At 58.7% G+C, this 56,691-nt stretch carries 55 protein-coding genes and 1 pseudogene (1 of these 56 only partly in view); 23 read left to right on the forward strand and 33 right to left on the reverse strand.

The window, feature by feature from the left end; genetic code table 11:
- Nucleotides 1-636: 636 nt before the first annotated feature.
- The gene (locus J2Z75_RS24835; RefSeq protein ID WP_209855884.1) at nt 637-885 is read left to right on the forward strand and encodes a hypothetical protein; all 249 of its coding nucleotides are present in this window, start codon (nt 637-639) and stop codon (nt 883-885) included.
- A 628-nt stretch (nt 886-1,513) separates the two neighbouring features.
- Nucleotides 1,514-1,810: pseudogene (locus J2Z75_RS29370) on the forward strand (Gfo/Idh/MocA family oxidoreductase); the annotation flags it as partial.
- A 467-nt stretch (nt 1,811-2,277) separates the two neighbouring features.
- Here J2Z75_RS29370 and J2Z75_RS24845 read toward each other — a convergent pair.
- The 5 genes from J2Z75_RS24845 to J2Z75_RS24865 form a co-directional block, all read right to left on the reverse strand.
- On the reverse strand, nt 2,278-3,309 hold the full coding sequence (locus J2Z75_RS24845; RefSeq protein WP_209855885.1) for an ABC transporter permease: 1,032 nt from the start codon (nt 3,307-3,309) through the stop codon (nt 2,278-2,280).
- 11 nt (nt 3,310-3,320) lie between these two features.
- Nucleotides 3,321-4,835: a sugar ABC transporter ATP-binding protein gene (locus J2Z75_RS24850; RefSeq protein WP_209855887.1), complete on the reverse strand. Its 1,515-nt coding sequence runs from the start codon at nt 4,833-4,835 to the stop codon at nt 3,321-3,323.
- Nucleotides 4,836-4,964: 129 nt separating this feature from the next.
- A complete protein-coding gene (locus tag J2Z75_RS24855) occupies nt 4,965-5,912 on the reverse strand; it encodes a sugar-binding protein (RefSeq protein WP_209855889.1) in 948 nt (315 codons plus the stop codon).
- 164 nt (nt 5,913-6,076) lie between these two features.
- On the reverse strand, nt 6,077-7,051 hold the full coding sequence (locus J2Z75_RS24860; protein WP_209855891.1) for an NAD-dependent epimerase/dehydratase family protein: 975 nt from the start codon (nt 7,049-7,051) through the stop codon (nt 6,077-6,079).
- Nucleotides 7,052-7,168: 117 nt separating this feature from the next.
- The gene (locus J2Z75_RS24865; RefSeq protein WP_234937553.1) at nt 7,169-8,158 is read right to left on the reverse strand and encodes a sugar-binding protein; all 990 of its coding nucleotides are present in this window, start codon (nt 8,156-8,158) and stop codon (nt 7,169-7,171) included.
- A 336-nt stretch (nt 8,159-8,494) separates the two neighbouring features.
- Between J2Z75_RS24865 and J2Z75_RS24870 the strand changes: the two genes are divergently transcribed.
- On the forward strand, nt 8,495-9,235 hold the full coding sequence (locus tag J2Z75_RS24870; protein ID WP_209855893.1) for an ATP-binding cassette domain-containing protein: 741 nt from the start codon (nt 8,495-8,497) through the stop codon (nt 9,233-9,235).
- Nucleotides 9,232-10,263 carry an ABC transporter permease gene (locus tag J2Z75_RS24875; protein WP_209855894.1) on the forward strand — a complete coding sequence of 344 codons (1,032 nt, stop codon included), beginning with the start codon at nt 9,232-9,234 and terminating at the stop codon, nt 10,261-10,263. The genes J2Z75_RS24870 and J2Z75_RS24875 overlap by 4 nt, the downstream gene beginning before the upstream one ends.
- Before the next feature lie 42 nt (nt 10,264-10,305).
- Here J2Z75_RS24875 and J2Z75_RS24880 read toward each other — a convergent pair whose 3' ends face one another.
- On the reverse strand, nt 10,306-11,337 hold the full coding sequence (locus J2Z75_RS24880) for a LacI family DNA-binding transcriptional regulator (protein ID WP_209855897.1): 1,032 nt from the start codon (nt 11,335-11,337) through the stop codon (nt 10,306-10,308).
- Nucleotides 11,338-11,664: 327 nt separating this feature from the next.
- Between J2Z75_RS24880 and J2Z75_RS24885 the strand changes: the two genes are divergently transcribed.
- From J2Z75_RS24885 to J2Z75_RS24895, 3 genes are all read left to right on the forward strand, one after another.
- Nucleotides 11,665-12,633: an ABC transporter permease gene (locus J2Z75_RS24885; RefSeq protein ID WP_407692820.1), complete on the forward strand. Its 969-nt coding sequence runs from the start codon at nt 11,665-11,667 to the stop codon at nt 12,631-12,633.
- On the forward strand, nt 12,630-13,382 hold the full coding sequence (locus J2Z75_RS24890) for an ATP-binding cassette domain-containing protein (protein ID WP_209855900.1): 753 nt from the start codon (nt 12,630-12,632) through the stop codon (nt 13,380-13,382). Before J2Z75_RS24885 ends, J2Z75_RS24890 begins: the two co-directional genes overlap by 4 nt.
- Nucleotides 13,383-13,455: 73 nt before the next feature.
- The gene (locus J2Z75_RS24895) at nt 13,456-14,370 is read left to right on the forward strand and encodes a sugar ABC transporter substrate-binding protein (RefSeq protein ID WP_209855903.1); all 915 of its coding nucleotides are present in this window, start codon (nt 13,456-13,458) and stop codon (nt 14,368-14,370) included.
- Nucleotides 14,371-14,654: 284 nt separating this feature from the next.
- On the opposite strand, the gene J2Z75_RS24900 is transcribed toward J2Z75_RS24895, so the two are convergent.
- The 6 genes from J2Z75_RS24900 to traA form a co-directional block, all read right to left on the reverse strand.
- Nucleotides 14,655-15,245: a hypothetical protein gene (locus J2Z75_RS24900; protein WP_209855905.1), complete on the reverse strand. Its 591-nt coding sequence runs from the start codon at nt 15,243-15,245 to the stop codon at nt 14,655-14,657.
- A gap of 122 nt (nt 15,246-15,367) precedes the next feature.
- A complete protein-coding gene (locus J2Z75_RS24905) occupies nt 15,368-15,790 on the reverse strand; it encodes a hypothetical protein (RefSeq protein WP_209855908.1) in 423 nt (140 codons plus the stop codon).
- A gap of 325 nt (nt 15,791-16,115) precedes the next feature.
- Nucleotides 16,116-16,703: a TraH family protein gene (locus tag J2Z75_RS24910; RefSeq protein WP_209855911.1), complete on the reverse strand. Its 588-nt coding sequence runs from the start codon at nt 16,701-16,703 to the stop codon at nt 16,116-16,118.
- Nucleotides 16,704-16,719: 16 nt separating this feature from the next.
- A complete protein-coding gene (locus J2Z75_RS24915; RefSeq protein ID WP_209855914.1) occupies nt 16,720-17,886 on the reverse strand; it encodes a conjugal transfer protein TraB in 1,167 nt (388 codons plus the stop codon).
- A complete protein-coding gene (traF, locus tag J2Z75_RS24920; RefSeq protein WP_209855917.1) occupies nt 17,876-18,427 on the reverse strand; it encodes a conjugative transfer signal peptidase TraF in 552 nt (183 codons plus the stop codon). The genes J2Z75_RS24915 and traF overlap by 11 nt, the downstream gene beginning before the upstream one ends.
- Nucleotides 18,424-21,732, reverse strand: a complete 3,309-nt coding sequence (traA, locus tag J2Z75_RS24925; protein WP_209855921.1) for a Ti-type conjugative transfer relaxase TraA — start codon at nt 21,730-21,732, stop codon at nt 18,424-18,426. The genes traF and traA overlap by 4 nt, the downstream gene beginning before the upstream one ends.
- 245 nt (nt 21,733-21,977) lie before the next feature.
- Between traA and traC the strand changes: the two genes are divergently transcribed.
- From traC to J2Z75_RS24950, 5 genes are all read left to right on the forward strand, one after another.
- Nucleotides 21,978-22,241 carry a conjugal transfer protein TraC gene (traC, locus tag J2Z75_RS24930; protein ID WP_209855924.1) on the forward strand — a complete coding sequence of 88 codons (264 nt, stop codon included), beginning with the start codon at nt 21,978-21,980 and terminating at the stop codon, nt 22,239-22,241.
- Nucleotides 22,242-22,245: 4 nt separating this feature from the next.
- Complete coding sequence (gene traD, locus J2Z75_RS24935) at nt 22,246-22,461, forward strand: type IV conjugative transfer system coupling protein TraD (RefSeq protein WP_209855927.1); 216 nt, start codon at nt 22,246-22,248, stop codon at nt 22,459-22,461.
- Nucleotides 22,448-24,379 carry a Ti-type conjugative transfer system protein TraG gene (gene traG, locus J2Z75_RS24940; protein ID WP_209855929.1) on the forward strand — a complete coding sequence of 644 codons (1,932 nt, stop codon included), beginning with the start codon at nt 22,448-22,450 and terminating at the stop codon, nt 24,377-24,379. Before traD ends, traG begins: the two co-directional genes overlap by 14 nt.
- Before the next feature lie 68 nt (nt 24,380-24,447).
- On the forward strand, nt 24,448-24,759 hold the full coding sequence (locus J2Z75_RS24945) for a WGR domain-containing protein (RefSeq protein ID WP_209855931.1): 312 nt from the start codon (nt 24,448-24,450) through the stop codon (nt 24,757-24,759).
- Between the two features lie 38 nt (nt 24,760-24,797).
- Entirely contained in the window at nt 24,798-25,076 is a 279-nt protein-coding gene (locus tag J2Z75_RS24950; RefSeq protein WP_209855933.1) for an HU family DNA-binding protein, read from the forward strand.
- Between the two features lie 46 nt (nt 25,077-25,122).
- On the opposite strand, the gene J2Z75_RS24955 is transcribed toward J2Z75_RS24950, so the two are convergent.
- From J2Z75_RS24955 to J2Z75_RS25015, 13 genes are all read right to left on the reverse strand, one after another.
- Nucleotides 25,123-25,431: a DUF736 domain-containing protein gene (locus tag J2Z75_RS24955; protein ID WP_209855935.1), complete on the reverse strand. Its 309-nt coding sequence runs from the start codon at nt 25,429-25,431 to the stop codon at nt 25,123-25,125.
- A gap of 788 nt (nt 25,432-26,219) precedes the next feature.
- A complete protein-coding gene (locus J2Z75_RS24960; protein WP_113315373.1) occupies nt 26,220-26,636 on the reverse strand; it encodes a hypothetical protein in 417 nt (138 codons plus the stop codon).
- Nucleotides 26,633-26,899 carry a type II toxin-antitoxin system prevent-host-death family antitoxin gene (locus J2Z75_RS24965; RefSeq protein WP_113315374.1) on the reverse strand — a complete coding sequence of 89 codons (267 nt, stop codon included), beginning with the start codon at nt 26,897-26,899 and terminating at the stop codon, nt 26,633-26,635. Before J2Z75_RS24965 ends, J2Z75_RS24960 begins: the two co-directional genes overlap by 4 nt.
- 42 nt (nt 26,900-26,941) lie before the next feature.
- Nucleotides 26,942-27,217 (reverse strand): hypothetical protein, encoded by a 276-nt coding sequence (locus J2Z75_RS24970; RefSeq protein ID WP_209855938.1) that lies wholly within the window; start codon nt 27,215-27,217, stop codon nt 26,942-26,944.
- A gap of 14 nt (nt 27,218-27,231) precedes the next feature.
- On the reverse strand, nt 27,232-27,516 hold the full coding sequence (locus J2Z75_RS24975) for a hypothetical protein (RefSeq protein ID WP_234937554.1): 285 nt from the start codon (nt 27,514-27,516) through the stop codon (nt 27,232-27,234).
- Nucleotides 27,516-28,457, reverse strand: a complete 942-nt coding sequence (locus J2Z75_RS24980) for an ArdC family protein (RefSeq protein WP_209856418.1) — start codon at nt 28,455-28,457, stop codon at nt 27,516-27,518. The genes J2Z75_RS24975 and J2Z75_RS24980 overlap by 1 nt, the downstream gene beginning before the upstream one ends.
- A 297-nt stretch (nt 28,458-28,754) precedes the next feature.
- On the reverse strand, nt 28,755-29,339 hold the full coding sequence (locus tag J2Z75_RS24985; protein ID WP_209855941.1) for a hypothetical protein: 585 nt from the start codon (nt 29,337-29,339) through the stop codon (nt 28,755-28,757).
- Nucleotides 29,340-29,798: 459 nt separating this feature from the next.
- On the reverse strand, nt 29,799-30,251 hold the full coding sequence (panD, locus tag J2Z75_RS24990; RefSeq protein WP_209855944.1) for an aspartate 1-decarboxylase: 453 nt from the start codon (nt 30,249-30,251) through the stop codon (nt 29,799-29,801).
- A gap of 329 nt (nt 30,252-30,580) precedes the next feature.
- On the reverse strand, nt 30,581-32,287 hold the full coding sequence (locus J2Z75_RS24995; protein ID WP_209855948.1) for a ParB/RepB/Spo0J family partition protein: 1,707 nt from the start codon (nt 32,285-32,287) through the stop codon (nt 30,581-30,583).
- A gap of 738 nt (nt 32,288-33,025) precedes the next feature.
- Nucleotides 33,026-33,961: a DUF3991 and toprim domain-containing protein gene (locus J2Z75_RS25000; RefSeq protein ID WP_209855951.1), complete on the reverse strand. Its 936-nt coding sequence runs from the start codon at nt 33,959-33,961 to the stop codon at nt 33,026-33,028.
- Between the two features lie 172 nt (nt 33,962-34,133).
- Nucleotides 34,134-34,316: a hypothetical protein gene (locus tag J2Z75_RS25005; protein WP_209855954.1), complete on the reverse strand. Its 183-nt coding sequence runs from the start codon at nt 34,314-34,316 to the stop codon at nt 34,134-34,136.
- A gap of 690 nt (nt 34,317-35,006) precedes the next feature.
- Entirely contained in the window at nt 35,007-35,393 is a 387-nt protein-coding gene (locus tag J2Z75_RS25010) for a YdcA family protein (RefSeq protein ID WP_234937555.1), read from the reverse strand.
- Nucleotides 35,384-35,911 (reverse strand): thermonuclease family protein, encoded by a 528-nt coding sequence (locus J2Z75_RS25015; RefSeq protein ID WP_234937556.1) that lies wholly within the window; start codon nt 35,909-35,911, stop codon nt 35,384-35,386. The genes J2Z75_RS25010 and J2Z75_RS25015 overlap by 10 nt, the downstream gene beginning before the upstream one ends.
- A gap of 289 nt (nt 35,912-36,200) precedes the next feature.
- Here J2Z75_RS25015 and J2Z75_RS25020 point away from each other — a divergent pair, with 289 nt between their 5' ends.
- From J2Z75_RS25020 to J2Z75_RS25055, 8 genes are all read left to right on the forward strand, one after another.
- A complete protein-coding gene (locus J2Z75_RS25020) occupies nt 36,201-36,521 on the forward strand; it encodes a hypothetical protein (protein ID WP_209855957.1) in 321 nt (106 codons plus the stop codon).
- Nucleotides 36,522-36,650: 129 nt separating this feature from the next.
- Entirely contained in the window at nt 36,651-36,884 is a 234-nt protein-coding gene (gene rpsU / locus J2Z75_RS25025; protein ID WP_209855959.1) for a 30S ribosomal protein S21, read from the forward strand.
- A 104-nt stretch (nt 36,885-36,988) separates the two neighbouring features.
- Entirely contained in the window at nt 36,989-37,444 is a 456-nt protein-coding gene (locus J2Z75_RS25030) for a hypothetical protein (RefSeq protein WP_209856423.1), read from the forward strand.
- 873 nt (nt 37,445-38,317) lie between these two features.
- Nucleotides 38,318-39,016: a hypothetical protein gene (locus J2Z75_RS25035; RefSeq protein ID WP_209855962.1), complete on the forward strand. Its 699-nt coding sequence runs from the start codon at nt 38,318-38,320 to the stop codon at nt 39,014-39,016.
- Between the two features lie 33 nt (nt 39,017-39,049).
- Nucleotides 39,050-41,086, forward strand: coding sequence for a S41 family peptidase (locus tag J2Z75_RS25040; RefSeq protein ID WP_209855964.1), 2,037 nt, complete (start codon nt 39,050-39,052; stop codon nt 41,084-41,086).
- A gap of 136 nt (nt 41,087-41,222) precedes the next feature.
- Nucleotides 41,223-41,906: an N-acetylmuramoyl-L-alanine amidase gene (locus J2Z75_RS25045; RefSeq protein WP_209855966.1), complete on the forward strand. Its 684-nt coding sequence runs from the start codon at nt 41,223-41,225 to the stop codon at nt 41,904-41,906.
- Nucleotides 41,907-41,964: 58 nt separating this feature from the next.
- On the forward strand, nt 41,965-43,056 hold the full coding sequence (locus J2Z75_RS25050) for a YcaO-like family protein (protein ID WP_209855969.1): 1,092 nt from the start codon (nt 41,965-41,967) through the stop codon (nt 43,054-43,056).
- Nucleotides 43,057-43,085: 29 nt separating this feature from the next.
- Complete coding sequence (locus tag J2Z75_RS25055) at nt 43,086-45,068, forward strand: BTAD domain-containing putative transcriptional regulator (RefSeq protein WP_209855973.1); 1,983 nt, start codon at nt 43,086-43,088, stop codon at nt 45,066-45,068.
- A gap of 8 nt (nt 45,069-45,076) precedes the next feature.
- On the opposite strand, the gene J2Z75_RS25060 is transcribed toward J2Z75_RS25055, so the two are convergent.
- Entirely contained in the window at nt 45,077-45,514 is a 438-nt protein-coding gene (locus tag J2Z75_RS25060; RefSeq protein WP_209855975.1) for a hypothetical protein, read from the reverse strand.
- Nucleotides 45,515-45,728: 214 nt separating this feature from the next.
- Between J2Z75_RS25060 and J2Z75_RS25065 the strand changes: the two genes are divergently transcribed.
- Complete coding sequence (locus J2Z75_RS25065; protein WP_209855979.1) at nt 45,729-47,303, forward strand: hypothetical protein; 1,575 nt, start codon at nt 45,729-45,731, stop codon at nt 47,301-47,303.
- Between the two features lie 44 nt (nt 47,304-47,347).
- Here the strand turns inward: J2Z75_RS25065 and J2Z75_RS25070 are convergent, their stop codons facing one another.
- The 7 genes from J2Z75_RS25070 to J2Z75_RS25100 form a co-directional block, all read right to left on the reverse strand.
- Nucleotides 47,348-47,863: a hypothetical protein gene (locus tag J2Z75_RS25070; protein WP_209855981.1), complete on the reverse strand. Its 516-nt coding sequence runs from the start codon at nt 47,861-47,863 to the stop codon at nt 47,348-47,350.
- A 42-nt stretch (nt 47,864-47,905) separates the two neighbouring features.
- The gene (locus tag J2Z75_RS25075; RefSeq protein WP_209855984.1) at nt 47,906-49,309 is read right to left on the reverse strand and encodes a trypsin-like serine peptidase; all 1,404 of its coding nucleotides are present in this window, start codon (nt 49,307-49,309) and stop codon (nt 47,906-47,908) included.
- Between the two features lie 32 nt (nt 49,310-49,341).
- Nucleotides 49,342-50,565: a S8 family serine peptidase gene (locus J2Z75_RS25080; protein WP_209855988.1), complete on the reverse strand. Its 1,224-nt coding sequence runs from the start codon at nt 50,563-50,565 to the stop codon at nt 49,342-49,344.
- A gap of 86 nt (nt 50,566-50,651) precedes the next feature.
- A complete protein-coding gene (locus J2Z75_RS25085) occupies nt 50,652-52,556 on the reverse strand; it encodes a DNA/RNA non-specific endonuclease (RefSeq protein WP_209855991.1) in 1,905 nt (634 codons plus the stop codon).
- Between the two features lie 102 nt (nt 52,557-52,658).
- Nucleotides 52,659-53,573, reverse strand: coding sequence for a DUF3616 domain-containing protein (locus J2Z75_RS25090; protein ID WP_209855994.1), 915 nt, complete (start codon nt 53,571-53,573; stop codon nt 52,659-52,661).
- A complete protein-coding gene (locus tag J2Z75_RS25095) occupies nt 53,563-54,192 on the reverse strand; it encodes a DUF2272 domain-containing protein (RefSeq protein ID WP_209855997.1) in 630 nt (209 codons plus the stop codon). Before J2Z75_RS25095 ends, J2Z75_RS25090 begins: the two co-directional genes overlap by 11 nt.
- 10 nt (nt 54,193-54,202) lie before the next feature.
- Nucleotides 54,203-55,093: a hypothetical protein gene (locus tag J2Z75_RS25100; protein ID WP_209855998.1), complete on the reverse strand. Its 891-nt coding sequence runs from the start codon at nt 55,091-55,093 to the stop codon at nt 54,203-54,205.
- A 78-nt stretch (nt 55,094-55,171) separates the two neighbouring features.
- Between J2Z75_RS25100 and J2Z75_RS25105 the strand changes: the two genes are divergently transcribed.
- On the forward strand, nt 55,172-55,711 hold the full coding sequence (locus tag J2Z75_RS25105; RefSeq protein WP_209856000.1) for a CBS domain-containing protein: 540 nt from the start codon (nt 55,172-55,174) through the stop codon (nt 55,709-55,711).
- Nucleotides 55,712-56,063: 352 nt separating this feature from the next.
- A protein-coding gene (locus J2Z75_RS25110; protein ID WP_209856002.1) for a hypothetical protein crosses the window boundary here: on the forward strand, nt 56,064-56,691 show its 5' portion. Its footprint extends 20 nt past the window's final position; only the first 628 of its 648 coding nucleotides appear in the window; its start codon is at nt 56,064-56,066; its stop codon lies beyond the right edge, outside the window.

Consider the following 56,691-nt stretch of genomic DNA (forward strand, 5'->3'; position numbering starts at 1 on the left):
TCATGGTCAGGCAACACCAACAGCCTGCCTAGAACCTCAGATAATCATGCGAAACTCGCCGCGCACTCCCTCCCGCGAAGCGGGTTCGTGCATGAAGGCGCAAAGCGGGAATAATTTCCGCTCTCGCCTGCTGACGAGTACGGGGCCGACGGTCCGTGCTAGACACCCGCCACGAAAAGCGGACATCAGAGGGTAATCCCCTCGTTTTTAACGGGCTTCAAAAGTAGAATTTTCTCGGGCTTTATGATCGAGGAGATTTTGATGAAGACGAGCAGATTTAGCGAACCCCAAATCCTTGCCATCCTTCGCCAGGCGGAAGGCGGCGTGAACTGCTGACGCTGCTTTCAAAAGTAGCCAAGCTCGAAATATGACCCGATGTAATCACCGGAAGAAATGTTGGAGTTGGGCAGGCGATTGCTGCAGGTCAATGCCAAGCTTCCTCACGGCCATTTCGGGCTGTGGGTGCGGGAGAAGTCCGGCATGACCAAAACCCGGTCCAGTGGTATATGAAGCTCGCCAAAAAGGGCTGAGGAGGCGCCAAATGTTCGGTCATCCAATTTAACCATTCTTTAATAAACGGATTGCACAACTCTAAATATGTGCCATCCTTCCCCCTATAAAAAGGGGGGAATTCTTATGGCAAAAGTTTTTATCGATACCAATGAAATTGAATTCGACCTGAGCAGTTCGCGCTGCAGAGGAGACGTCGAAAGAGCCTTCCACTCGATGCTGATTGAACTTTGTAAAAAAGGTTGGCATCCCGCCGCCGTGGCAATGGCATTGGCCGATACAGCAGAGGACTTCATTATGGAGTTGGCCGAGAAGCCGTCACGCAATATTCCATTTGGGTCACAGACCCCCACCAAGGGCACCAGGGCTCATTAATGTGAGATGCAAACACACTGCGGAGCACGAACTGAGCCACCTCGCCTATTCGTTCGGCGGGGTGGAGCGCTCGATGGCAGCCTATTACCTTGATACGAGTGGCTGCAGACAGCCCATCCGGCACTTTCAACCCACATCGGCTTCGTGACCGGCGATACCCTGGGACCGGCCGCCGGACGATTTCTTGCCCGTGCTGGATGTCCGGTGATCGAAAAGCCGTTCATCCCAGAGGATATTAGCCGCCTCCTCGCCTCCCTGACGACAAGCGCTCCGAATCTGTAAACGCGGGTCGGAACACTGAAAAGATGCCGGCACTGAAACAATTGAAACATTCGGGCCTGCGCCGCGAACTCTAACTGAAACATCGGCCTGCGATTGTCGCGCATCATCAGACAAAGCGCAGGAGATCGGCGATGCAGGAAACCGAAATTATCATGCTGGAAACCAGCTTCGCCGAGGTGTCCAGCGTCCGAGACGATGGGCGACCGATACGCCAACCAGATCGGTCTTGACGCCGATTTCGTCCTTGAGTGTTTGCGACGCGGTTTTCACGGCATCGATCACCGATGCTGCAACCTGTTTTCCATTTACAACTACAGCCTTGATATCAACCCATGCGTTCCGACGCGTACGCCAGTCGGTCGGCATGGTCTTCCAGCAATTCAACCTGTTTCCGCATCTGACGGTGCTGGAGAACTGTACCCTGGCGCAAACGCTCGTGTCCCGCAAGCCTCAGCCCGAGTTCTTTTTCCTGGAGCGCTACATGCGGGCCTATTCCGCGGAATGGGCAGCGTTTGTCGACGCCGTCAATTCGGGGTCGGCATTGCCCGTCACGCTTGACGATGGCGTCAACGCGCTCGCCGTCGCCGAGGCTGCGACGCGCTCGGCCAAGTCTGGTCAGACTGTCAGTTTGGCAAGCATTTAATGGTTTGGGGTTGGCTCTTTGCGGGGGGCATACCATGACGTTCACACATGAGGGGCAGCCGCCAAAGTCCGTGGTGGGGTTTCACAATCTACGGCACTTCGGTTGACGCGCCCGCTGGGGTTTCGATCGTATCGGGATCTTCGCCGTCTGTTTCAAGGAGAAGTAAAGCTACGTTTCGGGGCTAGAGCCTGATTCAGATGTGTGCATGAAGATCAAGATGGTAAAGTTCCATAAATATGCGTATGCCCCAGATTTCGTAATATCTTGATATGTCGCAATAATCTGATAGGTCGCGCCCGCATTGAGCAGGCTGTCGGAAAACTCAAACGCTTCAAGCGCGCCGCACCTTCAGACATCTGGCGATTTCCCCGGGATGGTTACGAGTGGTTGTGGAGGCACTGGAGATACAGTGCATCGGGGATTGCAGTGGTTTCCGGCAGCTATCAAGAATTAGGCAAAACGCGACACTATGGAGTGAGGTCGTTGGTTGTAGCTGGTGTCTGATGTCGTGCTGAGCCTGACTTGTTGGGGACGCCCAGCGCAGCCGTGGCCCGTCTCCTCGCCCGGTAGAGGTTGAACTGCTGGTCGGCGAGAACCCCGGCCAGGATCACCGCTCCCATCACCGCGAAATTGAGCGAGGACGGGATGCCGAGCAGATTGACCAGGTTCTGCAACTCCTGAAGCAGGACCGCGCCCAGCACCACGCCGATGATCGAGCCTTCTCCACCCCGCAGCGAGAAGCCGCCGAGGACGGCTGCCGCGATGGCGTAGAGCTCGTAGAAATTGCCATGCGACGACGGCTGCACCGATCGGGTGAACATGGCGAAATAGACCGCGGCAACAGCGGTCAGCGCGGCGCAGATCACATAGGCGGCGGTGATGACGAAACCGGTGCGGATGCCTGAATAGCGTGCCGCATCCTCATTCTTGCCGACCGCCTGCAAATGCCGGCCAAAGACGGAGCGATGCAGCACGAACCAGCAGATGACGCCGATGATGATCATGGCAAAGAAGGCGTGGGGCACGCCGAAGGAACGGCCGATCGTCAGCCATTCGAGCGTCGGATAGTTTGCGCCGAAGGGAAAGCCGGCCGTGGCTTCACCCGTATAGCCGCGCGCGACGCCGCGATAGATCAGCAGGCCGCACAGCGTCACCACGAAGGGCTGCATCCGCAGCCTGGTGATCAGCAGTCCATGCGCTAATCCAAGCAGCGTTCCGATGACCAGAATGACAAGAATTGCCACCGGCCACGGTACGCCGAACTTGCCCACCATATCGACGAAAAGAACCCCGAGCAGCGCAATCATCGAACCGACCGACAGGTCGATACCTCCGGTCATGATGACAAAACCCTGGCCGATGGCGAAGAGACCGAACAGACCGATCAGGTTGGCGGTGTTGCCCAGATTGATCGGCGAGAGGAAGAGCGGATTTTGCAGATAGACCACCGCTCCCACAAGGATGATCAGGACAGCCAGGCCGAGGTCTTTCTTGTGCATTGGTCTCTTTCCTAGTTTGCGCCGACGGCCAGTTTGAGCACGTTGTGCTCGGAGAACTCGGGCCGTGACAGCGATCCGGCGATTTCGCCTTCCCGCAGCACGACGATGCGGTCCGACACGCCGATGACTTCTTCCATGTCACTGGAGATCATCATCACCCCGACGCCTGCATCCGCCAGAGCGCGCATCAGCCGGTAAATCTCGACCTTGGAGGCGACGTCGATGCCGCGGGTGGGTTCGTCGAAGATGATCAATGCGGGCCGCATTGACAACCATTTGCCGAGAACCACCTTTTGCTGATTGCCACCGGAAAGCTCGGCGGCGTTGCGCATGACATCGGTGGTTCTGATGCCAAGTTTGGCGCGCTGGTCTTCGGCGCGCGCCTTGACGAGTCTCCTTGAGACGAAGCCGCCGGACGACATCGAGCCGAGATCGGCGAGGCATATGTTCTCGCAGACAGGGCTTTCCAAGACGAGGCCGGTTCGCTTGCGATCCTCGGGCACCAGATAGACACCGGCATCGATGGCGTCACGCGGACAGGCTGCCCGAAACGGCTTGCCCGCCAGCATAATCTCGCCCTCAAGAATCGCGTCTATGCCGAAAATGGCCTCGGCCAGTTCCGTCCGTCCAGCACCGACCAGCCCGGCCACGCCCAGGATTTCGCCGTCATGGACATCGAATTCGACCAAGGCCCGTGGCTTGGCGCGGGTTCTGACCGCCTTCAAGGACAGGATCGGCTCGCCGGGGGCACGGGCCGGCGGCGCATAGAGGGAATTGAGGTCGCGCCCGATCATCATGCGGATCATGGCGTCATGGTTTATCTCGCCCTTGCCAAGTTCGCCGGCTGCCTTGCCATCACGGAGTACGAAAACCCGATCGGCGCATTCCGCAATCTCGCTCAGGCGATGCGATATATAGATGACGGCGATACCCTTGGCCTTGAGGCCGGCAATGACGGTCATCAGCGTTTTCGTTTCCGAAAGGGTGAGTGACGACGTTGGTTCATCCATGATGATGAGACGTGCCTGGATGGAGAGCGCTTTGGCGATTTCAAGCAATTGTCGTTCGGCGAGCGACAGATCAGCGACCGGCGTATCAGGCCTGAAGCTGGCCCCGACGCGGCGCAGAAGCGGTTCGGCTGCGGCACGCATCGCCTTCACATCCAGCAACCTGAGGAAGCCGGCGCGCTTTTCGCGACCTAGGAACATGTTGGCTGCCACATCGAGATTGTCGAAGACGTTGAGTTCCTGATGCACGAAGGCGATCCCGACGGACTGGGATTCGGTCACCGAAAACCGGTCGTATCGCACCTCATCAATGAGGATATGGCCTGAACTGGGCTGGATGACGCCACCCAGGATCTTCATCAGCGTGGACTTGCCGGCGCCGTTTTCTCCGATCAATGCCAGCACTTCGCCAGACATTACCGCCATGGACACATTGGAGAGTGCCACCACGCCGGTATAGGCCTTTGAAATGTTCTCAAGCGCCAACAGGGTGCGTTTCTGATCCTCTTTGGGCATCATAGGTGTTGGCCATCTGATCTTGCCGCAACAGCGATACGTTGACGTTGGGCGATTGTTGCAAAGCGACAAGCGCACACCGGGCCGGGCAGATGGCCCGAGCCCGATGCGGCCGCGTTGACCGAGAGGAGTTTACCCGCCAATGCGCTCCTTGAGTTCCTTCTCGAAGGCATCGACATTGGCCTTATCGATGACTTTGGTCGGAACAATGATGAGGCCATCCGCCGGAACACCCGACTTGTCGCCTTCAAGGTATTTCGCCATCAGGTGCATGCCTTGGTAACCCCACTGGTAGGGATCCTGCACGACGGTGCCGGCAAAGCTGCCTTCGCGCACCGCGCCAAGCGTGATCGGATCTTCGTCAAAGGCGATGACCTTGATCGCGCCGAGCTTGCCTGCAGCCTGAAGGGCCTCGTAAATCTTTGGCGGGTTGTAGGAATAAAACCCGACCATGCAGGTGATGTCCGGATTCGCGGCAAGCACATCATCGACGTTTGACCGCGCACGGGCGAAATCAACGTCGTCGCCGCGCACGTCGACAAGCTCGATACCCGAACCTTCCACCGCCTTACGGAACCCGGCGATCCGCTCAACGGCGTTGTCGGCGCCCAGGAACCCGACGAAGCCCATGCACTTTCCACCGTCAGGCATCGCCGCAACGGCGATTTCGCCAGCTTGTACGCCTGCCAGGGTGTTGGAAGAGCCGAGGTAGGCGATGCGCTTGCTGGCAGGCGCGTCGCTGTCGGTGGTGAACAGCGGCACCTGTCCTGCAATACGATTGAAAGCATCGATGGAGTTCTTCGGGTCGGCCGACGAGATCATGATGGCATCGGTGCCTGCGGCGACAAGGTCATCCATCAGGGCGTTCTGCAGGGCGGCTGTTCCCTGAGCCGGGTAGCGGAATTGCAGTTCATAGCCCGGCAGCTCACCCTGGGCTTTGTTTACGCCGGCTTCGGCGAGTTTCCAGAAATCTGAAGCGGCATTCACGACGAAGGCCAACTGGGGTTTGTCCTGCGCGGCAACAGGGCCGGCCAGACCGGCAGCCACTATGGCGATGGAGACAGCAAAGTTCAGTTTCATTGTTCGTCCTCCCTTTTTGAGAGCATGGTCACGGCCATGCTCCAGCGTTGCTGAATGCCCTGCAGCAATGCGTTTGCCTGAGGGCGGTCGATATCCTTTGCTTCGGGCGTCGCCCGGACGGCCGCATGCGGATCGCCCGGTGCCGGCGTCGGATATTGCTTGCCTTACCCCGGGTACCAGACGAGGCGCGGATCATCGGGTGCCCGGACATAGAACCAGGCTTGCTCGATCAGGAGTTTGAGGTCGACGGCCGGACGCCAGCCGAGCCGCATGCGTGCCTTTGTGTTGTCGAGCCAGTTGCTGTGATAGGGCGTCGAAATCTCCACGACCGGCAGACCGTGCGTGGCGCTCAGCTGGGCCGCGACGCTGGCATAGTCCACCGGGATATCCATGGCGACGTTGAAAAGTTCGCCACTGGCGGCGGGATTGTCGAGTGCCAGGAGAATCGCGCTGACAAGATCGCTGACGTGGACGAAATTGCGTTTGAGCGAAGCGCCCGTCGCATCGCGGAGCAACGGGACTGCGTCGGCGTTTGCGTGGCGGGCAATTTCCTCCTCCGTCAGGAATTCGCGCCAGGCCGGTCCGCCGAACTGATCGCGAAAGCTCAGCACATACCTGAGATCGTCCTTCTCCATGATCCAGGGCGCCCGCAGGCAGCAGGCGTTGATGCCGTACTGAATCCGGTATTGCTCGAGCATGACTTCCTCGATCACCTTGGTGAGCGCGTAGCAGCCGGGGTAGGCGCGCAGCGGCGAACTCTCGGTAATCGGAGCATCGTATCGATGGAAAATGTGGCCCACCGAACAGTCCCCGCCGATCAGGACAAACTGCCTTGCCGTCTTCGAACTTCGGAAGGCTTCAAGCAGGTTGAACATGCCCTTGATGCCGACGTCGATCGCCAGATCGGGCGATTCCTTGACCGCAGCCATGTGCAGCACATGGGTCACGTCATCCATAGCAGCATGGACTGCGTCCGAATCCGACAAGGAACCGCGCACGATCTCGACAGCTGCATGATCAATGATGCGGTTGTTGCAAAGCGCGCGCAGCGACCAGCCGGAGAACTTTTCGGCGGCCAGATATTCCGGCAGGAAATTGCCTCCCACCTTTCCCGTTAGTCCAGTGACCAAAAGTTTCAATTTGCTTCCCCTACGCTCCACAGGCACTTTCAAATCGAGGGTATAGGCGTAGCCCTTGCAGGCAGCCGAGAGCGTCATGGCGCCGGAACGCCATGACGGGATTGCTTCGAAATCACCTTATTTGGGTGCACAGAAGCCCGGCTCTTCGCGCGTGCAGACATCCAGCCCGGTGTAGATCGTGTCTTCGACTTTCTCACCCTTGATCAGCTGGATCATAACGTCCGGTGAACGTTGCCCCATTTCGAAGGGGCGCTGGCCCACCTGGGCGTGGCTGCGTCCTTCATTGAAAGCCTGCACCTGTGGTGGAAGGGTATCGCCAGCCACAATGATCAGATCATTGCTTTTCAGGCGGTCCATGACCTGATCGGTGACCTGGGCATAGGCTTGCGGCGCGAATTGTGCCCAGCCGCCAATCAAAATGAAGGCGTCGAGGTCCGGCTTAGATGTGAAGACATCGGCCATCTGCTGATTGGCAAGGTCGATCTGGTCATTGGTAAAGACCGGGCAACCTTCGATTTCACTCCAGCCGCTTTGCCCTGTCAGGCGGTCGATGCCCTTGGTACCGGCGATGGTATCGCGGAATCCGGCTGCGCGAGCATTGATATTGTCGGCAGCCACGTTGCCCAACTGGAGGCAAACCGTACCGCCCTTCGGCTTCAGCCGTGTGGCCTGTTCAGCCATCTTCACGCCCATCAGGTAATTGTCGGTTCCCAGATAGGCCGAGCGCAGCGCGCGGTCTCCCTCCGAGAGATCCGCATCGACCGTCATAACCGGCATCTTCGGTGCAATTTCCTTAAGGCGGTTGGCCATGGCCGCGGCGTTGGATGGCGAAATGGCGATCGCGGCCACGCCTTTGGCGATAAGGTCATCGACAAGCTGCACCTGGCCGGCTTCGTCGGCGCTCGATGCCGGGCCGGTGTACAGGCACTCATATTCCGAATCGGGATTGTTCTTCGCCCAGTCCTGGCAGCCCAGGTTAATCTGCTCGAAGAACGGGTTGTCCAGTCCCTTGACGACGATGGCCAAGGTCTTCTTGTCCTGCGCCTCTGCTGCGCCGGCCGCTAGGGCAACAAGGGCAGCGGCCGCGATATGATTTACGTACCTCAATGCAGTGCACTCCTCCGTTTGGGGTTATCCGGCCGAGCAGGCATAGCTTTGCCCAAGCGCTCGCCAGAACCGTCTGCCGCCCTGTTCCTCCCATTGCGGCACACATGCGAGGCGCGAACCGAAGTCAGTTCGAGCCAATATTGATGATCATTCTAGTTGCAGAGGTGATCATATTATGTGCTAATAACAGCACTCAATTAGCGAGGCCGTCAAGCAGGAATTTCGTCGAAGTTGCGGACCGGGGAGGGACGCAGCACGGCTACAGGTTGCGGCCATGGCGCGATGCTTCGCTACCGCGGCCGATTCGAAGCGGCGGGCGGACAGAAAGGGAGGAACATGAGCGCGCTGAGACTTGAGGGGGTGAGCAAGCACTTCGGGGCAATCCACGCATTGAGCGATGTGTCGCTTTCGATCGAGCCGGGAGAAGTCATCGGCCTGATGGGGGATAATGGAGCGGGCAAGTCCACCTTGGTGAAGGTCATCGCTGGAAATTTTGCGCCGAGCGCAGGCGAGATCTTCATCTCGGACACAAGGGTCGAGTTCCACAAACCGCTGGATGCCCAGCGTGCCGGAATCGAGGTCGTCTATCAGGACCTTGCCATTTGCGACAACCTGTCGGCTGCCGCAAACGTCTTTCTGGGGCGCGAACTGACCAGGCGGATCGGGCCGATCCAGATCCTTGACTATGCGCGCATGCGGATCAGGGCCGGAGAGCTGTTCGCCAGGCTTAAATCCGAAACCCGGCCGCGCGATCTGGTCAAGCGCATGTCGGGCGGACAACGGCAGGCCGTGGCCATCGCCCGCGCCCTTCTCAGCGACGCGAAGATCGTCCTGATGGACGAGCCCACCGCCGCAATTTCGGTGCGGCAGGTCGCGGAGGTACTCAATCTCATACGTTATCTGAGCGATCACGGCATTGCCGTGGTGCTGGTCAGCCATCGCATGCCGGACGTGTTTCAAGTCGCCGACAGGATCGCCGTGCTGCGTCGCGGTCGTCTGGTGGCCAGCAAGAGGGCGGCGGATTCGTCGCCCGAGGAAGTTACCGGCCTTATCACGGGAGCAATCGAATTCGCATGAGCGACCAGGGAAAGAGAAATTCCGTACCGACCGCACATTCACTGGCTGAAGTTATCGATCAGTCAGAACATCGCGGTTTGCTATCGCGGCTCACCAGCCAGCAGACCTTCTGGGTCTTCATGGCTGCGATGCTGGCCTGCCTGGCGCTGTCGCTATTGACCGACACATTCGCCACCGAGCGGAACCTGTTCAATGTCTCGCGCAACTTCGCATTCGTGGCCATTATTGCTCTCGGCATGACCGCTGTGATCGCGTCCGGGGGCATAGATCTGTCGGTGGGATCTACGGTCGTGCTGTCGTCCATGACCGTGGCTGTTTTGATGTCGGCGGGCATGCCGTTCTGGATCGGTATTCCGGCGGCGCTGGGCGTTGCAATCCTTTTAGGCGCGGTGAACGGCATACTGATCGCCTATGCGGGCATGCCGCCTTTCGTCGTGACGCTGGGCATGCTGTCGGTGGCGCGCTCGCTCGCAATGGTCCTGTCCAATAACAAGATGATCTACCAGTTCGGTCCGGATCACGATCTGCTGCTGGCGCTGGGTGGCGGCTCCACCATGGGCCTGCCGAACCCGCTGATCGTCATGGCTCTTCTGGCTGGAGTAACGGGGTTCATCTTCAAATGGACCCGCTGGGGCCAGCACCTCTTCGCGATGGGTGGCAACGAGAACGCGGCCAAGCTTACCGGAATTCCCGTGCGGCAATTGAAGGTTTCCGTTTATGTATTCTCGGCGCTGACGGCCGGGATCACCGGGGTGCTGGAAGTGGGCTGGCTGGGCGGCGTCACAACCAATCTCGGCCAGGGTATGGAACTTTCGGTGATCGCTGCGGCCGTTATCGGCGGGGCCAATCTGGCAGGCGGCGTGGGCACGGCGTTTGGCGCGGTGGTGGGTGCGCTTCTCATCGAGGTGATCCGCAACAGTCTGATATTGCTCGGTATTAGCACCTTCTGGCAGGGCGCTTTCGTCGGGTCGTTCATTGTTATTGCTGTGGCTTTCGACCGATTTCGCAGCATCCGCCAGCAGGGTTGAGGACGGTGTCCCATCGCTATGGTGGCGGGTGCCCTCAAGCCGTCACTGCGCCGCCACGGGGGCTTCGACATCGGCGAAGCGCTGGGTGCCTGTCGATTGACGTGCGATCAGTTCGCACTCGACCTTGATTCGGCTTGGATTGGTGTGCAGGCCGCCGGCCGCGTCGATCAGCAATTCGGCAGCCGTGCGGCCCATCTCATAGAGTGGCAGCACGAGGGTCGAAAGCGGCGGGTGCGTATACTGCGCGATGTTGCGGTCGTCGAAGCCGATCACGGCGACATCGTCCGGTATTCTGGCGCCGAGCTGTTTCAATGCGTCGAAGCAGCCGACGGCCATCATGTCATTGGCGCAGAAGATGGCATCGGGTGGATTGTCCAATGCCATCAGCTCCAGCGTCATTTCATAACCCGCCGATGGCTCCCAATTGCCAGGGCGCACGAGAGCCGGATCAAAGGCGATATCGTTGCTGGCCAATGCCTGCTTGTAGCCTTTGAGGCGGTCACGGGCTGCGTCCACACCCTGCTGGCCATTGATGAAGCCGATCCGCCGGCGGCCGGACAGCAGCAGGTGTTCAGTCGCCGTGCGACCACCCAGGAGGTCGCCGGGCAGAACGCAGTGATGCTCGCGATGTTCGTCGTAGCAGTTCACCAGAACGATGCTCAGATCGGCAAGGGCGGAGGGAATCTGCACGAGCCGGGTCAGAATCGTCCCGTAGATCAGGCCGAGAATGGGCAGTTTCTTCAGCCCACCGATGATGTTGCTCTCAAGGTCCGCGTCGCCGTGGCTCACCACCATCAGCATATTGATGCCGTATTCGAGCGCCTTGTCCCGGGCGCCCTCGAAGGCCAGCGACATCCAGGGGTCGGTTGAGGTTTCATCGGCGACGAAAACGATGGTGGACTGCCCGCCCGGCGGCGCCTTGGTTCCCCGGCGAACAAACCGGTAGCCAAGTGCCTGTGCCGCTTCCAGCACCCGGCCCCGGGTCGCGTCAGCAAGCCGCGCGCCCTTCGTTCCGCTGAGGACCAATGAGACGGTGGCCTGGGAGACTCCCGCAGCGGCAGCAACATCCATCATTGTGGGGCGCCCCACACTCACTTGTCTCTTGGATTTGGACATAAGTCGATCATTTCCCCGTATAAAAAGACAACTGCCATGCGACTGTGAGAAATTCAACGCCGTTGGCTTCGATGGTTCCCTTGCCCAGCTTCTTCATACATCGTCCGCGATAATATTAAACCAAAAAATGAATTGACTTTGCAAAAGCATATTGCTGATATTAGCAAATATCAATCAGCGGGCTGCGGAGGCCGTGTTGTGGAGGACGAGGTGGAGGCCAAGTTCTTGGGAGGGAGCCCTTCCGTGCAGCAAGGTGCGGAGCAGGAGCATGCGTCCGGGCTGTCCGTGGCGCTCAAACTCCTGAGCGCCGGGCCGGTTGTCATTCTCATCGTGCTGTTGGTGATCCTCACCCTCAGCGTCCCCAATTTCTTCACGCCCCGAAACATCTCCAACATTCTGGCGCAGATCGCGGTGATTGCCGTTGTCGCGCTCGGCCAGCACCTCGTCATCCTGACCCGCGGCATTGATCTGTCGGTGGGCGCCAATCTGGCGCTGGCGACGGTGCTTGGAGCGCTGATGTTCCGGGTCACAGACAACGCATTCATTGTCATGGGCACCATGTTGCTTGCGGGGGCCGCAGTGGGCGCGGTGAACGGGCTGGTCTATGTCTACGGCCGTCTGCCTCATCCATTCATCATCACTCTGGCCACGCTCTCCATTGCGCGCGGCCTGGCGCTGGAGTTGTCGATCGGCCACACAACCATGCGCGGAATGCCGGCTACGATCACGGCCATCGGCGGAGGCACCAGCTACGGGGTTCCAAACTCGTTTTTCGTCGTCCTGGCCGTGGCAGCGCTTGTTTTTGTCATCGCGCGCTATGTGGTTTGGGGGCGCTGGATCTATGCGGTTGGGGGCCAGCCGGACGCCGCCCGTCGCATGGGCATTCCGGTCAATCAGGTTCTCGTCTCCACCTACATGATGTCCGGTCTCTGTTGCGGGGTCGGTGCCATCGTTCTCTCCGGGCGCGCCGAGGCGGGTTCGCCTCTCTATGGCAACCTGCTCGAACTCGATACGATCGCGGCCGTGATCATCGGCGGCGCCAGTTTTCTCGGCGGCCGTGGAAATCTTGGTCATGCGCTGGTCGGTGCGGTTATGATCGGCGTCATTCGCAACGCCCTCAACCTGCTTAACGTCAACCTCTATTTTCAGTTGATCGCCATCGGCGTGATCATCGTGCTGGCGGTCGAGTCGGATGTGCTGCGCAATCATCTTGAATCGCGTATGCGGGTGAAACAGGCGGGAGCTTTGGGATGAGCAAGCCCGTTCTGGAAGTGCGCGGCGCGCACAAGCGCTTCGGTGCGGTCCATGCTCTCAAGGGCGTCGGTTTTGTAGCCTGTCGGGGCGAGGTGCTGGCCCTGCTGGGAGACAATGGTGCCGGCAAGTCCACGCTGATCAAATGTGTCAGCGGGGTGCATGGGCTCGATGAAGGCGATATCCTGATCGAAGGCGAAAAAGTCGCCATCCGCACTCCCGCCGCCGCGCGCGGTGCCGGGATCGAAACGGTCTATCAGGATCTGGCGCTTTTCGACAACCTGACGCCGGCCGAAAATTTCTACTGTGGACGGGAACTATCGTTTCCGCGCTGGCTGCCGCGCGGCTTGCGGCTTCTTGCCAGCCGTAAAATGAACAGTGAAGCGGCCGCCGTCATCGACCGGCTCAAGGTCAAGCTACCCAGATTCGACGCCCAGGTGGCCCTCATGTCGGGCGGGCAGAGGCAGGCCATCGCTGTTGCCCGTGCGGCTGTGTTTGCCCGCAAGGTTGTCATTCTCGACGAGCCCACGGCCGCTCTCGGCCTGCGTGAAAGCCGCAAGGTTCTCAACCTCATCGCCCAGCTGCGGGACGAGGGGAACGCGGTGATCCTGATCACCCACAATATGGAGCATGTCGTTGAACTGGCCGACCGCGCGGTGGTGCTGCGGCAGGGGCACAAGGTCGGCGAAATCGAAAAGCCCAACCGGTCCAACCAGCAGGATCTGGTGGCGATGATCGTCGGGGCTGAATGAGGAGGTTCGCCTGCCGGGCCTCCGGCGGCGGAGCGGTCGCATGCAAGAGGCATTCATCAACGGGAGGACTATCATGAAACTCGTACGACTATTGGGATGGCTGGCGCTGGGGAGCTCCATCGCCTTCCCGGCAATTGCCGCAGACGTGAAACTGGGCTTCATCACCAAGTTCCCGGTGCCGTTCTTCGCCACGATGGAAAATGCAGCCAAGGCCTATGCCGAGGCCCATCCGGGTGTTGAAATCATCTATGGGCAGGGCGCATCGGCCACCGACATCGAAGGGCAGATCGCCCTGATCGAATCGATGGTTACCCAGGGTGTCAAGGGGATCGCCATCACCCCCGTGGACCCGACAGTCACGTCAGCACTCGACAAGGCCATCGCCGGCGGCGTGAAAGTGGTGCTCATGGATAACTCCATCCCCGGCTGGGAGAATGCCGCCGCGCTGGCCACCACCGACAACTACAATGCCGGCAAGATTGCCGGAGCCTATCTGAAGTCGGTGCTTTCCGCCGGCGATACGCTCGGCATCCTGGAGGGAGTACCGGGCGTTCCGGCGCTTGATGATCGCGTCAAGGGTATGCTGGAGGGGTTGGACGGTCTTGCCGTGAACGTCGTCGGTCGCAACGGCACCAATTGCACCGAAGAACTCGGCATCTCAGTGGCGGAAGATCTGCTCACGGCCAATCCGGACCTCAAAGCGATCTATGCGGCCTGCGGCCCGCCGGCCGCCGGTGCTGCGCGCGCCATCAAGAATGCCGGCATCGCCTCTGACAAGATCGTCCTGGTCGGGTTCGATTTTTGCTGTGGCGAAGAGGAGGCGCTGACCGCCGGTATCGAAGATGCCTCCGTCGCGCAGTTCCCGGCCAAGATGGCTGAACTAGGCGTTGACGCGCTCGTTCGCGCGATTGCGGGCGAGGACGTTCCCAAACTTATCGACTCGGGCGCGGCTCTCGTTACGCCGCAAAACATGGCCGACTTCAAGTAGGAGGGCCAATCGGAGAAGGGCCGGCGTCACCAGTGCGGCCCTTCTCTTACAGCCCCACACCGAAGTTGCTGTCTTTTTTGCTCGTAGGTGACAATCAAGCCGAGTTACAGACGAACCGTCGGATTACCAGCAAATCGAAGGCGATTTAGTTCCATAATTATCCTTATGTGATACACGCATAACGATTATCGAAATTTTTTAACACCAAAAAGTGGCAGTCGACAGTGCTAATTCCGAAGCTGTCCGGGACAGAACTTGTAAAACCATCACCGCCGGATTCGTGCTCACGTGTCACCGTAGCGCCCAACCATACGACGCAACTGTGTGTTCTGCTCAAGCAGTTTCGCAGACAGCTGCAATCGAAGACTTTTGATCTCAAGGTCTAGCTCAGCGGCCTCGTCAACGGCCGTCTTCTTCGTCGCTATTGGCTGTTCTAATGCTGTCTTGACTACCGTCCGCTTGCCGAGGTTTTCTCGCGCTTGAACCGCCGTCGCCCGTCGCCCGCTTGATCTGGTGGTAAGGGTGTCTGTCCCGCTTTTCCCATCGATAGTCTTTATGGCCGGCGCTACTGGTCCGGGCCGGTCCTGTCCCTCCGGAGCAACGTTATCTGCCACTTGCGAAGGCACGGGATCGGTTTGTGCCGACGGTAAGGGTTGCTGAGCGTCTGCCTCGGTGGAAGCGGGCTGCCGGTCTGTGTTGTTCCCGTCAGCGGTCGATTGAAGGTGCGCTTGCAGTTCCCTTTGCTGCGCATTGAGTTGCTCGAACAAATCAACCTGCGGGTCAGATGTCGGCACGGCCTCATCGACCGATGCAACGGTTTCATCTGACTTGCGGCGTGATGCAAAGCCCTTGATTAGTTGCCATGGTGATCTCATCGATGTCTCCCGACTCGTTTCCTGGCCCCATAGTACCGAGCGGGAGACCGGGCTTGCAATGCGAGCCCAGTCTTTAGTCGTGAAGCGGCTTTACATCGGCCGCTGCCGGCGATCGTCTACGATCAAGCCAGCCCGAGCTTTTTACGGAGATCAGCGTTTTCGGCGCGGAGTTTGCCGGAAAGCTCCTTACGAAGCTTCTGGTTTTCTTCTTCGAGCTTCAGAAGATCGGCAAAACCGTCCGTATCAACCGGCGCGGCCGCGACTTTCGGCGTGCGCTTGGCGGGCTGAGCCTTCGCAGCCCTCGCCTTCTTTGCGGGAGCTGGTGCCTTCGCGGCCGGCTCGGCTGCAACAGGCACACTGGTCGCCACTGCTTTCTTTGCCGGACCGCGAGTCTTCTTTACCGGCGTGCTTACCGAAGTGTCAGCAACAGCTTCCGCAGCGGCTTTTGGCTTCCGCGGTGCGCGCGTCTTCTTTTCTTTTGTCTTCGGAGAAGCTTCAGTGGACGCCGTATCGACTGCAGGAGTAAAGTTCGTATCATCAGCCATTGGTAGATCCTTGAGTAGGGAAAATCGTTCACGACCGTTTTAAGTCGCTGTCAATATGCACAGAATATTATTTCGAGTTTATTGACAACGAATTTCAACGCGTTTTTCACCCAACACGGGGAAGCTCTGGGTAGCCACCTTGCCCACGAACACTACTTCACGGACATGTTTGGCATTAGCTCACAACTGATCCGCGGGGTGTCTTGCAAATCGAGATCAGGGCACTCAAGTACCCGTGCCGATCCCATTGTCAGTCCGCCATCAGATCAACTTCCGGGACCGCCGCGATAGGGGCCGGTTTGTTACTGAACTATCGGCGAAACACTCATTGGGATCCATTAATTCTCGATAAATCGACGCGCGGATCAGCGCTCGCAGGGTGGTTCCCGTGGCTGGTCATATCCATCGCGGGGGTGGCCGGCGTAGACCGGGCATCATCGGGGTTCCCAGCAGCGCCCGTCTCCGCCTTCTCGGGGTCCGGTTCGAGGAACACGGACTTACCCTCGAAGTAACCCGTCTTCCAAGCATAAATGGCGTCATCGAATGCCTCCGGCGGCTCTGATCCATACCATTTCGTGACGATACGATAGATCTTCGCGAACAGACCGGTCCCCACACGAATATTTTCGCAGGCGTCGATGAGGTTGACCTTCAGCTCGGAGGCTTCGTTCACGCCGATCCCGGCTGGATATTGCGTAACTCCAACCCTGACGACCGCATGGCCGACATATTTTGACACGATCGCCATCGCCTCCTCGCTCGTCCTCGCAACGGGCACAAGAATGAGTCGATCGCCGGATCTCACGGTAACCGCCAGCGGGTTCGCGGAACCGGCCTCAGCAATGAACCGTTCGATGATGGCGGGCTTCAGGTGTGGATCCGCGCATATGGTGATCAAGGCAGGATCAAACATAGATGTTCCACAAGGCTCACGTGTTGAAGGAAACGACGATGGGGGTGTTGAACAGAGCGGCCCAGGCGAGCGCACTCGTGCGTTGAATTTCGACGATTGAGGTGCCGGCCGTCCACCAGCCGTTCCCGCTTGCGACGATTACATCAGGCTCATGAAACATCGACTGCAGGACCGGCCACGTGAGCAGCTGCTCGTAGCAAATCAGAGTGGCGACGCGCGCGCCGGCCACGGTGACGATCGGATTGGCGAAGAAGTTGGCCCGGGTGCCGCCGCTTCTTCCCATCCAGGCCAGCCATGGCTGCCACATGGACACGGGTACCGGCATACGCTCGCGATAATTCGGTGATCCGCCATCCCGGTTCATTGAGACCATGACGTTGTCGTAACCGGCAGGATCAACCACCGAAGCCCCGGCGAACACCGTGACATCGCTTCCCTCCAGAGCTGTTCGCCAATATCGTTCCATCGTCGGCGTCCAGAAGCCCATCGCGCTCTCGGGAAGAACAACTACCCGAGCTCCGATTGCAGCTTCCGCTCGCACTGCCCTGACAAGTAACCGTTGCTGCTCAAGATCAAAACTGCGGCCCATTGATGGGCCAAGAAGCGTGTGGACACCCACCCAGCCTTTCGGCAAGGAAGGAGGCTCCCAGCATGAGGCTGACCAGACCCAAAGGCCTCCCAAGGCTACGACGACGATCGGCCATTGTCTCGTCGTTAGGGCGAGCATGCCGGTCGCGGTCGCAAGAAGACCGATCCAACTCCAGCCGGGAAACAACACGCCCGCGGCCGTCAGTGGGTGCGCCCATCCGACGACGCCGAACGGTGGGAGGATCATCAGGACCGAAGCGATTGCATAGCCCGCGCAACGCCGTCCACCAGATCGCCGCATCCAACAAACGGTGTGAACGACCACAAAGCCCGCGGCCGCAATCAGCCACAATCCGTGACGGTGCACTTCCCCCGAGCCATAAAAGTTGACGACACCCTGTGGCAGGCCCCGCGATGCGGCGAGAAAATAGGCCGCAGCGATCATAACTGCTGCAGTGCGCGTAGGCGCAAGTGACCACAGCAAAGGGAAAAGGAGCGCCAGTGGTAGGAACAGGACTTGCCCGCTCCAACCGCATGTACCGACAAAAACCGCCCCTGCGACCAGACCGATGGAGGTGAGTGTTTCACGGCACATAGGTGAACACCTCTTGCGCGAGGCCAAGCACCCCGCTTTGGGGAATGGGGCCGAAATAGCGGGAGTCATAGGACCCAACAAAACCCGAGTGCAGGAACAGGAACCCGCGCGGAATAACGCCGCCTGCGAATTCAGTGAGAGGACGCCCCTGCCCGTCCCTCGTCACAGTAAGAGAGCGCGGCAGCAGAATGCCATCGATCTTGACCGAACCATTGATCTCGACGCGCTGGCCGGCGGTCGCCGCAACAGTTTTGATAAAAGGACCAGATCCTCCGGGGCAAAGTCCGTCGCGCAGATAGCCGCGCGCTTTGGCCGATCTGAAGACATCGTTGTCCGGCGGGCAAATGAATACCCGATCGTCAACACGAACACCCCGGGTGAGAGGCTGAATGCGCCAGAGCCCCAGAGGATAGCTCGGCGTCATATTGATCCTATAGCCACCGAACCAGCCGGCCGCTAGGACCAAGACCGCAATGGTGACAGCGAATGACAATAGCTGCAGCGTTGCTTTCGTCTGAGGCCTGATTTCCACAACTATCATTTCAGGCCGAGCCCCAACCGGTGGGCCAGACGTATGGTCTCCGATTGCTTCTGTGCTTGCGTCGAACGTTCGTGGCCCGCCAGCTTTTGTGCAGCCCGCATCGCCGGCCACGCAGCGTTGATCGCTGCGGCCTGAGCCGGGCTCATGCCCGCCGTCAATTCGCGGAACGTCTGCCCGCTGGTATCCTTTGCCGCGCTCCCAAGCAGGGCGCGCTCGCCGAACCGCTCGGAAACCGCTTTGCCAAACGCGTCGATTTCCACCTTCGCCTCGCGGTTGCTCAGTGCAAAAGCAAGGGCTGCCGGAAGATCGTTGCGATCGATTGCGTCGCGCACCCATTCAAGGATCACGCTGGCGGTTGGCGAGAGTGCCGGAATCTTCGTGGCGACCCGCAGGCGGCTAGCACGTTCCTCTGCTTCATGCTTGTGTTCGGCTTCCGCTCGCGCGCGGAGATAGCGTTCAATACCGCGTGTGAGAGCCGGCACGTTATTCTCGGCCTGAACGCGTGCCTGCTTGTCCGCCTTGCTGGACAACAACCCGGTTTTACCGCGCAGCGCGCCGAAGCTTTCCGGCTTTTCAATAAGGGTCGCCAGCGTGGTTTTCCGAGCGGCCGGATCGATCAGTACGGCATCGACATTGACGGCCTTGAAGGCGGCTTCAGGATCCACGAAGACAAGGCGGAAGCGGGCGGATACATCGTCCCAGATCTTCGTCAGACCGGGATCTGCGGCAAGCTTGTCCTCAACGGTATCGGACAGGGATTTCGGGAACGTCGTGATGCCGGAGATCATCGGGCGAGCCTCCTTCGTTGTTTGGTTTGTGGTGGCGGCTTGTCGATCGAAAACACCGAGTTTCCTGCCGATGGCAAAAAGCCGGTTGCCCAGATTAACGAGTCTTGAGCTCTGCCGGACGGTCCATTTCAGCCGGTCGGATACAAGCGCGCGGGCGACACGGGCGATGTGCAGGCCGCGGCTTTCGGCATAGGCAAGGGCGGCGCGATAGAAGCGGCCGTGCTGGTAGTCGAGGGTCGTTTCCTTGGCGCGGCGCCGCGACAGGATTGAGATCAGTCCGCCTGCCTTGTCGAAGGAGCGGCGACCAAAATAGAGCGCCACATCTTCACGGTGACGGGTGAGCGCCACATAGGTGAGATGCCGGTCGAGCGAGAGTGAGGCCAGCACCTTGACGCGATCGACGGTGGCACCCTGGCTCTTGTGCACCGTGGTGGCGTAGCCATGATCGACATGGCGGTAGAACCGTTGATCGACTTCAACGATACGGTGATCGTCGCCCTCACCCACCCTTGCCACAAACCGCGTTGGACCAGCCTCAACGATCCGGGCAAGCATGCCATTCTTGACGCCGAGCGATCCCTCGTTCTTGAGAAAGACGATCTGATCGCCAGCGGCGAAGCGGCGATCGCCATCTTCTGTTCGAAACAGATGTCCCACGTCGAGAATGCCATGCGTGACCAATCTCGCCCTTGCCATCTCGTTGAGCATGCGCACGTCGCGGCGCAGATGCGCGAGGATCAGCGTCGTCCCGGTTGGATCATAATCTCGGCTCCAGTCATCAATCAGATTGCCGACAGCCTGCGCTTTCAGCTCCGAACCGAGGACCTTGCCGTTCTGGCGATAAGCAGAGAGCGCCTCTGCCACCCTGCCCCGCGCCAGATCCAGCGAGGCGTCGCGCATCCATTGTTGCCGCTGACGATAGATCGTCTCCAGCTCGGCATAACCGATCCGATCCGCGATGGTGCGGAAAGCCGCACCGGCCTCAATCGGCTGCAACTGCTCTGGGTCGCCGACCAGAACGATCTTGGCGCCGGTCCTTGTGGTAGTCTCAACGAACAATGCCATTTGCCTCGACGACACCATCCCAGCTTCGTCGAGGACGAAGATGGTCCGGTCGTCAAGACGATCATTGCCCCTCTGCCAGCGCAGTTCCCACGACGACAGCGTGCGCGAGATGATGCCCGCTTCCTTCTCCAGGCCTTCTGCGGCCTTGCCCGCAAGAGCACCGCCGACGACGCGATAGCCGCCCGCTTCCCAGGCCTCGCGTGCCGCCTTCATCATCGTCGTCTTTCCGGCGCCGGCGCGGCCAACAATCGCTGCGATCCGCCGGTCAGCAGCCACGTATTCGATGGCAGTTCGTTGTTCGTCGGAGAGCTTCGAATGGCGCTGGAACACAGCGTCGAGGACCGGGCGCTTGATTTCGAATGTGCGGCGCTCGGAAAGCCAGACCGCGCGCCGGGCCATTTCCGCCTCAAGCATGATCAGTTCGCGCGTCGTGTGCTTTGACGGCAGCCTGGAGCCGGTCGCAAAATCCATGCGCTCGGCGTCCAGGCGGACGACCTGGGGATTCTGCAGGATGCGCGCCATCAATTGCTGGAAGGTACCGGCATCGTCGATGTACCGGTGCAGTATCTTGGCGATATCACGCTCGGAGAAGACAGACATTTCCCGAGTGATCAGATCGAGGACGATGTCCGGGCGATCGACGATACGCCTTGCATTTTCGGCCCTAGCTTCCTCATGGATCCGCAGCCGATCAAGCTCCGGATCCCTGCCCTCGGACTTCGCCTGGCGCTCAATGGCTTTCACGGCAACGCCGATATGGATTGTCGGGACGATGTCGATACCGCGCTCGGCGTAGGATCGCCCATCGACCCGAATGTCGAAACCGGCGAGAGCGAGATGCCGGTTCTGGCACTCGTACCAACGTTGGCGTTGCTCGATCAGATCGCTCTTCTCGCCGGACCAGAGCCTGTATACGATCTTGCCGGCGGGATTGCGAAGCGGCTGACCGTCCTCGCCGATCAACGCCACCTTTTTTGCACCGAAACCGCCTTCGCTGAGCGGCCGCAACGTCGTCATCAAATGCACATGCGGATTGCCCGGTTCGTCGTGATAGACCCAGTCCGCCACCTGTCCCCGCGCCAGAATCTGATCGGCAACGAAATCGCGCATCAGGGCGATGTTCTGCTCGGCAGAAAGCTCGACCGGCAGAGCGATGATGAACTCGCGGGCGAACTGGGCATCGGCGCGTTTTTCGGCTTGCTCGACCCTGTTCCAGAAGGCTTCGACGGCACCGGCGACCGAGCGGTCGGAAATCAGCGTCCGAACCCAGGCTGGCGGGTCCGGCGGGAGCAGGAACTCCTCGTGAATCAGCCCACGCTTGTTCGAATAGTCGACGACCCGCGCCTCGCCTTCATGTTCCATCCTGGCGCAGTGGCGATAGGCGGCCGACAGTACCGCGCTGCGGCCCTCGCCGCGACCGATGATCTGGGCTGTGAAATGCGTGATCGCCAAGCCGGCCATCTCCCGAACGAATAGACACATCGTGTTCGCCGGGAGCGGAGGCCCACAAAGGGCCGAAAAGCAGAGCGTCGCATCGCGACGTATAACTGCGCCCTTGGATCCGCTCTCGTCGAGCGGCGGGATGATGGACAGCGGTGTTGGCTTCGCCAACTCCCAAATTTGCGACTGGCGCTAAGCGCTCAGACGCGCAATGCCTCTAATTTACAGGGAGAAACTTGCGAGAAGGAACGACCGGGATGAAAAAGCCTTCGTCAAAGATCAGGGCAGAAATCGTCAAGCTTCAGGAACAATTGAAGCAAGCGGAAACGCGGGATGCCGAACGTATCGGCCGGATCGCACTGAAAGCGGGGCTTGGCGATATCGAGATCGACGAGGCTGAACTTCAGGCTGCGTTCGAAGAGGTGGCGACGCGGTTTCGCAAAGGGCTTGGGAAAAGGTCGGTATCAGCGACGGCGGCGATCTCAACTGGCGAGGCTTCGGACGGGCGTGGCGAGGGCTGAGCGCATGGTGCGTAGATCGATATCTGACGCCCGCAAGAAGGACACGCGGGAGAAAATCGAACTCGGCGGCCTGATTGTCAAAGCCGGTCTTCGCTACGAAAAGCGCGCGCTCCTGCTCGGCCTGCTGATCGATGCGGCAAACCGTTTGAGAGCCGACGACAATGAGCGCCTTAGACTGATGGCGATCGGCGCGGCGGCATTCGGCGATGACCGCGCGTAGAGCCGTCATGTTTTTGACGCCGATCGTTTTAGTCGTTGGCACCTGCATCACGCTGACCGGTCATGAGGCCGCTCTTGCTGCCCTGGGAAAAACTGCGGCTGCGCAACAATTTCTGGGCAGAGTTGGCATTGCCCTGCCTTATTTTGCGGCCGGCGCCGTTGCAGTGATGTTCCTGTTTTCAGCCGCGGGCGCCGTCTATATCCGAACAATAGCCCTTGGTGTGATGGTCGGAACCGTGACGGTCGTCACGCTGGCAATCGTCCGCGAAGTTGTCCGTCTTGCAGCGTTCTCAGGCCAGATTGCATCTGGTCAATCGATCTGGAGTTATCTCGATCCCGCCGCGATGACTGGAGCGACAATCGCCGCACTATGCGGTCTGTTCGGATTGCGAGTCGCCCTGAAGGGAAATGTCGCTCCTGTGTCCGCCGCGCCAAAGCGCGTCAAGGGCAAACGCGCTGTCTATGGCGATTCCAATTGGATGGATTCTGCCGTTGCCGCACAATTGTTTCCACCCACAGGTGGCATCGTCGTGGGAGAAGCTTATAGGGTCGACCGCGACGGCGTTTCCACTGCAGCATTCCGAGCTGACGACGCCACGACCTGGGGCGCAGGCGGACGAGCACCGTTGCTCTGCTTCGACGGTTCGTTCGGCTCATCACATGGCATCGTATTTGCCGGATCGGGCGGCTTCAAGACGACATCGGTCACGGTCCCGACGGCCCTGAAGTGGGGCGGCACGCTCGTAGCGCTCGATCCGTCAAATGAAGTCGCGCCCATGGTGATGAAACATCGCATGCGCGCCGGCCGCGAGGTTCATGTTCTCGATCCCAAGGCACCGGAGAACGGCTTCAACGCTCTCGATTGGGTCGGTCGGTTTGGCGCCACCAAAGAAGAGGACATTGCCGCGGTGGCGTCGTGGATCGTCAGTGACAATCCGCGTCAGAACGCCGTTCGAGACGACTTTTTTCGTTCCTCGTCACTGCAGCTTCTGACAGCCATCATCGCCGACGTCTGCCTGTCGGGAAACACGGAGGCGGAAAACCAGACCCTGCGTCAGGTTCGTGCCAATCTGTCGGAACCCGAGCCCAGACTGAGAGCTCGTCTTCAGGACATCTACGACGAGTCCAAGTCGACATTCGTGAAAGAAAATGTCGCGCCGTTTATCAACATGACGCCGGAGACATTCTCGGGCGTCTATGCCAATGCGGCAAAGGAAACGCATTGGCTTTCGTATCCAAACTATGCGGCACTGGTATCCGGTTCAAGCTTCAAGACGGACGATCTGGGATGCGGCACGGTCGATGTCTTTATCAATCTGGACCTAAAGACGCTTGAGAACCATGCGGGGATTGCCCGCGTCATCATAGGCTCTTTCCTCAACGCGATTTACAACCGAGACGGCGACATCAGCGGACGTGCGCTCTTTCTGTTGGACGAAGTCGCAAGGCTCGGATATTTGCGCATTCTCGAGACAGCACGCGATGCAGGCCGGAAGTACGGGATTACGCTCATGATGCTCTATCAGTCGATCGGTCAGATGCGCGAAGCGTACGGCGGGCGCGACGCAACGTCGAAATGGTTTGAGAGCGTGTCATGGGTTTCATTTGCGGCCGTCAATGACCCGGAGACTGCGGATTATATTTCGAAAAGATGCGGCATGACGACCGTCGAGGTCGATCAAATCTCGAGAAGCTCCAAGATGTCGGGATCCTCCCGGACCCGTTCCAAGCAGTTGTCGGCGAGGCCGCTTATTCAGCCGCACGAAGTGCTGCGCATGCGCACCGACGAACAGATCGTCTTTACAGCAGGAAATCCACCGCTCCGATGTGGGCGAGCGATCTGGTTCAGGCGAATGGATATGATTGCATCCGTGGGTGAGAATCGGTTTCACAAGAGTGGCCTGACATCACAAACGTGAATCTATTCGCTAAGTCCGATTCAAAACTCTGATTGGACGCCGGAATCTAAACGCGCGATTCTGCGCAGATGATCGTTCAACCCTATCACCTCTATGTCGAGCGTGTCGTGCCGGAGAAAAACATGGCACGATTCTATGCCCTCGCCGTCCAACAGACATTGTTTGGAGAAGTACTGTTGGTGCGCAGCTGGGGCAGGATCGGAACGCACGGGCAAAAGAAGGTGCATGTCTTCAATGAGGAGAAGCATGCCGTCGGGCTTTTCCTCGAACTCGTTCGCAAAAAGCGAAAACGCGGCTATGGGCCGAAACCACCTGTGGAAATCCGACAAATCTCGTATGCGTCATCGCAGTGCGTCAATGACAAAGCCTCCCCAAGCTGACAGGGATTCCGTCTTGTTAGATGATACGAGGGAATTCCATGACCACCACCAATGAAATTGCCGACAAGATCGCGGCCGACAACAGCCTGACCAAGGTCCAGGCCAAGGGCATCGTCGAGGCCGTGTTCCAAGCGATCGCCAGCGCGGCGAGCACCGACGCTGAAACCTCCATCCCGGGATTTGGAAAGTTCAAAGTGAAGGCATCGCCGGAACGCGAAGGTCGCAATCCCGCCACCGGCGAAAAGATGACAGTTGCTGCTTCGAAGAAGCTGACATTTGCGCCCGCAAAGGCGCTCAAGGATGCACTGAACAAGTGATCCCCAAAAGGGAGAGCCCCGCCTTTCGGCGGGGCCTTCGTTGCTATCAGTCCCGGTTCGGCCGGGACCAGATGAGGGAGAGGCCTTCCTCGCCTTCGACCTCGATCAGGGTTGCGTAGATCGGGGCCGGGAAGCTCGGGTCGTCGAGCTTGACCGAGAGGTACTCGCGGCCTTCGTTCGAGGTCTTTTTCCACCCGGCGCCGAACTCGACATTGCCTGCGAGGATGCGGAAGTCCGGACCCTTTTCGGTGGTGCGCTCGACTGCGCGGACCGTTGCCTTGACGTTGAGGTTGAGGGTCTTGATGGTGCCGTTGAAGCCGTTGCCGGAAGCGGTGAAAGAGCCGATAGTTGCCATTGTCCTATTCCTTTTCTGTTGTTCGGGCCGCGCCCACCGCGGCCTCGATGGCTGTCGATCAGACCGGGGACGATTGGCCTGCACCTGAAAGGCCGAAACGACAGTGGAGGACGGCCAATGGGGAGGCTTTCTTGCCGCGCGAGGAATGGGCGCTTCGGCGCACAGGGGAAGAAAACGAGCCGGCCGTTGCGGATGCCGATCGAGCCGAGCTTCCGCTCGGCGGTCTTCGGTCAGACATGCCCCATCGAGACCGCAGTGGGTGAGCCAGTGGCAGTTCGAAAGGAATACGGCAATGGCGCCATCGAGCGGTGACCGGTAGGAAACGACCTGCTCCACGCTCCAGCACGCCAAGCTCACAAACGCCAGGCTTGATCCCTCGCCTCGATGCACTTGCGGGGTTGGCTCAAGCTGTCTCTCGCCGCGTTGTCGATATGCCGAATTGCAAGCTTTCGATTGCATGGCCGCTTCATCGCAAAAAGCACGCGCCGCAGATCACGTTGATCTTTCAACCGGGTTTCAGTGCGATGGCTGAGGCCCGACTGCTGGTTCGCCCTGCGGCTTGATGTCGGTGACGTCGCCCGAAGAGACGGGACTTCCGGGATGGATCATAGTGGCAGCTTAAATCCAGGGGATAAGCAACATAGAATGCCCGTTTTCGCGGGCTGACGATCCCGGATTTATGTTGCCATCTGTCCCAATCCGGGTGACCGTAAGGATGTATCGAGACAGACGACGTGCGTGGCTTACCGCTCTATCGAGTGAGCTCAAAGTGACGGCTGCTACTGGCGCTATCGGAAGCGGCTGATTTCTATCAGGGATTTCCGGCGTGCGACGAACTCCCGAAGCAGGGGGAGGAAAAATGCCTTGCTGAACCGGCCGAGCGGCGGTTCTGGTTCAAGATAAAATGAGCGCCCGATCACATCGCTGTTGAACTCATCGAGGATGATCCAAAGCCGGAGATCGGCATCCAGCCCTGCTCGTCGCTTTTCAATCGAGGGAATTTCAGTGGCGAAGCGTGCCTTGTCGGGCTGCTTCGTGGTGATCGGAAAGAACAACGCCAGATCACCGTCGGGCCGGGGAATCCGGACGCCGACCGCAACGGGCCGATTTTTCCGGCCCTCGGTCTCGCCTTTGCCGCTTTCTCGCGCCCAAAGATAGGGATAGCGAACGATCGCCGCGGTCTGGATGTCGTCATAACCGCTCACCGGCCAGCCTCATCGCTGTCGGCATAGGCGCCAACCGCTGTCTCGAACTCGCCGAACAATTCATCTGGCATGGTTTCGAGCGTCATGGCAGACCGGGCATCGGACTGGCGCATCAACCGATCGTAGTCCTCGATGTTGAGCAGCACCAGACGCGGCTTGTTGCGCTGGGTGATCGTCACGGGATGGCGAAGCGCCTCGGCGATGATGTCGCCGGACTTTCGTGAGAGATCACTTGTCGTATAAGAGCCTGGCGTGTGGGGCATGCTGATCTCCTGGGGTGTCGCATCGAAGGACGTATAACACACTTACGACCGAAAATCCAGCATATACAGCATTTCTGTATATGCTGGATTTAGATCTGCCTCGCGGCCGCCTTCTTGCCCGCCTAGGTTGGGACCGTTCATTGCCGTGATCGAGGCATTGGCCGTGAGATAACCGCCGTCGCAGAAGAGCGTCACAAAATAGCGCGTGACATCGAGGTAAGGATGACCACCAACAAGCGCCCCCTCCGACAACGGCGCTCGCCCATACTGCGTCATGCTGGCGAAATGCTCACCGGGATGATCGCCGGATGGCATCATCCAGCGCTGGGTCTTCAGTGGGGCCACAGCGTCCTGAGACCCCCGGCCTTCATGGCGGCGGCAATCTCGACAGTCATCCGGGCGTCGTACATTTCGATCGGCGGGTCTGCCGATCGAAAGCCGAGGCGTGCCGACAGGAGGGCAGTTTCGCCTTTTCCGCATGGCGATCCGCAAACCGTAAAGTTCGCCAGAGCGGCCCATTTATGTCGGTCAATCGCGGGGATGTATTTGGTATCACCCCGTTTCGTCGCCAAGCAGGCGACGACCAGCAATCGGGAGGAGGAATGGAGCGTCGTCATCAGGCTGCCTCGCTCTCTTCAGACACCAGAGGCTGGAGGCCGTGCAGATAATTCACAGCGCGTTGCGCATGCGCTGCCGCCTGAAAGATCGCTTTGCGGTCATCGGCAAGTACACGCAACCACGACTGTAGGTATGATGCGTGGTCGGGGCGCGGCTCCAGTTCCGGGACGACCCCGAGATCTGCGCATAAAAAGCAACTTCCTAGCTCCGCGATCAGCTCTTCGCGTGCACGCTCAGACTTGTCCTTCGAGTAGCGCGACAGATCCCGATCGAGTCGATGCTTGGCTCCAACCCAGTGAATGTGTTCATGACCCAGGGTGGCGTAATAAGATTCAACATCCCGAAAGGTTTCGATCGGCGGCATCTGGATGATATCGAGGCCCGGAGCAAAGAAGGCCTTGTTGCCACCATGGCGGACCACGGCTCCCGTTGCCGCGAAAAATGCGTCCGCTTTAGCAATGCGATTGACGTCCATCTTGGGATTTTCGGTAAGAGAGGGCAGGTATCCATCGGGCAGGTCGTCGATCTGTTCGAGATTGAAGACCGTGTAGGCTTTCAAAAATGGAATTTCGCGCGCTACCTCGTCGCCATTGTCCGCCGTTTCCGTCCTGCTGACGCGGTTGGCATAAACGACGGTCGAACCGGTCTCGCCCTTGCGGACATGGGCGCCGAGTTCGGCTGCCTGACGAAATGTCATCCATGTCGGAGAGCGGAAACCGCGCGAGACCGTTTCCGACCAGAGGAGCAGAACATTAATGCCGGAATAGGGCTCGCCATTGTGGCGCAATGGACGGGTAATGCGACCTTCCATATGGCCCGCGCTCCAGGGCTGCACCCAAGGGCGGACGCCCTCCTCCAGCGAGGCGATGATGCGGTCTGTGATTTTCGAATAGATGTCGACGCGCGTTTCCTGATCGCTCTTCCAGCGTTCCTGTCTCATTTTCTTCTCCTCGCTTCGCAGACCGCGCCCACCGCGGTCCGTCACGGCGGTCGAAGAGCGCAGGCCGGCGACGGCGCACCCGAGGTCATCTATCCGAAGAGTGGGAGTCGTGAGATCCGGGCCGAAACGCAGTGGAGGACGGCTTGCCGTTGCGCCGGCACCCAGCCGGCCGAAGCTAGACCGCGATCCGGAACGGACCGCATGGGCGCTATATGTCCACGCACAAAAAGCCGGCGCCTTGTGGCGCCGACCGTTTCGACCGCGGGAGGGATGCGGGGCCGAAGCCCCGCGATCCTGCTATTCGAAAGCTGCCATCTGGGCGCTGGCGGCCTTTTGATCGACAGATGCGCCAGATTGCTCGACCGTGCGCTCGTAGGGCTTCCAGCTTTCCCCGGTGATGTCCTCGTAGGCGCAGACGGCGCCTTCGGCGGCTATTCGGAGCACGTGGGCCTGCAGGCCCATGTCGGCGGCGAATTCACGCTTGCGCTGTGCCCTGCTGTCGAACCCCACAGGACCTTCAAGGTCCTCGTCGCGATAGTCATTGGAGAGTTTGGTGGTGAGGTCGCGAGCTTCAGTGACCGATCGGCTGTAGAATTGTCCGGCGCCGTAAGCCGAGCCGACGAAGGACCCGACGATGCGCTGCATGTGGATCTGCATGGCCTTTTCGGCAAGGCCGTCTTTCAGCGCCTCGGCGCTCTCGATCAGTTGGCCGCGATGGAGGTCGCGAATGCCGTCACTGTCGATGACGGCAAGGCCGAAGCTTTCGGAGATGCGTAGCGCCTGGGTGGTGTCCGGGCAGGCGTGCCTGACCATTTCGAGGGTGGTGGCGCGCTGGGACTTTGCGGGACGAGCCTTTTGGTTGGAACGGTGAGTAGTGGCCATGATGGGATCCTTTCGAGCGATGTTTCAGCGAAGCCCGCGGGGTTGCCGGTCGTTTGTCCGGCTCTGTTCCTCGGGTGCGGTCGAAAGGACATGGGCGCCAGCGGCCCGGCCCAAGGTCAGGGCGCTGCAGGCTGAGCAAGGTAGGTCTGCGGATGGAGGCGGTCCGCGTCAGCGGCCTGCGACAGACGCGGGCCTGCCTTGCGAAGACGCGGTGATCCTGCCGCAACGCGGCGCGGTACGCGGCCTTTGACCGGGACGCGCCCATGTCAGACCGCAGCAAAACCGAGGAGCAGGACCGGACCTATGGCTGGCTCCAGGTGGATCTTAAGTAATCGGGCGAAAGGTTTCAAAATGGCCTGGCATCAATCCGGCCGACGGCAGGCTCGCTTCCCCGTTTCATGGCAGCCGCCAGTTTCGTCAGGCCTGCCCACCACATACGTGGAGGTGCCTCGAGGGTTGCTATGCGCCAGACACAAGAAGTGGGATGGGCAGTGTCGCATTCGCCTCATCGAGGAGGTCGAACGTGTATCGTCCTTGCGCATCGACGTCGACCGAATAGCTCAAACGATCCCGCACCCGATTGTCTTCGTCGAAGGTGAGCACCTTCGGCTTCAACGACGTAATCCGCGTTTCGTCCAGATAGACCGAGTTGCAAATGATGACCTGATCACCGGGCTGACATGTGCGCGCGGCCGCTCCGTTTAAAATGCAGCACCTGGAACCGCGTTCGCCGAGGATGACGTAGGTGGAAATCCGCTCCCCGGAATTCTTGTTCCAGATCTCGACGAACTCCATGGGGAGAATACCGGCTGCTTCGCAATGGTCCGGATCCAGCGTAATGGACCCGTGGTAGTTAAGGTTCGCCTCCGTCACATGGATGCCGTGGAGTTTTCCTGCGACCAGCTTTCTCATCGTTCATCAGCCCTTCTTTTCGTCGCGACTTTATTAGAGCAAGGCCTCTCCGTCTGTAAGGTCTTTAAGCAGCCATCGCTCAGCGCCGAGCGCATTCCTCAACATATCGCCGCCCAGGCCCGTTGGAGGCGTTGCCATTACAGCCATTGGAATTACGTAGGGTTGATATGATCCGTCGCGGTTTGGCTCCCCGGCGTTTGCGTGCGGCAGTCATATCCGACCTCTCTTTTGCTTGTCAGTGGACGGTGTTGTCTCCTGTCACCGCCGTTGAAACAACAACGCCGCCAGCGAGAGCCGGCGGCGTTGGTTCAGGTTTTGAGCTTATCGGCCTACTCGGCCGCCTCGCGGAAGCCTTGCGCGGCGTCCTCATTCATCGCGCTACTGTCTTCCTCGAGCCCGTCTCCGACGGGTTGATCCACCGCGCCTTCCGCGATTTCGCTCCCATCATTCTCGGTTTCGATGGGTGCATGACGCGCCGCCCAGGCGCGGACGTCTTCCACTGCTGGCGCCAAGAGCGCTGTCGAATGAACGAGCTTTGCCTGAGCGAAATGTTCGACCAGAGCCGCCCTCGTGTCCTTCACCTTGATTCGACCTGGAACGCCCGCTGCATCCGCAGTTGCCTCCAGGGCATTGCGCGACAGGCATGAGAGGAAGTCTTCCGTGGCCATATTCGGCAGGAAGCCGTCCGCTCCAATCGCATCGCCGGCAATGCGGGCAATGAGCCCGCTATCTGAGCGGTTGCGCCGCAAGGACATGACGTCGATCAGAACCGAACGTGCGACCTGGACGAGCGTATCGCGATCGAAGGCGAGTTTTCCATCCTCGCCGATGAGCCGGGCAGCATGCGGCTCGCATTTGGCGTGGCCGTAAGGATTGTTCGAAGAACCGCTGGCGAAGGTGACATTCGTGCCGGCGAAAGCGAGAATGAGCAGCGCCATCAGCGTGTCCTGTTCGATCGGGGCACGCGCGAGTGCCTCGTGCAGTGCATCGGTGCGCAGGTCGCCGATCATGTCGAGACCCTTCTGCGTGACATTGGGCCGCTGCTTTTCTTCCGCAACATCTGCGGCGGGAACCGTGGCGCCATGGTCGGTCGCCCCCTTCTTGATCTCCGGCATACGATAGACGACGGATTGGACGGAGCCATCGCGCTGATTGACATACCAACCGGTGAGATCGCCCTTGCCCGCCTTGCCGTAGACCTGTTGAGCCTTGGCCGGCAGTTTGACCTGCCCGTATTCATTGGCTTCGATGATCGCGCCGCGCTTTGGCAGGTTGTTTGCCAGCCACTCCTGCTGCGCACTTAGAAACGCTTCTACGTCGGTCGTGTAGCGGCTGTCCTCGTCAGCGGGTGCAAATAGGTCCTCGACCCAGGTGATGCCATAAGCCTGTGCCAGATCCTCGCCGAAACTTGCATGTTTGGCCAGCATCCGGGTGGTGGTCAGCGCCCGGGCGACCTCCCACCACGACACCTGCGGATCCTGCTTCTTCGGCTTGTACTTCTTCCAGACCTCGGCCTGCTCGTCCTGCCCAGCGGCGGCGATCGTGCGCAACTGCTGCTCGTTCGGCATATCACCACGCGCCATCTGGTCGAGCATGGCGGGCAGTATATCGGCCAGAAGCTGCAGCTTGCGGATCTGCCGGCTGGGGAGTGCGAGCGCCATGGCGATCGACGCCTCGGTCCATCCGAGAGCCACGAGCCGCTCGATGGCGCGCCACTGGTCGACGGGGTTCAACGGTTCGCGGGCGATGTTCTCCGCAAACGACTGCATCGCGCCGAGATCGTCCGACGGATCGGCCAGCAGAAGCGGGATTTCCAAAAGTTCCGCGGCAATGGCCTGTGCGGCCCGCCTGTGGCCGAAGACGATGACGTAGCTGTTGCCGCCCTCCGGATCGCGTTTGACGACGGGCGGCTGCAGGACGCCGATCGCCTTGATCGATGCGCAAAGCAGTGCGTCGGACTGCGGTGATGGTTTCGACTGGCGGGACCTGTCGGGATTGTCCTTCAAGCTGCGCGGATCGGCTGTAATCAACTGCATGGGAATGACCTTTCGGTTTCGGGCGGACAGGATGTCCTTACCTCCTTGTCTTCTTCTCGAAGACATTTCCCGAACCGCAGGTCGGACCGACGGCTGCAATTGCGCCGGAGCGGACCCGGCTTGCGGACAAGCGAGGCACACTCGCCTTGCGAAGGACGCGGGCCCGGCCTGGCGACCGGGGCGTTTGAGGGAACCGTCAGCCGTTGTGCCGTGCTGCGAAAGGTTTTTCAAAATCTCCGTCTTCCAAAAGAATCCTCTCTCCTTCGCATTCTTTAAATCGTTGTTTTCAAATGTTATTTTTTCTACGATCTGTATTGCGCACCTGAGTTTCGATAAAAGGGGGATATAAACGAGCAGGCGGGAAATACCACGACCCTTCAAAACGACTTGGCGACAAAAGCACGATATAAAGCATGCCCCGTTCCAAGATCTGATTGCATTGTTTTTACTTGGCATTTTCGAGGTTCAATGCGTGAACAGCCCGCAAAAGCACCGAATCTTATACAAGGGGGATAAAAGGAGTTCTCGAATGTCGATCCCCAATCCCTGTTCGCTGCTCGATCGCTTGCTGCATGAGCCGAACGAAGGCACATGGCTCGAATTCAAGATCAACAACAAGGCCCCACGTGAGATCGGCGAATAGGTGTGGCCTGGTAACTCCGCTTGGGAGTCATCAAACGAGAAACCAATGACTTAGGTGATGGGTTTCAAGGGGCCGCTCGTCGAGCGGGCGAAGCTTCACCCTTGATGCGCTGACGGCGTATGCGGCAGCTCTCCCTTCTCCCGCCTTTCCTTCAATTCCTCATTCCAATCCTCGGCGCGTGGCCTCAGCCGAGAGAAGTCGCATCCGGCGACCTCCGCCATCTGCCGGATACGGTCTGCAAAGACCTCGCCTTGAACGTTATTGTCCGTCGCTGCGACAAGCTGCGCGTTTCGCTGGGATGCCAGGATCTCCAGCGCCTGAGCGGTCAGCGGCGACCAGCCGCCGCCGGTGCTGACATAGAGCGTGTCACCTCTTGCCTCCTCGATTGCTGCCAAGCTCATCGCGTCGATGGCCGCCTCCGTCACGCAGATGCGCCGCGCCGTTGTCACACCGAACCGGAAAAGCTGCTTGGCGCCCCCGGTCGCAAAACCGCGCCAATCGGGTCCGCGTTCTTCCCATCCGACGACCTGGTCTGCGCCATCGGCGTGTTTTGCCCACAGGCTGCCATACGGGCCTTCACGGATGAGATCGGCATCAATTGCCTTGCGGACGATATGCCAGGGAATTGCACGGCTTTGGGTCAGATAAGACCAAGTGGCAGAAGCGCGCCACGGGCGCTTGCGCTGTTCCCATCGTTGCGTGATCGGCGCGGTACCGGTCAGAACGCGCGATGGCCGCTCCCAAGCCGGCAGTGTGGGCTGATAGGCGACAAGTCCCCCAACCGCCGCGAGCGCTTCGGAAAATCCGCCGCCAATGAGATAGCTCGCAAGCGCAAAGACATCGCCTTTGGCGTCTGAACGCGCGTCGAACCAGCCTTTGTCGTCGTGAATGACGATAATGATGTCGTCGTCTCGCCGGAATTTGACGGCGCGGCGCGTGCTCTCCTTGAGATCAATCGCGAAGCCTTCGTGTTCCAACAGGGCGGAACAGCCGACCCGCACCCGAAGAGCTTGGATTTCAGCTTTCTCCATGTTGACTCCCCTTCTCTTTCATTCTGTTTCCTGACCAAGCGTCTCACCGGCGCGAAGACCCAAGCGCGCAAGGGCGCGGTTCACAACTCCCAAAAATGCGAGTAAAGCTCGCGGCGAAGCATCCCTTGCGCGCGCAGGAGCGCAAGCGGCATCCCCGGACGGGGAAACCGGCTCAATGAGCCGGTCCGTATGCGAAGGGGTCGTATTCGTGGATGATGGCGTCTTCATCGCCATCATATTCGGCGGAAGGCATGACGCCGATCTCTCCCTCCACCTTAAAGAGGGTGACCGGAACCATCAGGGTCCGGGCAAGATCGAGTGCGTGGTTTTGTGCGATGCTGAGATCGTGCGACATATGTGGCTCCATCCGTTGGCGGGGCCAATCCCCGCTCGATGGCGCCCGTTTGTCCGGGCTCGGCCGCGGTCACCTCGCAGGCGCAGCCGAGAGGTCGCAGGAACTGCGAACCCCTTGCGGGTTGACCGTCCAAGGACGGGACTGGATTAGGGATGCCAGACAAAAGAGCGGGGTTGGAAATGCCAAAGGTGGAGTGCGGCTGTCGTTTGATCTGATCTGCATGACCCGCTTCCCTGATCGGGCCACTGCCTGTCCGGATGCAATGAAGGGTGAGGTTGCCGTTGCCGTTGCTGTTGCTGACTTGCTGCTTGGAGCTACGCTGGGTGTGGATAGACGCATCCGATCGTTGATCGTGTCAGGGATGTTTACAGTGCAAAAGAAATGCGGCGATGATCGCCGCATACGCAAAGTTCCCAAGCCCTGCGCTTGATGCAGAGGTTTCAGGGCTTCACTCAAAATGGATGCAGCTCAAGCTCTGAAACGATCGAATGTTGTCACGCGGGTGGTTTGCGGGACGGCATCCGGGAGGGGATAGATCTCGGTCCGGAACCAGGAAAGGGGGCAGCGATGTCATGCTTGGGTTATTCTACGGTTTGGTGGTGGAATGAGCCCGCGAACGGCGCAAGCTACGGCCGGCTCGGTCTCCCGTTGCCTTAAATGCCGACGTGCGTTCCGCATAATCCTGATCAATTATTTCTTCAGATAGCTTTTCTTGCCGCTATCTGACAGGCAGTAGTGCCCGCCCCTCGGTCCGACGCAAAACCGGCCCGAGCGGCACGAGCAGTCGTCGGATAACGCTGGCGTCATTTCCTGTGAAGGCGAACTCATCAGACCTGCTCCTCCCATGACGGCGGAGCAGGATTTCTTGCTGGCGCTGACGGACCCATCTTTGCAGATGAACGTCTCTCCCTGGCAGCGATCAACGCCACCCTTGCGGCCGCTGCAGGGCGTGTTCGCGCCGTTCGCGGAGAGCGGTGCGACGATCAGAAGGACAACCAATATCGCCAGCAGCAACCTTGCCCGGATAGCAAAATGGCGGTGGACGATTTGCATTCCGTTTCGTGCTGTCAGCACCATGGTTCGCGCCTGCCGGTCCAGGTTCGTGCCAAACCCTCCGTCACCAGCTGGTTTCCCAACGACTGTCCGCCCCGCATGATCACACGAAGTTTTCGGCCATACTTGTCTTCGTCCCGGTTCTCAAACGCGGCGAGATCGAAGGCGCCGGCGTTGAGCATCTCGCGCAACCGCAGTTTCGTCCGTTCGCCAAGAGCTTTTTCAGAAGCACATTTGGGTTCGCCGATTTCCGGGGCATCGATATCGGCCACTCTGATCTTTGTGCCATCGAGCCAGAACGTGTCGCCGTCCACGACGCAGGTCACGCGTACGGGGCCACTGCACATGCTGAACTGCTTGGAGATATACTCGCCACTCGCGCTGGCAGGCATAAGGCTATAGGCGCCAAAACCGACGCCACACATCAACGCGAGCCCGACCGCTGCGATTTCGGCAGGCTTTACGTCCCACCTCGACTTTTTCGCTGCCTGAAATTTCAATATTTTGGTCATCACCGCCCCCATATTCAGGTTGTAGGGCATGCAGCTTTAGGATGCGTTACCGTCATCGTGAACGGATTGCCTTTGCATTTTTCCCCAACAGAACATCCTGATGTGTCTCTTTCGCCAATCATTCGCGGTTTTGCTTTGTGCGTATCCGCCTCTATCCCTTAGGCGAAGTCTCTGGCCACCCAAAGCGCGACGGCCCGCCGGTCACACTTTAACCGCACGCAGCGTCAAGACTATCACGGGGTGATGGGACCGCTGGGACACAAGGACATCCCGACGCCACGCCTGTGTTCAGGCAAAGCAAGCATAGCATGGGGGTCAGATGTCAGCTGAGGTCAGACGAAAAGCTGCAGAGAATGCGTTTCAGCGCGCGCGGGAGGCAGGCCGCCCCGTTGAACAGGACGACCGTTTCCACGCATGGATCGAAGAATGGATTGCCGGGCATATCGACATGCCGGAGGTTGCCCGGCGTTACCGCTCCCTCGTCCGCGAACGATCCGCCGCGCGTCGCTGCAGCGCCGCTGCAGCAATAGCAGCAGAACATATTCCGAACACGGACGAACCTGCAACCGCACAGCCCCTTGACCTTGAAACGGAGATCAATCGGTTGATGGATGAGGGTGGGCGAACTCCGAAAACTTAAATCTTCCTGGTTGCGGATAATTTTGCACGTTGATCGCGAAAAATCGCGGGCTGCCCGCTAGCAAAGTTCGGGCAAAACGTTAAGTTGCCGCCGGTTCCTTGCAGAATTGCAAGCGTCGAAAGGTTTTGAATGCAGGTATTGGTTCGCGACAACAATGTTGATCAGGCGCTTCGCGTCTTGAAGAAGAAACTCCAGCGTGAAGGCGTCTTCCGGGAGATGCGATTGCGGGAAGCCTTTGAGAAGCCGTCGGTGAAGAAGGCGCGCCAGAAGTCCGAGGGCATCAGCCGCCAGCGCAAGCTTGCTCGCAAGCAGCTCCAGCGGGACGGTCTCCTGCCGGCTCCAAAGAAGAAACCGGCTTTATAAGCTGTACACTTTAGCGATGATCCGCGTTTTCTCCGGACGTGACGACGACGTTCATGGAACGGAGCGTCACGATCCCTATCGACCGTCCCGTTTTTTGGCGTCCCATGGCCGTATTTTTCAGAAATTCCATCACCGAGGCCACAGCATTCGAAATGATTGAGGAACGACTGTCGAGCGGAAACGATTTCGACGGGTACTTCAATGTGTACGGCACGGACGACGAGCTTACCGTCTCCTGGACTCCGGCCATGAGCTCCGCGGAGTTTAAAGAGCAGGTGACAGATGCCTTGCGGTCGATCTGGCAGACGGCCCATTTTTGGCTAGTCTACCAGCGCAGCGACAGTCGCAATGACCTCGGCATCAACGAAATCAGAAATGCGGCAATCAGGTTGAGCGGCAGCTATCTAGAAACAGCTGTCGTCACTCTCTGCCTGCTCGGACGTATCGACAATAAAAACGATCTCGAGCTGATTTTCCTGTGCTTCCGGGAAGAGACCGAACGCCGCAATTTTCGCGTCCGATATGAAGGAAAGTTCGTGCCCGATGCACCGCAAGGCTGACGAGCATCTTGCCGATGCAAGGGTGCGAACATCAGCACCGACGCTGATCCAGATGCCAGTCAATGTCCGCTGGACTTCGTCTCAGACTAGCTCACCGAAGGGTATGCGGCACCGGATCTAAAGAGCGTGACGCAACGGCTCGAGTGGTCGCCGGGCTCGCCCGCCTTTACCAGCGGCAATGGCAATTCCGAGTTCGACTACGCCGCCCGTTTGGTTGAGTAACTGCTGCGATCGCAATTTTCGCGTCCGATATGAAGGCAAGTTCGTCCCCGATGCGCCGCAAGGTTGAACCAGCTCTTGCCGATGCAAAGGGTGCGAACATCAGCGTCGACGCCGATCCAGATGCCACCCAATGTCCGCTGGACTTCCTCGCAGAGTAGTTCACCGAACGGTTTGGGTTCCGGCGAGCATGGATCAACGCAAGCGAATATCCTCTGATTTCCCCATGATGTTGACCGATCCATCGTTTGGTCTTTACCCCGACCAGCACGGGCGAAAAGTCGGAGGTTGCCAGGCGCTGCGGCTCCGTTCTCGGTGAACGATCCGCATGCGCAGGTCCGAGTAGCGATCCAGAATGCAGGAAATTTCCAGAATCCGGCGTTCCTGATGCCGAACAGCCCCGCTTGGCCCGGAGACTGAGATCAAGCAGCTCCGAAAGGCTGAACGTACTGCGGCGCGGCCACCCCGCGAGTCTATTCGCAGCGCAAACGGCCAGTCACGATGATTTAGTCCTGAGTTCGGTTGTTTGTCTGCAGCCAATGCAAGCGGGTAAGGGGTTAGCTTCGCCTTCCTTAGCTCTGCAACCACAATTTCACGTTCGGATCACACCCATTCTCGTCTTGTGTTCTTCTGTCCTTCGCGGAGCGAACTGAAATGAAACAGAAATCAGCGCAATATGTACTCTTGGCTTCCGTTCTCCTTCTTGGCGTCGTTTGGTGGGCGGGGCAGATGCCATTGCTTTTGGCCTTTAAGCCCAAGCTTGCAACCGAAATCGTGCCGGGCTTGCTCACCGGCCTCTTCGTCATCGCTGCAGTTTCAGAACGCGCGATCGCAGTTTTAAACGACATTTGGTTCGGCGAAAGCCGTGAAAACCAGCAAGAGCTTGTACGCGCTAAAGGCAAGGAACTGGAGTCCGTCCTTTCAAGCTCAAGGGCCACGCTCGACATGCATTCCAAGATTGCAATCGAAGCCGCTCGTGCTGGCAGCATTCCTCCTCTCACCGCAGAAAGTATCGCGGCCATAACTTCGTCCAACGCCGGCTTTCCCGCCGCACGAATTGAAGCGATCTGCGCCGATCTTGCGGTACAAAACCAGACCCTTGTCACAGTCGATGCTAAGGCCGATCGCACCAGATTGAGCTTGGCGTTCGTCGCAAGCCTGCTGGTGGCTTTTGTAGGTGTCAGGGTTCTGGATTCATTGCTCGAAGGCACTCATCCGCCCCTCTTTCAGTTCGTCGACATCGTCCTGACCGCAGGCGTGCTTGCAGGGGGCACGACTGCGATCAACGCCATCAGTGAGCTCCTGGGCGGATATCTGAATGCTTCTCGGAAACGCGCTTTGGAAGGCAGCTAAGAGGACCTTTTGCAAAAATACCAGGAGGCACACATGACCGAAATACCGAAATATGATGGCGGCTCGCTAGAGGATTTGATCAATGGGGCAACCGACAGCGCAAAGGCGACATTGAGCAACGGCCACTGTCTTCGCGAATTCTTAAGCACGATTGATCACTTGGAAGTGTCGGAGCGGGAGCTCATCGTGGACCAAGCCATAACGCTGCTTGAGGATTTCTACGTGCATCTGCCCATGAAGCGGGCCATGCATGCAGTCGATCCACTCCAGCGACTGCGTCTGTTGCGCAGGCGTCTGAAAGATATCGAGAGCGAGATCACCTTTCACCACGAAATGACGGAAATCTTTACCTCGCTTCGTGACATGCACACCAATTATATTTTGCCGTCCTACTTCGCGAGGATGATCGCGTTTCTGCCATTCCGGGTGGCGCGATGCTTCGAGAACGATGAATGGTGTTATATCATGGCTGAGGGCATGCCGGGATTTGACCATCAAACCTTCAGGCGTGGCACCCGGATCCTCTACTGGAATGGCGTACCGATCGAGCGGGCCATAGAGATTGCTGCCTCCTATCATGCCGGGAGCAATACGGAGGCGCGACGCTCTCGTGGCGTTGCCGGCCTCACAAGACGTGCGATGAATATATCGCCGCCGCCAGACGAGGAATGGGTTGATGTGGGCTACGAAGCACCTGGTGGCGAACTCTTGGAGTTTCGCTGCGAGTGGATCATCACAAATCTGCCACCGGAAACGGAAGCTGCGCTTCCAGAAGACGGGACGGAACTTGCGGCAGCCTTCGGTATTGATCTCGAAGGCGATACATATCGCCGGATTAACAAACTGCTTTTCGGTCAACATGTGATTGAGGAGCAAAAGCGACTGGATTCTGTTCGCGAAGAAGCACGGAATCAGGTTGCAGCAAGAATGGCAGCGAGCGGAGAACTGGAAAGTGTGGCTGCGGCCGAGGAAACAGCGACCTCCAACGCGGTCGAAGGCCTTAAATCCACGATGCCGGATGTCTTTACGGCGAGCGTGAGGACCGTTGCAGGGCGGAACTACGGATATCTCCGGATCGCCACATTCTCGGTGACAGACGACCGGGCTTTCGTCAATGAATTCCTGCGATTGATCGAGCACAGCGAAATGCCTCAAGACGGACTGATCATCGATGTTCGCGGCAATGGAGGTGGTTTGATTTGGGCAGGCGAGCGCTTGCTGCAGCTTCTCACACCCAAGACAATCGAACCCAGTCGGGTCCAGTTCATAAGCAGCGCGCCAAACCAGCAGCTTTGCACGGGCATTCCTGCGTTCAGCTTATGGGCCAAGTCTCTTGAACGGGCAATGGAAACCGGCGCTGCCTATTCCGCTGCGTTCCCCATTACGCCGCCTGAGCGTTGTAACGATATCGGCCAACGCTATTACGGCAATGTCGTGCTGATTACCGATGCGCGCTGCTACAGCACCACTGACATCTTTGCTGCCGGATTCCAGGATCATGGGATCGGAATTGTTCTGGGTGTTGACAACAATACCGGCGCCGGCGGCGCCAATGTCTGGACACTCGACCTGATCAGGAGGTTCTTCAAGGACGCAAACATGCCTTCGCCTTTGCAAGCACTTCCCAAAGACGCTGACATGAGGGTTGCAATCCGCCGCACTTTGCGCGTGCGGGGCGAGGCTGGCACAGAACTCGAGGACCTCGGTGTTAAGCCGGATCGGCAATACAGGATCCGGCGCAACGATATCCTCAAAGAGGACACGGACTTGATCGCGGCCGCAGCCTCAATCATTAGAGAAATGGACGAAAAGCGACCACAGGTGATATTCAAACCCCTTGTCAGCCGCAGCGACAGCTTGCTTGAGTTCAGCGGTACTACACATAATCTCAGCCATCTCGACATTTTCGTCAATCAGCGGCCGCTCGCCTCGCACGAGATAGTGGACGCCCGCTTGGAATTTACTCTGCCGCTGAGCCCGTCTCTCCTTGCAACCGGGGCGCCTGTCGATCTGGAGATGAGAGGCTACGCGGGGAGTGAGCTTGCCTGCTGCCGGCTCATGCATGTCTGATTGAACATCTGCCGCCTTCACGTTTGGATCACGCGTCCAGCGACAATGATCTTTGTGTGGCGAACCGCCACGTTTCGCCAACCGAGGGAGAGACAGCCTCGGCGCGAAAACACAGACCAGACAAAGGAGAAAATTCATGCCAGATCCCAAGGGCTATTTGTTCGATTTGCCGGCCACCGGCCGGCCGGAATTCGCATCGTTGCAGGAAGAATGGTATCCTGGTGTCCAGGACTACTGGAGCCGCTCGACGTCGGCACGCATTTTCGATTTCATTCTGGGTATCCGCGCGGTCGTCATCCATGCCACGGCCGGCGTGTCATCGTCCGGCGCGATGAGCGTCATGCGCGATGGCAATGCCAGCTGGCATTGGCTCGTTCCGGACGAAGACGAAGAGGCACACGGCCAATTCGTATGGGCATGCGCTCCGGAAGCCCGCGCTGCCTGGCATGTCCGCAACGACCGGTCTCATGCTGCCGTCAACGGTGGCGCCACAAAAGTCAATCACTGGAGCCTTGGCATCGAGATCGTCAACTCGCAAAGGCGCGATGTGGTCGATCCGTTCTCCGAATGGCAGGTGACTGCCGCAGCGCGGATTGTTCGACACTGCTGGTGGAAATATCCAAACCTCAAGCAGGTCGTATCCCATGCCGTGCTCGATCCTGATCGCAGAACCGATCCGGGCTCGCATTTTCCATGGCAGACCTTTCGCGACCAGGTGATGGAGCGCCCGACGGAGTCTTTGCCCGTGGCCCTATCGAGAGCAACGCCGATGGCAGAACTCGCATCGCCAACGGTGTCGATCAGGACATGTTGCGCTTGACAGGTTGTCAACTCCTGCTGGCATTGCCTGGTGATGACAATCGCGGCAAGATCGGGGCATGAGCAATGCACAATCATTACGAAGGATGGCGGCAAGGCTGACCGGCATCCAAACCATTCGCCCTCCCGGTGCCCCCGGCGCGGTCATCGTTATGGCGCTGCTTCCGCAGGCAAACCGCCCAATGACATTTGCCGGATGCAACCTCGATGCCACGCAGGCATTTCAGGCCTGTGTTGGCGAGGCTGCGGAGTTTCTGGCGCAGAGCGATCCGCGAGCGGCCACAGCGATGCCTGTTCCTGACGATGCAATTACCGTCTCAGAGGTGTCCGCAGCACAGCAGCCGCAGCAGTGGCTGAGGGCCATGACCTTCCCGGAGGGAAGGCTGGTTTCGCTTCCTGCAGCAAGCTGTTGTTACCTTCCCGAGAGCGCCCACCTGGATATATCCACAGGCTGCGCTGCCGGCCGCAGCATCGAGGAGGCGCTGCTCCATGCCATGTGCGAAATCATCGAGCGCGATGCGGCGCGGCGCTGGTGGGGCGGCTCTCATGCAGCGCGGGGTATTGACGCTTCGCATCCTGCACTGATGGAGGCAATTGCGTGGCTTACTCACGCGCGGCGCGCTGTCTGCGATCGCGACGTCATTTTGCTCGACATCGGTGGCGATGCCGTCATCCCGGTGATCGCAGCAGCGTCGTTTTTGAAGAATGGCAAAGGGTTCGTTTTGGCCACGGCGGCGCATCCAGACATTACAAGAGCAGCGACAGGCGCTGTTCGAGAACTGGTACAGATGGAGTTCGGTCTGCTCCTTGCAACGATTAAACGCGATCGCGCCGGCCCCTTCGGCCTCGGTCAGACCGATCTGCGGCATCTCAGGCGCGCGGAAACGGTTGATCCCGGGTTTCCGGCCCTGAAATCATTGGCTCCGACCGTCTGGTGCCATGACCAGCCCCACGCGCAGACCGATCCCGCGGTCATCGCCCGTCGCCTGATTGATCGCGGCCATCAAGTCTTTGCCGCACGTCTCTCCAGCGATCCCTTCCTGCCAGTCGTCCGAATGCTCGTCACGCACATGCCAATCGCCATGCGTGCAAATACCTTGACATACAACGACGGTCTCTGGAATGGTGTATCCGCCACGGAACTGTATTAGCGAAGGCTATTAATACAAAGATTGAACCCATGGTCGATCCAGCATTTTGCAGATTGAAGCTGATCGATGGCTTCGGTCTTTATTTGAATGATGAAGAATTGCATGTGAGCCGGCGTAAGTCGCAAGTTCTGCTTTCCTATCTTTGGCTCAAGGAAAGCCATACCGAAACACGTTCACGCCTATCGACTCTGTTGTGGAGTAGATCCGGTGACGCCGAAGCACGCGTTTCGCTACGGCAGGAGCTTAGCCGTCTCAACAAAGAACTGGCTTTGAAGAGCGGTCTGCTGCTCCTGAACGGAGACAAGTTCGCGATCTGGCTCTCCCGTTCGCCTCCAGCGACCGACGCAGAGCTAATCACAAGCGAACTGGAAGCGGGAAGGATCCCCGCAATACTTCTGGAACGAACGCTTTTGCACGAACAGTTCCTGTCCCATTTCGAAGGCATAGATCCGGAACTCGACCTGTGGATCTCCGTTCAGAGGACAGCATTCAGCAGGAGGTGCCTGCGGGCACTTTCGGCAATCGTGCTGCAGAGACAGGGAGCCAGTTTGGTCAAGGCTGCGGCACGGGCGCTTTTCAACCTCGACCCTAGCGATGAGTCGGCATGCAGGCAACTTATGGAGATTGCCGTTGCGGAAGACAATATTCCCGAGGCCATCAGGCTCTACAAGGAATTGAGGCTTCTTCTTTCGAACAATTACGGCGTCAAACCGAGCAAGGCGCTGGTCGACTTTGTCGATGCTTTAACGCAGGTGAAATCGCCCCCTATACCCAGTCCAGGTATTTCTGCGACGGTCCAGGAACGCGGCCAGGGTGATGCAAGACTGCTTCTGCTTGTCCATCCTGTCGCGTTTACCCATGCCGCGACGGCGTCCACTCAGCGTTTTGCCGTGTTACGCAACGAACTGATCGGTGCGCTTTCGAGATTTCGGGACTGGTCGGTTCGCGAATTCGAGGCCGAGGATCGCCGGCTTGCGTCCATGCAGAATGCCGACAAGGTCTACGAGGTCGTGATCTCTGGGCAAACCGTCGGCGAGGCCGATTTTCTCACGGTCAACCTGATGTCAATTTCGACAAGAACCTGCCTCTGGAGCGAACACCTTCAGGTCGACTATATGCGTTTCAGCGGCCAGCAACGCGATACGATCCGCAAGATCGCCTTTGCTCTGGATATTGAAATTTCAGCCCACCGACTATCCCGAATCCTTGGCAGCAACCAATCCAGCCTCGATGTCTATGACAAATGGCTCCTGGGACAGAGCCTCCTGATCAATTGGCGGCCAAAGGAAGAAGCGCGTGCGGAAGCTTTATTTCGCTCTGTCCTGGCACAATCGGCGACCTTTGCGCCAGCAATCTCAAGCCTCGTCCAGATACTCAATTCACGCCATCATATCTTTCCAGGGGTCATGAGAAATCGCGAGCGCGAGGCGGAATCGCTGACGCTTGCAAGGCGGGCTTCGCACATGGCACCGCACGATAGCCGAACGCAATTGACGCTGGCCTGGAGCTACATGATGAACGATGATTTCGACCAGGCGATCCACTACTTCAAATTGGCCGTGGACATCAACGACAATGATCTTCGGACACTCATCTCGTCCGCCCAGGGACTCTGCTATGCAGGGGAAAAAACAAGCTCCATCGAACTTGCCGAGCGTGCCACGATGGTTGGTCGAGGTGGCGACGCGATGCATTGGGCCTACGTCGCCTGCATACAATATCACAACGACAATTACAAAGACGCCTTGAAGGCAATCGAGCGAAGCGGCGACGGCGCGTATTTCATTTTCGGAATGCGGGCAGCGATCCTCGCCCAACTTGGAGACGAAGTCGCCACCCGCACCGCTGCACTGGCTTTCGAAAAGCGGATCAAGGAAGCGTGGTATGGAAAGGACAAGCCAACGCAACGAAACATTCGCGCCTGGTTTAGCCAGATATTCCCAATCCGCATGCTGGCGGATCGGGAACGGCTCGAATCTGGCCTGAACAAGGCCGGATTCGGCCTGGCATGAAAAGCCCGTCAGCGGCAGCTTCGCATGGTATAGTCGGCGACACGGCCGTAAAATGCGTCGAGGGGAACATCGTTGCCGGCGAGATCCGCATAAAGATTTGGCAGAGGGTAATCCTGCCCGGGCGATGCACTGGCAACGCGCCCCTCGCTTTCTGCCACCTGTCCCGCCGGCGGCAAGCGCAACACGAACTCAAGCCCCTCGGCCGTATCGCTATCGGCCTGTTCGATCCGAAAGCGTGTGTATTTCGCATCGATGGTCATGAAGGCTCCGACCTTGCTGCGGAGTTCGGCCATGGTTGTTGGTGCGGATTGCGGGTTCTTGGCCCACTCCACAATCAATTTTCCGATTGCGACATAGTCTGCAAGGACGGCATCCGTCTCGTCGATTTGCCGGCCAAATGCGAATGGCGGGAAGTTCCGGTTGTTGAACAAGTCAAGCGCACTCATGTTAAATTCCCCTCTGTAAGATCAAAAGGCTGCAACGCCTTTGGAAGTCATCGCAGCATGACTGTGATCTGACCGTGAATACGCAAAAATCGGCTGTCGTTTCACGAGTAGATCACGCAACAACGGTAAATTAGCACGTGATTTCATTCGAACAACCGGGGGGCGAGATATGAAGTGGCTGAAGGCAATTGTTGCAATAGTGAGCATAGGAACATTGACCGCGCCGCTCGTGTCGAGCGCAGGAACGGGCCAATGCGGGCAGTCGAGCCTCCTCGGGCTTCAGGCGATCACCGGAGAAGTGAACAGCGAGAACGCGGAACTGCGTGTCATCCCTCAGGCAATGCGTGTTGTGCTGATGGACCGGCTCCAGACCGAAGGTGTCGAGACCGCGTCGACAATCAATATCGACCGTTCGCTCTACGTACGCGACAGGGCCCTTCTGGAGGCCGTTTCCTTCGCCGACCTCATGGAGGTACTCGCATCGAGTCTTGGACCCAATGCGCCATCGGGACTTGCGCTGTTTCAGGATTGGTGGCGCACGGCCGCAGCACCGGACCCCCAGTATGCAGCCGACATCGGTTGCACGGACACGCTTATCAACGGGTTTTCCTATACATGCCCCACTATAAGGCCGAGGGCTGAAGCTTCACTTTCAAAGGTTGCGGACCTGCGAACCGGGAGAAACGGCGGACCGCCTTTCACGATCATCGCGCTCGTCAATCGCGGCGATCTCGTTTACGGCAAACAGAATCCCGACACATGCGGCGAGTACCGGGTCATTGCGGCTGCCGATACGCTTAGTTCGGACGCGACGGACACGCTGGTCCAGCTCGGCGCACTAGGCCAGTTCTACATGTCCTTCGAGGCGGCCCTCCCCAATCAGGGCAATGGCATGTGTCTTGCCGTTCAGCGCTTCTGGAACGCGCTTGCAAACACAAACGACAGCAACGCCAGAGGCATGTTGCGCGCCTTCTTTCTCGAAGAAATCGGCATGAACAAGGACGGCACCATGTCGTTTCCGCCTGAAGCCGGCGCGGATTTCAAGTTTGGGCCTGTCATCAGTGCTTCCAATCTGGGACTTCTTCCCGACGATGCGTCGTCACTCGCACTCCCCTTGGCGAAACCCGTCGGGCAGATCCGGACGAACACCCGCGATAAGACAAGCAGATGGCTGTTGCGCCAGTATTCCTTCCGGAGAACCAGTCTTGGCCTTCGCATTACGCCGACCTCCCTCTCAGCGACACCGCCGGTCAGCATTATGGTCCCTGAATCCGGATGCAAGGAAGCCGGCGAAGATTGCAACACTGCTGTGGGTAGGAAAATCGCTGAGAACGTTGACGGCCTGAAAACCATCGAGTTCGGCAAGCTTGCTTTCGAGCTTGCCAACATCTGCCTGGAAGCAGGTCAGATGGTCGCAGAGGATGTCTTCGGCGACGGCTACAAAGTTGCGATATGGAAGAACGAAACGCCGGACAACCATGTCTTCACCGCACTCCAGACGATTTCGACGCAACCAGGGCTTCCGGATAAGGACAGTAAGATCGCCTTCAATCTGGAAATGACGTCGTGCGCCGGATGCCACAGGCATTCCACGCCGAGCCACATCGGACATCTCAGCGATTGGCGCGGGCAGTCTTTGGGAAGCCTTAGCCCTTCGCCAAACATGTTCACCCATTCCAGTATCAAATGCTCGGACGCTGCCTGCAGCCGCTATGAAATCTCCCCTCTCCTGGAAAAGGTCTTCCTTCCGTGGCGCGCCTTTCTGATGGACCAGACACTTCGACAATGATCAACACAGCGGTGCGAGTTGGCTATGGAGATTGGCTGCGATCATTATGGTTTGCAGACATTGTCCATGGCATCCTGCAGTGCTGCGCGAGCAGCGCCTGCAGCGTTCAGTGAACTGAGGATCAATTCGCCGAGTTCCCCGCTTGCATTGACACGGACCTCGGTAACCTGGCAACTGCCGCCATCGATCATCGCATGTGCAGTGATCGTTTCCGACACGCTGGCGCTGATGAGGGCGCCCGACCCGGTCGAACAACGCAGCCTGGCCGTCATGTCGATCATGGACGTTGTGGCGTTGGATGTGTAGCAAACACCAGTCAATGTATGGTCCGCGACATCCATTCCAGCGCTGGCGAGATCACCGCATCCAAGCGTCGAGATCGCCGGACGCACCGCGTTTGTGATGAGGTTGCTCACAAGCATGTCACATGCACCGGCCTTGGTTGCGCAGGAGGCTGCGATCAAAGCACCGACCGCAAGGGCGCGAAATTTTGTGGGCATTTCGCGTCCATTCTGAAACAACCCAGTCATGACGCATCCTCCGGTTTGCACGTTGGTCACTTGCCACAGCGCGCCTTTTGATTGTGGCGATTCTATCGCCCATCACTCTACGACCGCGGGGGCACGTAGTCTGATAGGCGCCGAAAATATGCAGTTGAGCAGATAAGCAAGCAGTCCGAGGCTCGTCGCCAGAAAAATCCCGTAGAGAACCGGCTCGAGGATCGGAAAGAATGTGACCGAGTTTGATTTGGGGTTGCCGGCAGTCAGTTCTCCGTAATGATAAGCGTTGTCGAAATAGCCGCCGGGCGCGTTGTTAATTGGCCTGACGAGACGCATGCGCCCGGCATCGACATGGGTACAGTAGCCGTCACAGATCTGTTGTTCCTGCCCAAGTGCCTCGGCCGTCATGCCGAATACAGGGGGATCGATGTAGACGCGTCCCTTGGTAACGAAGCCCTCGAAGAAATGCACCTGGCCAGCCACTGGAAGAAGGGCGAACAGGATGAGACTGAGGATTGCGGTAAACTTGCTCCTTGCAGGCTTCGGTGGCTCCCGCATGTGTCCAAACAGAGGAACCCGCTGCCACCAGGGATGCTCGGAAAACGATCGCGAAAAGCTGATGAGCATGAACAGCATGAGCGGGACAAGGATGGAACTGATGCGCAGACCTTGAAACGCATTCATCACCGGGTTGCCCGCCCCCAGCGCCAGACCGGCTGGATAGTTGGTCATGCGGTCCCCCAGGAAATGGGTCAGTATCAACAAGAACGAGATACTGGCGGTGAAGGTCCAGGCTCGGCAGAACCCCGGGCTCACACGTCTGATTTCACCTGGCATGTCCTTCAGAAAATCCAGGATAGAAGCCGCCGGTATCATGAACGCAACGCGCTGATCGGGGCTGATGTGCTTGGCGACAACCATGCCGACAGCTGCCTCGTGGTCATGGCTCCAGACGCGGCCGCCACTGAAACCGCCCGTCACAAACATGCCGCGGTTGCTCACATCGTCGATCTGCACCCAGGCCTGATTGGTCTTGCCGGCAAAACGCGCGGGGAAGTGAATGGGAAGCGTTGTTCCCGATGGTGCCCCGAAGACGTCGAGCTCGTTGTTGGCGAGGCTGGGGGCCGGGATGGCCGCGAGCAAGGACATACCAACCTCCTGTGGCGCAGCCCTGCTCAGACGCAGCAAGGCGATATCGTCCGATGGAAGGCGTCCTGGAGGTCGAAATCGAACAAGGCTTGCCGTTATGCGCGGCATTCCCGTCCCACCCTCACCGTCAGATACGTCTTCCGCCAGCGGCGCTGTGACGGTAACGGTTACGTCCTCGGGAGGGATCGACTTGTCGCGAATGTCTCTGCCCAGCGCTACGTTGACGACATGAGCGCACGTCACCGCATACCATGGACTGATGAGGAAACCCATTCCGGAGACGGTGTCCTGGAACGTCGCTCTGATCTGCACCAGACCTGCATCCGATGTCGCAAAAGGCGCGTATAGCGCATCCATGATGTCTGGCTCTCCATCCATGATCGCTGCCTCTAGGCTTGAGGCGCCTGGACGAGACCCCAGTGGATCAGGTTCTTCGCAATAGCCGGCGCCAGCGACAAAGCGCTCCTGCGCAACTCGAAGATGACCGCTGCGGCATCGGAACTGCCTTGGGTACGCCTTAGCTTCTCATACCACAGGCACGCGACGCCGGCGACGTGCGGCGCGGCCATGCTGGTGCCGTCCATTTCCGTCAGCCCTCCACCCAGTGCAGCCGACCAGATCCCGGTGCCGGGTGCCGCAAGCTTGGCGTTGACGTTCGAAAAGGATGCCAGTTCGTAGCCGCCACCTGCCTTGGGGCCGACTGCGCCGACCGAGATGAACTCCGTGGAATTGGCGGGAGGCGACGCGGCGATCGTGTAGTCGGGCATTGCACTTTCATTGCCGGCCGCGCCGACGACGACGCTGCCGCCCATGATCCCTTGCGTACCGAGAATGGACTGAGAGAGCTTGTTGAACATTTCAAGATTGAGCCTGTAGGCTTCGAGTGCGATCGACGTGGCTTGGCGGATGGGCAGGTTGTTCACCGTCATCAACCGTTCCTGAAAGCCTGGAAAATCCATGCCCAGGGACATAGAAATGACGTCAGCCCCCTGCGACTGAGCCCAGAGCACCGCCTTTACAAGCGAATCGCTCGACCCGCCATTGCTGCCGCCGATCACCTTGCCGATCAGTGCCTTTTTGACCCCGCGCGCAATTCCAATGCGATGTCCACCGACATCGCGCCCGAAGATCGTGCCCGCGCAATGGGTACCGTGCCCGTCGATATCGTGGGCCGGCCCATCGGTAAAGTTTCGATGAATGAACTCCACCCCCTGAAATGCCGGGTGATCCGCTTCTATCCCGGTATCGAGCACGGCAATGATCGTGCCTGCGCCTTTGGCATCGGACGTATCGGCGCGTACGGTCTCTATTCCCCAGGCAACACCCGGGGGTACAGCGGCCGGATTTGCTGGCGCCGCCGCCCGGATTAGCATCAGCGGCATGTTGATAGCTGTGCCCAGAACGTTCTGGGACGCTGCGGTTTCGGCAGCCTCGTGAACTGTCATTGCCTCGACACGCGTGGTGGCAGGTGCCTGTTCTGCGGCGACGAGAGCCGTGTCGCCGAAACCATCTGTATGAGCCGCCGTTGCAAGGCCGGGCATTGTTGGAACAATTGTTGGCGCTGTGCTTTGCTTCTCGACGACCACCCAGTCCAATTTCAGTGTTGCTGTCATGACAACCTCCGCTCGTTTCAGCATGTGTGCACGACAGCGCGGACTTGCGATGTCGCCGGGTTACAGGCGGGACCTCAGCCCAATCCCTATAATTTCAGGTCTTCTCGTCGGGAAATCCGCCTGGCGGCGCTGCCGAAAACGCCCTCGGTGCTCGTTGCGAGCGGATCGAAGTTGCGCAGCTTTCCAAAATCGAGGCCCGTCACCTGCTCCACGAACGCCACTTTGACCTGATAGGTCTCATGTTGGCCGTAGACGAATGCAGTCTCGGTCATGTCGCGGATCAGCGGCCCGTGCGAAAGCACGTAGGCTGTGGCATGCAGTTTCTTGGTTTGCGTGTTGACCATCACGGCAACCTTCCAGAATTCCTCGGGTACCTGGAAACCGCTCACTCCAGGCTGGCCCTTGAGGCGCCTGTCCGTCGAACGGAGGATCGGCCCGGTGAAGACCGACGCCTTGAAACCGCGCGTCTCGGCTGAGAGAAGAAGATAGTCCTCCAGGCGCACCCAGCTCTTTTGATTGAGGTCCTCGTGCTGGGGGACGCTGTTAGTGTAGTGAAATGTGTCGGCTTCCCCTTGCGACGCCTCATCCGGGTTGCCCCAGCCCGGATCGCGCCGGCGAACCATGTGCCCGCGATCAAGACGATTGTTACGATAAAGCTCGTTGCCGATCTGGTGCTCGGGCGCAATCCGCCCATCGAGCGCCCAATCTCCCTCCCGATCGAGCTTGCGCTGGCGCTCACCGTCGATATTGACGGCGGTGACCAACGGCAGACGACGCGATTTGCTCTGGATCGTGGAGAAGTGCTCATATTTGAGGACGGAATCAGCATCGTCCGAGACCGGGGCGACGTCGCTCGCCCAGAGACCAAGCTTAGGCATGGGGGCTGCGAGCCCACCTTTGCCGAGAAAGTGGGGATCATAGCCCATGCGGCCTGAAAACTTGTCAGGCGCGCTTGGGACTTCGTTTGTCATCGCGCCTGGCAACGCTCCAACGGCAATTTGCGTCTTCATTCGCCGCAAGGCTGCAGCGACAATATCGATCGCCACCGCGGAGTTCGTTTGCCGGAACACACCTCCGAAATGGAGACCCACAACTTCGGCCGTATCAAGATCGATTACCGCAGATCCGGAATTGCCGCCGAGCGATGTATAGTCAGCTTGGAGGATAACGCCGCCTTCGGTGTCCCCAATAATGAGCCCTGGCGAGAACCGCTTGACGTCATATACACCCCCGAACAGGCTTGCCATCAATTGCGGGTCGTTGCGCTGGCCGTCCCACGCAGGGTAGCCGACAGCTGCGACCGGCTGGCCAGGAACACCGCGTCTTGTTGCGATCTGCACCGGCTCGGCGCCGTCGATCGCCTCCACCCGCAGAAATGCGAAGTCCGGCTCATGTTGCGCGGCGATGTAGAGAACTTCGCTGGCAAAGGCGCGCCGTGGCGCGGTGTTGGACTGATACTGCCTTACATAATCCATCATCACGACCAGGTGGTCGCTGCCAACGCCGTTCTTGAACTGGAAGTCGCCGTTTCGATCGATATCGGTAAAAAACTCAGCGACATGTCGGTTCGTGACGACGATGCCCTTGTCAATCAGCCAGCCGGTACCGACGAATTCCTGGGTTGGATGATAGAGAAGATCCACCCGGCCCACATTCTTGGCCGATGCCTCAAGCAATACCTTGCGGTCTCGAATGAGATCGACACGATCATAGTCGCCGACAATCTGGATCTCGTCGTTTATGATGAAATAGGGCGGCCGCATTTCGGCAAGGATAATGGCTTCGAGGCCTGCTGAAGGCCCTCGGAAATCCGTCAAGTCCGGGACGATCTTTTTGGATAGGCTCTCGGCCGTGGCCTCGATGGCCATGTCAGCCCCGGAAGCGGCTTCCCGCCTTGTTGGCGGCGGCGTCACCGCTGATAGTCTTTGCATGGCGGAGGCGAGCACGCGATCGAAATTCTTGGAGTGCTTCAAAGACTCTATCTGACGCATTGTCTTCTCCCTAATGAACTGAAAAACATCGTGATGACCGTTCGTGACGGCGTCCGCCCGTCGATCGCGTTGCCTGTTGCTCGAACAGGTCCTTTTTGAAGGTCACGGCTTCACGTCAAGACTTGGAAACCACCTGCGATTGTCCGATTCGTCGCTGCACGCGTCACCATTGTCACCGAGAACTTGGAATTCATCCTCGTTCCACGCAAACAGCGCCTCGGGCACCATGCCGTGGAGATCAACGGTCGTGTGAGGTTGGGGAACGTGCTTTCCGTCCCACCAATAGAGTTTCGGCTGCGGACCGCCATCCGCCACCGAGCCCGCAACAATCAGGTAGGCGTGCTCACCGGTTCCGATCTTCTCAAGAGATCGAATTCCGAGCCCGTCGAGAGATAACTCTGAGACCGGCGGGATCTCCTCGCCCGTCGATGTCGCCGCTGCTGCCGGGACGGTGCCAGGTGTAAGGGGGTTTTTCAGCCTTATAACCTGCGCCTTGTTTTCTCCTGTCAGCGGTCCACGCAATCCGACGAGCAAATCGCCGCCGGGTGTCGCGGCAAGGCCCTCTATATTCAGGTTGGGCTTCAAGGTCGCCTCGTCCGTGCCAAGCGCTTCCGCGATCTTTGCTCGCAAATCGCGATATTCTCCGACGAGCCGAAGCGTATGGCCGTCGGGATCGATCTGGGTGGCAAGCAGAAGTTTGCGCTTGGTCTTGTCCTCGCCTTCCTTGTTCAGGGAGTGCGATGTCAGCCAGAATATCGTATCGCCGATGCGGGCTGCAGCCTCAATGTCCGTGACATCGGGCAGCGCCAAAGTTGAAACCGGCGATTTCTCGTTTCGCTTGTAGATGGTCAGGGTTTCAGTTTCGTCGCTGGCGACGACGAAATGATCATCATCAAGTTTGGCTGCGGCGGACGCCTCGCAAACACCCTCATACTCGAAAAAGGCGGCCATTGCGGGCGACGTTGCAAGCGCGAGGTTGATCGCGAGAAGCACGGTTCCGAAACGCTCATAACGCATTTTGAATCACTCCCACAAATGTGCGGCGCCCATCCCTTATTCTGCCGGCGGAATCGAGCTTGTAGGTCGTCCGCGTCACCGCCTGCCGGACATTGCCGCCAATGACGTCGGCCTCTCCGCTCCGCACGGCCACGACGATGTCTGAATGGCTGCAGAAGCTGTCACCGCCATGCTCGCGGATCCTCTTCAGTTCCCTCTTGGCGTCGGCGAATGTCATCGGAGGGGCGCGGCAACCGTCGCCGCTGCGGCTAGCCCAGACAAGGTCTCCGACGGACAGCGACGTAACACCGGGATCCTCCAGCGAAAGGCCTTGGAAATTTCCCGAATCGATCTTGGACACGTAGATCGAATGGTTTTCATGCGAAGGGAACGACGCGCCGGCGCCAGCCTCCTTGAAGCAGTAGGATATGAAAGCAGCGGACCAGGCGGGAGAATCCCGCCCGTCCAGATCGCTTCCGACGGCGTTCCAGTATTCATGGACAAACGTCCAGAATGGATGGTCTGCCTCCATCCGCGAACTGGTAAAGCCCATACGTGTGCCGTTGATTTTCTCGATCGGGCCGCCCCATCTGGTCCATTCCCGGCGCGCCACGTTCACAAGGTTGTCTCGAATTGTCATAGCCGTCACCTCAAATGAAATCGCCGTTGGCGCGTGACCATTTTTTCTGTGCGAGGTTGGCCCGCCGCGTCTTCAGGGCCGTCTTGAGATTCTTGCAGCGCTCGGGTTCATTCTCCGCACCCACATTCAGCAGCGCGGTGAACGGATCGGTTGCCAGCAATGCCCGTTGCAGATCGTCGAACCCGGCGCGACCATGGTGTCTGATGTCCATGACGATGCAGCACAGATCAGCGCTAATGCCGTCAAGTCCAAGACGACGGTCGCCTTCCCTTACCAGGCGGCGTGCCGTGTGGATCATATGCTGCACCTGGAGGAGCCGCGCTTCGGGATGATGTGTTGTCCAGTGGATCAGCTTCGCTGCGGCTATGACTTCCGCATCCTCGACGTCGTCCAAGGTCGGGTTGAGATAGAGCTGCAGCTTTTCGGTGGAATTATCATCCTCCATCGTGACGGCCCTCCCTGCTTCGAGCTTCACGATCCGTCCGCCGCGCACCTCAAGATTGGGAAAATAGTCAAGGACTTCAGGCCGCTGCAGCATATCCCTAAACCAGACAATAAAATCGCCGTCCGGAACATGGGCGGCGAACTGGCCGAAGCCGAACGTGAATCTCGCCCGGTCATAAGTGTTCAATGAAATGAAGCTCTGGCCCTCGCAGATCGCTGTCGGCTCTATAAACGCCGACCAGAAACCGTGCACATCCTGATAATCTTTGGCGAGATACAGCTGTTTTTTCGCCTCGGCATTGCCGAAGAAACCCGCGTCGTTGGAAAGTCCGAAACGCTCGACTCCCGTATTCCTGTTGCGGAACCGAACGCGGGCTCCGATGGGAAAGATGTCGTTGTTGTTGACGCGAGCGGAAAAATGCCGGCCGTCCCGGACCACATCGAAATGAATCGCCATTGCCACCTCCCGTTTAGGGCGCTGCCTTCTGCTGGTGGCGTATTGGTGTCTCCGGCACCGTGACGTGAGCGTGATTTCTTGGCACGGCTGACGGGAGTTCGACTGTGGAACGACGAGTTTTGGAGTTACATAGGCGCAGCAAGAACGAGTGCTGAACTCTTCCGGGCACCGCATTACCCGGATTCGATCCCTCGGAAGCTGGACGCCTTGAGGGGAGTCGAACGGGAGAGCCCATCTTGGCTTTCTCGGGCGCATCAGATCGATTTATGGAATCTCGTGACAAAACCAATTTTGGTTGTACGATGGCGCAGGGCAACGACAGCGCGAGTCATCAGTTTTCTCACCGGCCAGAATGACAACTCTCAGGCAGAACAGCGCTTCTGGGAGGCGATCGATTTTCCCGATGCGGGCAAACTCTTGCAATTGCCGGGGTTCACCAGCGAGGCGATCACTGCCGATTCAACCAACGCTGAGGCGCTGACAAAGATGGACGATCTGGCGAGGAAGACATTGGTGGCGCTCGACGCAGAAAACAGACCCAAGGGCGTTGCTAAACGGGATGCGATTGTCACGCACCTACTCGTTCAACTCGCCTCGGGCAGCACCGGTCCGCGATGACGAGGCACATCCACCTATATATACCCTTCCCCGTTCAGAGCATTTTCTATCCTGCATTGCACTCTCTTAAGTTTTGGTCTTGTCAGATAACAATCCATGTCGCATATTTTAGCGAAGGGTAAAGTTGTGGGTTGTGCGGGTTCCAGCGGGGGATACGGATCATGCGGCATGAACTGGACGCGCGAATACAAGCTTCTGCTAAACCCGGCACGGTTTCGGGAAGCACATTCCGAAATTGCCCGGCTTTTCGGAACTTAGAGTCTTTCACCTGAATTCCCTTCGCCCTGCAGCTCAGCAAATGAGCGATCACGATCCTAAAGTCATTCGGCTTCCAACGATGGATTGAATAGCGATGATAGCGAACACGGAAGGCGCATCCTCATTGACGGACTGGATTGCAGTCAGTCTCACGCTTCTGGGCGGAGCCGCTGCCCTAGTTCAGTACTATTGGAACAGTCGCCGCGAGCAGGCACGTGCTGCGGCAGAAGAAATGCAAAATCTCATATCCGACCCAGCAGTAAAAACGGCATTGGCCGCGCTTGATTGGAATGTTTGCTACATCCCCTTTCGGGACGACACCGGAACCGACAGGCTCGTGGAATTTACCGAGCAGGATTTTCATTTGGCGATGCGCAAACCCGGCACGAAGCGTAGCTCCGTGCAACGCTATAAGCTCTCAGAAGACCGAGCGGCCAACGAGAAGAAGATCGCGGGCGATGATAAAGACGCCGGATTCTCGGCACTCGATCACCACATCAGGAGTATCTTCAACGATTTTCTTGCTCGCCTCGAGCGGATGGAAGGGCTGATCCGCGAACGCGTGGTTTCGAAGGCGGAGTTCAAACGCTACTTCGAGTATTATCTCGAGCTGCTCGGTGGAGAAAGAGACAAGGAGCGCAAGGCGCTTCAGAGAAAACGGCAAGTCCTGATCGACTACATACGGGACTACGAGTTTAACGGCGTGATTGATCTCATGAAAA

The sequence above is a fragment of the Rhizobium herbae genome, from assembly GCF_017873135.1.
GTDB lineage: Bacteria > Pseudomonadota > Alphaproteobacteria > Rhizobiales > Rhizobiaceae > Pararhizobium > Pararhizobium herbae.

Excerpts from the sequence above, each read along its gene's own strand:
- J2Z75_RS24835 (WP_209855884.1), top strand. The coding sequence starts at position 637 with ATGGCAAAAGTTTTTATCGATACCAATGAAATTGAATTCGACCTGAGC.
- J2Z75_RS24845 (WP_209855885.1), bottom strand. The coding sequence starts at position 3,309 with ATGCACAAGAAAGACCTCGGCCTGGCTGTCCTGATCATCCTTGTGGGA.
- J2Z75_RS24850 (WP_209855887.1), bottom strand. The coding sequence starts at position 4,835 with ATGATGCCCAAAGAGGATCAGAAACGCACCCTGTTGGCGCTTGAGAAC.
- J2Z75_RS24855 (WP_209855889.1), bottom strand. The coding sequence starts at position 5,912 with ATGAAACTGAACTTTGCTGTCTCCATCGCCATAGTGGCTGCCGGTCTG.
- J2Z75_RS24870 (WP_209855893.1), top strand. The coding sequence starts at position 8,495 with ATGAGCGCGCTGAGACTTGAGGGGGTGAGCAAGCACTTCGGGGCAATC.
- J2Z75_RS24875 (WP_209855894.1), top strand. The coding sequence starts at position 9,232 with ATGAGCGACCAGGGAAAGAGAAATTCCGTACCGACCGCACATTCACTG.
- J2Z75_RS24880 (WP_209855897.1), bottom strand. The coding sequence starts at position 11,337 with ATGATGGATGTTGCTGCCGCTGCGGGAGTCTCCCAGGCCACCGTCTCA.
- J2Z75_RS24890 (WP_209855900.1), top strand. The coding sequence starts at position 12,630 with ATGAGCAAGCCCGTTCTGGAAGTGCGCGGCGCGCACAAGCGCTTCGGT.
- J2Z75_RS24895 (WP_209855903.1), top strand. The coding sequence starts at position 13,456 with ATGAAACTCGTACGACTATTGGGATGGCTGGCGCTGGGGAGCTCCATC.
- J2Z75_RS24900 (WP_209855905.1), bottom strand. The coding sequence starts at position 15,245 with ATGAGATCACCATGGCAACTAATCAAGGGCTTTGCATCACGCCGCAAG.
- J2Z75_RS24905 (WP_209855908.1), bottom strand. The coding sequence starts at position 15,790 with ATGGCTGATGATACGAACTTTACTCCTGCAGTCGATACGGCGTCCACT.
- J2Z75_RS24910 (WP_209855911.1), bottom strand. The coding sequence starts at position 16,703 with ATGTTTGATCCTGCCTTGATCACCATATGCGCGGATCCACACCTGAAG.
- J2Z75_RS24915 (WP_209855914.1), bottom strand. The coding sequence starts at position 17,886 with ATGTGCCGTGAAACACTCACCTCCATCGGTCTGGTCGCAGGGGCGGTT.
- traF (WP_209855917.1), bottom strand. The coding sequence starts at position 18,427 with ATGATAGTTGTGGAAATCAGGCCTCAGACGAAAGCAACGCTGCAGCTA.
- traC (WP_209855924.1), top strand. The coding sequence starts at position 21,978 with ATGAAAAAGCCTTCGTCAAAGATCAGGGCAGAAATCGTCAAGCTTCAG.
- traD (WP_209855927.1), top strand. The coding sequence starts at position 22,246 with ATGGTGCGTAGATCGATATCTGACGCCCGCAAGAAGGACACGCGGGAG.
- traG (WP_209855929.1), top strand. The coding sequence starts at position 22,448 with ATGACCGCGCGTAGAGCCGTCATGTTTTTGACGCCGATCGTTTTAGTC.
- J2Z75_RS24945 (WP_209855931.1), top strand. The coding sequence starts at position 24,448 with ATGATCGTTCAACCCTATCACCTCTATGTCGAGCGTGTCGTGCCGGAG.
- J2Z75_RS24950 (WP_209855933.1), top strand. The coding sequence starts at position 24,798 with ATGACCACCACCAATGAAATTGCCGACAAGATCGCGGCCGACAACAGC.
- J2Z75_RS24955 (WP_209855935.1), bottom strand. The coding sequence starts at position 25,431 with ATGGCAACTATCGGCTCTTTCACCGCTTCCGGCAACGGCTTCAACGGC.
- J2Z75_RS24965 (WP_113315374.1), bottom strand. The coding sequence starts at position 26,899 with ATGCCCCACACGCCAGGCTCTTATACGACAAGTGATCTCTCACGAAAG.
- J2Z75_RS24970 (WP_209855938.1), bottom strand. The coding sequence starts at position 27,217 with ATGATGCCATCCGGCGATCATCCCGGTGAGCATTTCGCCAGCATGACG.
- J2Z75_RS24975 (WP_234937554.1), bottom strand. The coding sequence starts at position 27,516 with ATGACGACGCTCCATTCCTCCTCCCGATTGCTGGTCGTCGCCTGCTTG.
- J2Z75_RS24980 (WP_209856418.1), bottom strand. The coding sequence starts at position 28,457 with ATGAGACAGGAACGCTGGAAGAGCGATCAGGAAACGCGCGTCGACATC.
- J2Z75_RS24985 (WP_209855941.1), bottom strand. The coding sequence starts at position 29,339 with ATGGCCACTACTCACCGTTCCAACCAAAAGGCTCGTCCCGCAAAGTCC.
- panD (WP_209855944.1), bottom strand. The coding sequence starts at position 30,251 with ATGAGAAAGCTGGTCGCAGGAAAACTCCACGGCATCCATGTGACGGAG.
- J2Z75_RS24995 (WP_209855948.1), bottom strand. The coding sequence starts at position 32,287 with ATGCAGTTGATTACAGCCGATCCGCGCAGCTTGAAGGACAATCCCGAC.
- J2Z75_RS25000 (WP_209855951.1), bottom strand. The coding sequence starts at position 33,961 with ATGGAGAAAGCTGAAATCCAAGCTCTTCGGGTGCGGGTCGGCTGTTCC.
- J2Z75_RS25005 (WP_209855954.1), bottom strand. The coding sequence starts at position 34,316 with ATGTCGCACGATCTCAGCATCGCACAAAACCACGCACTCGATCTTGCC.
- J2Z75_RS25010 (WP_234937555.1), bottom strand. The coding sequence starts at position 35,393 with ATGGTGCTGACAGCACGAAACGGAATGCAAATCGTCCACCGCCATTTT.
- J2Z75_RS25015 (WP_234937556.1), bottom strand. The coding sequence starts at position 35,911 with ATGCCCTACAACCTGAATATGGGGGCGGTGATGACCAAAATATTGAAA.
- J2Z75_RS25020 (WP_209855957.1), top strand. The coding sequence starts at position 36,201 with ATGTCAGCTGAGGTCAGACGAAAAGCTGCAGAGAATGCGTTTCAGCGC.
- rpsU (WP_209855959.1), top strand. The coding sequence starts at position 36,651 with ATGCAGGTATTGGTTCGCGACAACAATGTTGATCAGGCGCTTCGCGTC.
- J2Z75_RS25030 (WP_209856423.1), top strand. The coding sequence starts at position 36,989 with ATGGCCGTATTTTTCAGAAATTCCATCACCGAGGCCACAGCATTCGAA.
- J2Z75_RS25035 (WP_209855962.1), top strand. The coding sequence starts at position 38,318 with ATGAAACAGAAATCAGCGCAATATGTACTCTTGGCTTCCGTTCTCCTT.
- J2Z75_RS25040 (WP_209855964.1), top strand. The coding sequence starts at position 39,050 with ATGACCGAAATACCGAAATATGATGGCGGCTCGCTAGAGGATTTGATC.
- J2Z75_RS25045 (WP_209855966.1), top strand. The coding sequence starts at position 41,223 with ATGCCAGATCCCAAGGGCTATTTGTTCGATTTGCCGGCCACCGGCCGG.
- J2Z75_RS25050 (WP_209855969.1), top strand. The coding sequence starts at position 41,965 with ATGAGCAATGCACAATCATTACGAAGGATGGCGGCAAGGCTGACCGGC.
- J2Z75_RS25055 (WP_209855973.1), top strand. The coding sequence starts at position 43,086 with ATGGTCGATCCAGCATTTTGCAGATTGAAGCTGATCGATGGCTTCGGT.
- J2Z75_RS25060 (WP_209855975.1), bottom strand. The coding sequence starts at position 45,514 with ATGAGTGCGCTTGACTTGTTCAACAACCGGAACTTCCCGCCATTCGCA.
- J2Z75_RS25075 (WP_209855984.1), bottom strand. The coding sequence starts at position 49,309 with ATGGATGCGCTATACGCGCCTTTTGCGACATCGGATGCAGGTCTGGTG.
- J2Z75_RS25080 (WP_209855988.1), bottom strand. The coding sequence starts at position 50,565 with ATGACAGCAACACTGAAATTGGACTGGGTGGTCGTCGAGAAGCAAAGC.
- J2Z75_RS25085 (WP_209855991.1), bottom strand. The coding sequence starts at position 52,556 with ATGCGTCAGATAGAGTCTTTGAAGCACTCCAAGAATTTCGATCGCGTG.
- J2Z75_RS25090 (WP_209855994.1), bottom strand. The coding sequence starts at position 53,573 with ATGCGTTATGAGCGTTTCGGAACCGTGCTTCTCGCGATCAACCTCGCG.
- J2Z75_RS25095 (WP_209855997.1), bottom strand. The coding sequence starts at position 54,192 with ATGACAATTCGAGACAACCTTGTGAACGTGGCGCGCCGGGAATGGACC.
- J2Z75_RS25100 (WP_209855998.1), bottom strand. The coding sequence starts at position 55,093 with ATGGCGATTCATTTCGATGTGGTCCGGGACGGCCGGCATTTTTCCGCT.